This window comes from Streptomyces sp. NBC_00076, from assembly GCF_045041235.1.
GTDB lineage: Bacteria > Actinomycetota > Actinomycetes > Streptomycetales > Streptomycetaceae > Streptomyces.
Map to the genome: position 1 here is coordinate 10,690,355 of NZ_CP108242.1, position 54,509 is coordinate 10,744,863.

The window sequence follows — 54,509 nt, forward strand, 5'->3', positions numbered from 1 at the left end:
GTTCCTCGATGAGGTCGCCGATGTGCCACAGGATCCGGGCGCGCCGGGCCGGGGTGAGTCCCGCCCACTCCGGGTTCTCGAGGGCGGCGCGGGCGGCCCGTACCGCCGCGTCGGCGTCCGCGGTCCCCGCCAGGGACACCTGGGCGTGGGGCTGCCCCGTCGCCGGGTCCAGGGTCTCGAACTCCGCGCCGGAGGCCGCGGCCTGCCACTCGCCACCGATGAAAAGGGTATTGGTCACAGCTGTGCTCCCAGGATGAGGTCGGCGCAGCGCTCGCCGATCATGACGGCAGGTGCGTGGGTGTTGCCGGAGGTGACGGAGGGCATGACGGAGGCGTCCGCGACGCGCAGCCCGGCCACGCCGTGGACGCGCAGCTGCGGATCGACGACCGCCATACCGTCGATGCCCATACGGCAGGTGCCCACCTGGTGGTGATAGCTGAGGAGGGTCCGCTTGATGTACGCGGCGACCTCCGCGTCCGTACGCACGTACGGTCCGGGCGCGACCTCGCGGGCCCGCCAGTCGCCCAGCGACTTCTCCTCGCCGATCTCCCGCACCTGCTGCACGGCCCGCACCATGGACGCGAGGTCCGAGGGCTCGGAGAAGTAGCCGGGGTCCAGGGCGGGAGCCTGGGTGGGGTCGGCCGAGCGCAGCCACAGGCGGCCCCGGCTGAGCGGACGGATCGTCCCGGCGAGGACCGAGAAGCCGTGGCCCTCTTCCGGAACGTCCATGTCGGGCACCGGCAGTGGCAGGTGGGACATCAGCGGCTGCAGGTCCGGCACGGCCAGCGCCGGGTCGGACTTGGCGAAGTAGTGGGCCTCCAGTTTGTTGGCCGTACCCTGCGGCACCGGCCGTGCCGACTCCCACACCACCGGAGCGAGGGTGTGGTCGTGCAGGTTCGCACCCACCCCCGGCAGGTCCGCGGTCGCCCCGATCCCGAGGGCCCGCAGCTCGTCCGCCGGCCCGACACCGCTGAGCAGGAGCAGCTGGGCCGATCCGATGGTGCCGCCGGACAGGATCACGTCGCCTTCGCAGCGGATCTCCGTCGTACGGCCATCGCGCAGCAGTTCGACGCCCCGCGCCCGGCCACCGTCCACCAGGACTCGCGTGACCGCGGCGCCGGTCATCACCGTCAGCAGCGCACTGTCGAGCACCGGCTGCATGAAGGCGGTCCACGCGCTGACCCGCTTGCCGTCGCGGATGTTGCGGTGCAGCAGGTTCACGCCGAGCTGGTCCTGGCCGTTGCAGTCGTCGTTGTACGCGATCCCGTAGTCCTGGCAGGCCTCGATGAAGGCGGTGGTGACCGGGTTGGGGGAGTGGTTCCGGCTGACCGGCAGCGGGCCGCCGGCCCCGTGGTAGTACGACGCGCCGTCCTCGAAGTCCTCCGAGCGTTTGAAGTACGGCAGCACCTCGTCGTACGACCAGCCCGCGGCTCCCTGGTAGGCCCAGCTGTCGTAGTCGGCCCGGTTGCCGCGGACGTAGATCATGCCGTTCAGGGCGCTGGAGCCGCCGAGGACCTTGCCGCGCGGCCAGAACACCTGGGTGCCGGAGGCGTGCCGTTGGCGTTCGGTGGTGTACGCGTGGTCCTGCGGGGAGTTCCACAGCTCCCACAGCCGCCCCGGGGCATGGATGGCCGGGTTGTCGTCCCGGTCACCCACCTCGATCAGCAGGACGGTCCGGCCGGCGTCCACGAGTCTGCGGGTGAGGGCACAGCCGCCGGAGCCGGCGCCCACCACGATGTGGTCGTAAACGGTGTGTGTTGCTCGCATGACGGGAGGGTCACAGGCGGACGGGCTGTCGGCTTGTGCCGTCGTGCACGGACTGTTGCGGAGGCGGGCACGAACGGCTGTGCACGGGCGGACGGACCGGCCCTGTGGCCGGGCGCGCGTTGCCCCCGCAGGCCTGTGGGTGACCTGGCAGCCGCGGTGGGTGACCGGGCCGGACCGCGCGGGCGAACGGCTGGTCCGGGGCAGCACGCGACGGGCCTGGACCACCGAGGTGGTCCAGGCCCGTCGCGTGAGTCGCAGAAAGAAGGGCGGGGCACGGCCCGTGAGGAGTGTGCGGCTCTCTCTCACTACCGGAGGGTGCACCTCGGCGGCCCACTCCGGCTTGCGTGATGGTGCACCGGCCCTTGCCGGGGCGGGCACGATCGGCGGATCCGCCGTGTTCGCGACGTATGAGGACAGGCAGCGAGAGGAAGCAGCGAGAGGGCAGCGAAACCGTGACCGCCGCTGAGCGCTCGCTGCGCGCCCAGCGCCGTGCGTCGCTCGCTAAGCGCCCAGCGCCGTGCGCCCGGCCCCGCGTGCCTCCGACGGGCTCATGCCATAGGCGCTCTTGAAGGCGTGGCTGAAGTGGGCGGGGTCGGGAAAGCCCCAGCGACTTCCGACGGTGGCGACGGGCATATGGGCGAGCGCGGGGTCCGCGAGGTCGCGCAGGCACTCGGCGAGGCGACGCTCACGGAGCCAGCCCGAGACCGTGTATCCCCGCTCGGCCAGCAGCTTGTAGAGGAAGCGCCGCGAGATGTGGTGGGCGGCCGCGATCCGGTCGGGGCCGAGCCCCGGGTCGGAGAGCCGCTGTTCCATGTACGTGAGGATCCGCCGGGCCAGCAGCTCCCGCCCGTCGTCCTGTCGCGGCACGTGCACGGCGCACCGGTCCGAGAGCATCGCGCCGACCAGGTCGATCACGCTGTCCGCGAGCCGCGGCTGGCCGAGAGCGTCCAGTTGCCGCACCTGCCCGGCCAGTCCGCAAAGGAACGGGTGCACCACGGGCCCCAGTCCATCGCTGCACGACACGGTGGTGGCGATCATGCGGGTCAGGTCGCGCTCGGGCAGCCGGAGCAAAACCCGCGGGAACATCAGCACGAGTGTGCGGTACGGCTGGTCGAAGTCGAGAGTGTACGGGTGCCGGGTGTCGTAGATGGCCAGCTCGCCCGGCTTGAGCAGGGCCTGGCGGTCCGCCTGGGTCAGCATGCACTGCCCGGCCAGCTGGAGACTCACCTTGACGAAATCGGCCGGGTCGGAGGCGATGTGCCTACGGGTGTGGGCGACGCCGTGCGGATCCGCGGCCACCACGGACACCTGCACCGCGCCGAGCTGGGCGGTGTGCAGGGAGGCGCGGAAGTCGGGAACCTCGCGCGGCAGCGCTTCAAGCGGCACGAAACTCTGGCCGACCACTTCCCGCCAGAACTCGAAGCGTCCTGCGGAGGTGTCGTCCGACGGAGTCGTCATCGAGGGCATTGGTCTCCTCTGCGGGCCCTTCGGCAAGTCGGCCGGTAGGCGTGCCGCCGGATAGTAACTGCCGTATCCGGTTTTTACAAAGTGTGATGAATGGGATGTGCGAGAAGATTTCTTGTCTGTCGAGGGCGCGGCGAGGGGGTCCCGGAAGGGCGCGAAGCACCTCCGGGTCCCCCCACCGCCCGGAGCGTCAGCCGAGGCCGTCCGCACCCACCTGAACCGCGGCCTCGTCGAGGACGGTGTCGGTCACGGGTTGCGGGTGTCCGTCCAGGTCGAGGACGGGGGCGGCCTCCTTGTACCAGGACTCGATGACGGCGTTGCCCCAGAAGTCGCGGCGGCGGTCGTCGCGCACGTTCCAGCGGTACGTCTCGTGGTCCGGGTCACCGGTGTAGTAGTCCGAGGTGTAGATCTCCACGCGGTGGCCGTCGGGGTCCCTCAGGTAGAGGTAGAAGGCGTTGGAGACACCGTGCCGGCCGGGGCCTCGTTCGATGTGGTGCTCTTTGTGCAGCGAGCCGAAGATGTCGGCCGCGCGCAGTACCTGGTGGGACTCGTGGGTGGCCACCCCGACGTGGTGCAGGCGCGGCCCGGCACCCCCCGTGAAGGCGACGTCGTGGACGGTCTGCTTGCGGTACATCCAGGCCGCGTACAGCTCGTGCTCGTCACCCTCGATCGTTTCCGAGCAGCCGAAGCCGAGGGACTGGTAGTGGGCGTAGGCGGCCGGGATGTCGGGGGTGCAGATGTTGAAGTGGTCCAGGCGGGCGATCTCGGCGCCGTGGCGGATGTCGTAGCGCTGGATGAGGCGCTCGGCGCGGGCGATCTCGTGGAAGAACTCCACGGGGAAGCCGAGCGGATCGATGACGCGGACCGCGTCGCCGACACCGTACGTTCCCTCGCCCTTCTTCAGCCGCTTGACCGGGCAGCCGAGTCCGGCGAAGAACTTCTCCGCCTTGTCGACGTCCTCGGGGGTGCGGACGCGATAGGAGATGTGGTCGAGGGCCGCCAGGTCGCCCTTGCGCAGCACCAACGAGTGGTGGGTGAGTTCGTCCGTGCCGCGCAGGTACAGCGACCCGGCGTCCTCGTACTGCACGTAGAAGCCGAGCATGTCGACCCAGAACCAGCGGGCGGCACCGAGGTCGGTGACGGCGAGCTGGGCGTAGGCGGACCGGACGACGTCGGGGGCGTTCGAGGTGGTCATGATGCGGCTCCGAAGCGGGGGGTGTGCACCTCGGCGAGGGCGACGTGGACGATCTTCGATTCGGTGTAGAAGTCGATGGAGTGCGCGCCGCCCTCGCGGCCGACGCCGGAGGCCTTGACCCCGCCGAAAGGCGTGCGCAGATCCCGGACGTTGTGGGAGTTGATCCAGACCATGCCGGATTCGACGGCGTGCGCGATGCGGTGGCCGCGCTTGAGGTCCGAGGTCCAGACGTAGGCGGCCAGACCGAACTGCGTGGCGTTCGCGAGTTCCACGGCCTCGGTCTCGTCGTCGAAGGGAGCGACGGCCACGACCGGGCCGAAGATCTCCTCCTGGAAGATACGGGCGTCGCGTTCCACGTCGGCGAAGACGGTGGGCTGGAGGTAGTTGCCGTCGGCGAGGTGGTCGGGGCGGCTGCCACCGGCGACCAGACGGCCCTCCTTCCTGCCGATCTCCACGTAGTTCAGGACGCGCTCGTAGTGCTCTGGGTGTACCAGTGCGCCGACCTCGGTGGCCGGGTCGGAAGGCAGCCCGACGCGTACGTTCGCGGCCCGCTCCGCCAGTCGCCGGGTGAACTCCTCGTACAGCGGGCGCTCGACGAGTACGCGTGAACCTGCCGTGCAGCGCTCCCCGTTGAGGGAGAACACGCCGAAGACCACCGAGTCCAGCGCGGCCTCCAGGTCGGCGTCGGCGAAGACGACGACCGGGGACTTGCCGCCCAGCTCCATCGACACCGTCTTCAGGTGCTCGGCGGAGGACCGGATGATGTGCCGGCCCGTGTCGGAGGAGCCGGTGAAAGAGATCAGCGGCACGTCCGGGTGGTCGACGAGGGCCTGTCCGGCTTCCTCGCCGATGCCGTGGACGATGTTCACCACCCCGGCGGGCACGCCTGCCTCTTCGAAGATCTCCGGCCACAGCGATGCGGAGAGGGGGGTCCACTCGGCCGGCTTGAGGATCAGCGTGCAGCCGGACGCCAGCGCGGGTGCCAGCTTCCAGCTCTCCAGCATGAACGGGGTGTTCCAGGGAGTGATCAGCCCGGCGATCCCCACCGGTGTGCGCACCACATAGCTGAACTGGTCGTCGCCCTGCCGGAAGGCCTCCTCGCCGAGGGCCACGATGACGTCCGCGAAGTAGCGGAAGTTCTCCGCCGCCCGGCGGGCCTGGCCGCGCGCCTGCGTGATCGGCAGCCCGGAGTCGTACGACTCGAAGGCGGCGAGCCGGTCATGACGGGCCTCGACGGCGTCGGCGATCCGGTACAGGACACCCGCGCGTGACCGGTTGGACAGCCCGGCCCACGCCGGGAACGCGACCCGGGCGGCCGTCACCGCCCTCTCCACGTCGGCCGCGGAGCCACGCGCGGCCTGTGCGTAGGCCGTGTTGGAGACCGGGTCGGCGACGTCGAAGGTGCGTCCGTCTACGGCGTCCACCAGTTCGCCGCCGATCCAGTGCCGGATCACGGAGGGAAGGTGCTCAGGAGAGGAGTGAAGGTGCTCAGAGGTGGTGCTCACTGCGCGGCTCCGATCTGCTGGGTGAGGTCTCCGCCCTCGCGGAGCAGCGCGCGGATCTTCGACAGGCCCGCGTCGGTGGGGGAGGTGAGCGGCGGGCGGACGTGGGGCGACGCGATACGTCCCTGCTGGTGCAGCACCCACTTCGCGGGCGCCGGGTTCGTCTCGACGAACAGGAGGTCGACGAGCGGGTGCAGGCGGTAGTGGATGTCGCGGGCACCGTCGAAGTCGCCCGCCTCCCACAGCTCGTACATCCGAGCCACCGCGCCGGGCGCGAGGTTGGCGACGGCCGAGACGAACCCGGCACCGCCGAGCGCGAGCAGCGGCAGGCACAGCAGCTCGATGCCGGACCACACCAGCAGTGAGCGCCCGCAGGCGTGCAGCACGCGCGAGAAGTGCTCGAAGTCCTTGGTGGTCTCCTTGACGCCCACGAAGTTCTCGAAGTCGGTGAACAGCCGCTTCACCGTCTCGGGCGCGATGTCGACGGCCGTGCGCGAGGGCACGTTGTAGGCGACGATCGGCAGGTCCGGGAACTCCCGGGCGACGATCGCGTACCACTGGTACAGCGCCTCCTGCGTGGGGCGCGCGTAGTACGGCGTGATGACGAGCGCGGCGTCGGCGCCCAACTCCGCTGCGGCGGCGGTGAGTTCGAGGGTCTCGTCGAGCTTGTGGGATCCGGTCCCGGGCAGGAACGGGACGCGGTCACCGATCTCCTCGACCGCCGTACGCATCCCCGCGATCCGCTCGCTGACGCTCTGCGCGCTGGGCTCGCCGGTGGAGCCGCCCAGCGAGATGCCGTGCGAACCGGACTCCAGCTGGAAGCGGATCAGCGCGCGCAGGCTGTCGTGGTCGACGGCTCCGTCCGAGGTGAAGGGGGTGATGGCGGGAGCGATGGAGCCGCGGATGGCGGACGGGTCGCTGCGGAATTTCATGTGGGCTCTCCTTGCGTGCTGTGCTGCTTGCGCCACCGCTCGTACATCTCGTGCCAGTCGGGACCGAGGGGATACAGGCCGTCGATGTCGTGCCCGGCGCGCACCTGCTCGGTGATGAAGTGCTCCCGCTGCTCCTGCTCCCGGCAGTCGGTGATCAGGTCCTCGGCCAGCTCGGGCGGCACGACCACCACGCCGTCCGCGTCTCCCACCAGCAGGTCGCCGGGCTGCACGAGGGCTCCGCCGCAGGCGATCGGCACTCCCGTGTCCCACGGCACATGGCGGCGGCCGAGGACGGAGGGGTGGGCTCCGCCGTGGTAGACGGGCAGCCCCAGTTCGGTGACGGCGACGCTGTCGCGCAGTCCTCCGTCGGTGACCACCCCGGCCGCGCCGCGCTGCTGGGCCCGCAGGGCGAGGATGTCGCCGAGCGTGCCGGCGGAGGTGTCCCGCCGGGCGTCCATGACCAGCACATGACCGGGTCGCAGCTGCTCGATGGCCCGCTTCTGGGCGTTCATGCCGTTGCTGTACCGCTTGAACAGGTCCTCGCGCAGCGGCAGGTAGCGCAACGTGTGGGCGACGCCGACCATCTTCGTGTCCGGCCGTGTGGGACGTACCCCGTCGATGGACATGTGCGGCAGTCCGCGCCCCCGCAACTGTGCGCTGAGTGTGGCGACCGCGACCGAACGCAGTCCGTCCTCGATGCGTTTGTCGAGCAGTGGCTCGGGTGTGTACGCGGCTCCATGGGCGGCCTCGCGTTCGGCCGCGTCCGTCCTCGGCATCGCTCCGTACGTCTCCAGGGCGGGCCCGGAGGCGATGGGGTTGCGCAGCCGCCCGGTGGACTGCCCGCTGCCGGTGACCTCGACCTCCACCGTGTCGCCGGGTGAGACGACGGACGCGCCGGCCGGAGTGCCTGTAAGGATCACGTCCCCGGGCTCCAGCGTGACCAGTCTCGACAGATCGGCGACGAGCTGTCCGAAGGGAAAGAGGAGCGTGTCGGTGGTGTCGTCCTGTACGAGTTCGCCGTTGACCCAGGTACGCAACTGAAGTGAGTCCGGGTCGAGTTGGCGAGCGTCCAGCAACCGCGGCCCGATCGGGGTGAAGCCGTCCGCGCCCTTGGAGCGGAGGTTGGAGCCGCGGTCGGCATACCGCAGGTCGTAGACCCCGGCGTCGTTCGCGGCGGTCACCCACCGCACGTGGGACCAGCCGTCCTCCGGCCGCACCCGCTGGGCCCGGCTGCCGACGACCAGGGCGATCTCGCCTTCGAACCCGAGAAGTTCACACCCTTCCGGGCGGACGATGGCCTCCTTGGTGCCTGCCAGCGACGAGGGGGGCTTGAGGAAGTAGGAGGGCTGGGCCGGGATCCGGCCGCGCTCCCTGGCCCGGCTGCGGTAGTTGAGATGGACGGCGATGATCTTCGACGGGAGGTTCCCCAGGGGGTGCGTCATCACGAGCGCTCCAGGCTGCGCTGATCCAAGAAGTCCTGGACCTTCGCCTTGTACGGCTCGCGGTCGTACGACTTCACGTACGCGCCGGCCATGCGGACGGGGTCGCCGAAGAAGTAGTACTCGTACAGGGCCTGGCGGCTGGAGAAGGCGGAGATGCAGGTGTCCCAGACCAGACGGAACAGCTTCACGCGCTCGGCGCCGGTGAGGGTGGCCGACTGGAGGTAGGCCTCGATGTCGGCGGCCGCCGGGCCGGTGATGTCGAGTTCGGTCGGGGTGGCCATCAGGCCGGAAGCGCCGAGCTTGCGCAGGATCTGCGGGAAGCGCTGGTAGAGCTTGGGGTAGAGGTTGCGGGCGGCGTTGAGGGGGGCCCAGGCCGGGGTCAGCACCCCGTACTCGTTGACCTCGGCGTCGGCTTCCGCCGCGCGCAGGAAGGCGCGCAGTGTCTCCAGCGTGGTGATGATCTCGGCGATGTCCTCCTGGACGTGCTGGAACTGCTCGATGCCGATGGCCTCGGTGAGCAGTGTCACCAGTCCGAGGATGTACTCGGTCTTGGCGGTGGTGCGGGTGACGACCTGGTGGGTCATGTGCACCACGGAGGCCGTCTGGGAGTAGAAGCCGTTGCACAGCTCGGCGTCACCGAGGGCGAAGCAGCGCTCGAAGGGCACGTGCACGTCGTCGAAGACGACGACGCAGTCCGACTCCTCGAAGCGGGAGGCGAGGGGGTGGTCGTGGCGCGGGCGGTCGTAGTCGAGGGGCTCACGGGCGATGTAGCGCAGGCCGGGGGTGTCGTTGGGGATGGCGAAGGCGTACGAGTACGGCTTGTCCTCGGGGGTGCCGCGGAGCACGGTCGAGGGGAAGACGAGCATCTCGTCGGCGAAGGGGGCGATGGTGGCGAGCATGCGCGCCCCGCGGATCACCACGCCGTTGTCGTCCTCCTTCACGATGCGTGCCGCGAGCTTGCCGCCCGCCTGCTGGGTACCCGCCACCGCCCGGTTGACCTGCGGTGGGATCAGCGTGTGTGTGCACAGCAGATCCTCTTCGCGGACCTTCTCGTAGTAGCGGCGGATGTTCTCGCCGAAGGCGGGGTTGGCCTGGGCGAACCAGTCGGCGGCCGAGGCGAGCGCCATCAGGGAGCTGTTCATGTAGTCGCCGGTGCGGCCCAGCATGCCGTTGCTGTGGTCGGCCCACACCTTGAACGCCTTACGGCGCTTGACGAGATCGTCGGGTGTGCGCGGAGTGAGGAAGGACGTGCCGACCGGCTCACCGGAGGTGGGGGAGGCGTACGTGAGAACGTCCTTGTGTTCCTCGCTGTGCTGGAGGTCGTACAGCTCGGCGTAGGTCCGCACCACGTTGCGGAAAGCGGGGTGTTCCTGGATCCCTCCGGTGAGCGTCTCGCCCTGGATGTGCACGGTGGGGCGGGACTGGGAGAGGCGCTCGAGGAATTCCTTGCCGGTGCGTGCGGCCATGACGGTTCTCCTGGGGAGTGGGGCGGGGCTTGAGAGGGGGTGGGACGGGCGGAAGAGCTTCAGAAGAGGTGCTCGATGCCGTCGGTCGACTCGGTCGTGGACGAGAAACGGCTCCAGGCGTAGGTCAGGGCGTCGCCGTCGCGGTGGCCGAGGTCGGTGACGCGGCCGAGGACCAGGGTGTGGTCGCCGCCGTCGTACGCGCGCCAGGGCTCGCACTCCACCCAGGCGAGCGGGTCGGCCAGCCGGGGGACGCGCGCGCCCTTTGCCCAGCGGGGCTCCGCGGTGCTCGGGGCCCCCGCGAACAGCCGGGCCAACTGCTCCTGTTCGGCACCGAGGATGTTCACGCAGAAGGGCCCGTCGGCCAGCTGGTCGTGGCAGCGGGCCCGGCGGGCGACGCTGACCAGCACGAGCGGCGGTTCGGCGGACACGGACGTGAAGGAGTTCATGGTGGCGCCCCGCGGACCGCTGTCGGTCGCGTACGACACCACGGTGACGCCGGTGGCGAAACGGGACATGCAGGCACGCAGCGCCGCGGGACTGGGGGGAGCGAGTGCTTCGGGCATACGAGGTTCCTTGGGATCGATCGCCCGCCGAACCGTCCCCGTCGACGGAGAAGGAGGAACGGACGGGGCTACCCGGCCGCGCATCGGGACGCACGGCCGGGAGGAGACCTGTCCCCTGACAGACCCAGGGGACAAAGCAGAACAACTGCTGCTCAGGGAATATAATCAATGCTTTGATTAATTGGGACCGTACCCCCGTCGGCATCTGAGGGGAAGCCCTCGCGCGAAGGTTTTTTACGGCCCCGAAACCTGGACGGAGTGCCGACGCGTGCCTGCTTCCCGAGTGCGGTCCGTGCTGCCGCCCGACCTAGACTCCGACTGTGACCCAGGAACCGGAACCGCTGGATGCCGACCACCTGCACTTCTGGTCGTTCATCGACCACGCCGTCGACCGGGCCTCTCGAGAACTCCCCGGCATCGACCCGCTCGCCATGCGGCTGGTGCTCACCCTCCACCGCGCGGCCAACATGCTCGTCTACGACCTCGAATCCGCCGTACACCGGCCTCGCGGCTGGTCATGGCCCGGCTTCCGAGTGCTGTTCGCCATCTGGCTGTCGGGCCCGGTCGAGGCGAAGAAGGTCGCGGAGCTGTCCGGCATGAGCCGAGCCGCCGTGTCGGCGCTGGTGAACACGCTGGAACGGGACGGCCTGGTGAGTAAGGAGCGCGCCTCCTACGACGGGCGCGCGGTCCAGCTCGGCCTCACCGAGGCCGGCCTGCATGCGATCACTACTGCCTTCCAGGCACACAACGCACGTGAACAGGAGTGGGCGGGCGCCCTCAGCGAGGACGAGCAGCAGACCCTCGTCGAGTTGCTCGGCAAGCTGACCGCGCACTCCGCGCACTTCGACGTCCGGCATCGGACCTGAGGGGTCTTGCCAAGGCGACGAGCCAATGGCAGGCGTCCTCCCTGGCGGACGGCGACTGCTTCGCAGCCCAAGCCGCCTAACCGAGCCCACCGCACTCGCGGCACGGGCGCTCGAAACCGTCGGCCCGTGCGCCGAGCGAAGGGTTTCGCCGGCGCACTCGATCGCATCGCGATCGGCGGTGGCAGCGCAGTCGGCGGAATCGCTGCGGCCATCGCGCTGCTCGCCCATGACCGGGCCGAGGTCGTCCTACCTCGGCGACACCGTCGCGGGCCCGGACGTCTACCCCGTACTCGGCCGCAGCCCGCCGCGAGGAACTCACCGGTCTTCCGCCGGCCTGGATCGGCGTCGGCACCCTCGATCTCTTCCACGAGGAAGACGTCGAGTACGCGCGCCGGCTCAGTGACAGCGGCGTCCCCTGCGACCTCGACGTCGTCCCCGGCGCCTTTCACGGCTTCGACTTGGTGTTTCCCAAGGCTGAGGTCTCAGCTGATTCCAGCTTCCTCCGCCGAAGTCTCGTCCGCTCTGGCGTGAGGTTCTGCGCAAGATCCGAGGGACGCAAACGACGATGACTCGAGGGCACCATCGCGAGGCCGCCGGTACTGGGTCCTGACGATCAACAGTGGTGCCACTTCTGGCCCGATCAGATGCAACACGTCTCCGAAGCCGATGCGCGCGAGTTCGGTGCGCGAGACGATACCGAGCTTGGGGAACACGTTGGCCAGGTGATGGCCCACCGTGCGGGGACTGACCAGCAGCTGTGACCCGAGCTTCTGGTTGGTGAGCCCATGCGCGGCCAGCCGTGCGACCCTCAGCTCCTGCGGGGTGAGGATGGCTGCGGTGTCCCGGGCCGGTGCGGAGTCGCGGCGCGGGTGCTGCCCGGTCGGTTGCTGTTCGGCCCGGGTGCGGGCGAGCAGGGGCGCCGCGTCCAGTCGCCGGAAGATCTCCGCGGCTTCTGCCAGGTTCACCGGGTTGGATCATTCAAGAGGGCAATGCCCACGGGTGAGGACTGGCATTCCGACCCCTGGCGACAGTGCTGTCAGCGGCCTGCCGTCTGGGTGGTTTCTGTCAGGAGAAGCGGCTTCCAAGCCCACGGCGCGAGGCACTTAAAGGCTCCACCCAGTGGGCCTGTCTGTGCCGCGGGGCATCGTGGCTGGCTTGAAGTCGGTGAGACGCCCTTCCAGTGGTTGACCACGGTGTTCGCCTGGGGCCCTGGACCGGGCGGCTCCGATGGGGAGTCGCTTGCGCGACTCCTTTCCGGGCGGGCGGCTGTCAGGCCTCGTCACGTCGCGCGGTCTGCAGGACTTTGTGGGTCACGGGGAAGATCGCGAAACCGGTCCGGTGGGCCAGGGTTCCCCACAGGCCCCGTGGAAGGTAGAGGGAGACAGCGATGGCGGCGGCGCCGATGACGACGAGGTACCAGACGCCGCTCTGGGCGAAGTACTTGTCGAGGAGGAAGTAGACGAGGGCACCGATGACCGGGCCTTCGACGGTGCCGATGCCGCCGATGACGACCATGAAGATCATCAGGGCCGTGTACTGCACCCCGAAGATCTGTGAAGGCGAGGCCACCCCAAGGCTGTTGACGCAGATCACCGCTCCGGCAGCGGCGCAGCCGCCGGCCGCCGCGATGTAGATGATCCGCTTGCCACGCGTGACGTTCACGCCGAGTGAGCCGGCCGCGGTCTCGTCGTCTCGGATGGCCTGGAGGTCCAGGCCGAGGCGGCTGCGCAGCGCCAGATACGTGCCCAGCACCGCCGCCGCCATCACGGCGAGGGCCAACCAGTAGGTGTACGCCTGCCGTAGCACCGGTTCGGCGGTGATGGTGGTGATGTTGCGGCCGCTCGCGGCACCGAGGGAGTCGAAGCGGACGACGATGAGGCGAACGACCTCGGCGATCACCCATGTCCCTACGGCGAAGTAGCCGCCGCGCAGCCGGAAGGCGATGTAGGACACCGGCCACGCGATCAGAGCGACGACCGCCGAGACGACGAGCGTGCCGGCGTAGACGTTGATTCCGTGGTCGTTGACGACGAACAGCGTGTACGCGCCGAGGCCGATGAAAGCCTGCTGCCCCATCGAGACCATGCCGGCGTATCCGGCCAGCAGGTTCCACATCGAGGCCAGGGCGATGAGGTAGCAGAGCTTCACCAGTTGGGTGGTGACGCCGTTGTCGACGACGTAGGGCAGGCTCGCCATGACCCCTAGGACGAGGAACGTCCCGGTCAGGCCGAGGACGGCGGCGCGGTCGCCGCGCAGGACGGCGGGGGGTACGAACGGGGCCGCCGGGGAGTCGACGGCGGTGGTCTGGGCGGTCATGCGAGCACACTCCTGCCGAACAGGCCCTGCGGCCGGAAAACCAGAATCGCCAGGAACACCAGGTGCCCGGCGAGCAACGGCAGGTCGGGTGAGATCTGTGCGCCGACGGACTGCGCGATGCCCAGCACCATGCCGCCGGCGAGGGTGCCCCACAGCGAGCCGAGGCCGCCGATGATGACGACTTCGAAGGCGAACAGGACGTTGAGCTGGCCCTCGTACGGGGTCACTCCGCCCTGCCGCATGGTGTAGAGGGTGCCTGCCAGGGCGACGGTGGCGAAGGCGATGACGCTGGTGAGGGCATAGACCCTGCGGTTGTCGACGCCCATCAGTCGGACCACGGCGCGGTCGTCGGCGGTGGCCCGGACGATGCGGCCGGACTGGGTGCGGTAGAGGAAGAGGTGCAGCGTGGCCAGGACGGCGACCGCCGCCGCAACGGTGATCAGCGGGAACCAGCCGATGGCCAGGTCGCTGCCGACGCGGATGCTCGCGGTGCCGAGCGAGCCGATGCCGAGCGGCTTGGAGTCGTTGCTGAAGAGCTGGACAAGTACGTTGGGGATGATCACGGAGATGCCGAAGGTGACCATCAGGGGCGCGAACTCGCTGAGCCCCATGGCCCGGTCGAGCAGTGTCCGCTGGACGAGGTAGCCGAGGCCGCCGACGGCCGCCATCGCGACCAGCACGGTGAGCGCGACGGGGATGTGCAGGCTGACGGCGGCCACCGAGGCCACGTAGCCGCCGAGGATCATCAGGTCGCCGTGGGCGAGGTTGGCGACCCGCATCACCCCGAAGATCAGGGACAGGCCCGCTGCGGCCATGGCGAAGACGCCGCCGAGCAGCATGCCCTGTGCGATGGCGTTGAGCCACGTCATGGGGACGTCACCTCCAGGGTGCCGAAGTAGGCGGCCGTGACCTGCTCACGGGTCAGGTCGGCGGCCGGGGCGGTCAGGACGACGCAGCCCTCCAGGACGCAGGCGATGCGGTCGGCGACCGCGAAGGTGCGGGTCAGGTCCTGCTCCACGAGGACGACGGTGGTGCCCTCGGTGCGGATGCCGGGAAGCGCCGTGTAGAGCTGCTCGACGACCAGCGGCGCGAGGCCGAGCGACACCTCGTCGAGCAGCAGCAGGCGGGGGTTGCCCATCAGGGCGCGGCCGATGGCGACGGCCTGCTGCTCGCCTCCGGAAAGGCGGGCGGCCTTGCGGGTGCGGCGGTCGGCGACGAGCGGCATCATCTCGTACACCTTCTTCAGGTCCCACGGGCCTTTGCGGCCGGTGGCGGCGCCGACCCGGAGGTTCTCCTCGACGGTGAGGGACGGGAAGAGCCGACGCCCCTCAGGGACGAGGCCGATGCCCTTGCGGGAGCGGTGGATGTCGGGGAGGGCAGTGACATCCTCCCCGTCGAAGCGGACGGTTCCGCTGAAGGGCTTGAGGGCCCCGGCGATGGTCCGCAGCAGGGTGGACTTGCCGGCGCCGTTGGCGCCGACAAGGGCGAGGAGTTCACCTTCGGCGACGTCGAGGGTGATGCCGAAAAGAGCCTGGAAGTCCCCGTATCCGGCATCGATCGCATCGAGGTGCAGCAGTGGGCTGCTCATGCTGGCGTACCTCCCAGATAGACCTCGGCGACCTCGGGGCTGGCGAGGACCTCGTGCGGGTCGCCGTCGACGCGGATGCGGCCGTACGCGAGGCAGACCAGCCGGTCCACGACCTGGACCAGGGCCTTGACGACGTGCTCGATCCACAGGATGGTCACGCCGGTCTCCTTCAGCGACAGGACGGTGCCGACCAGTTCGTCGGCCTCGCTCTCGGTGAGACCGCCTGCGATCTCGTCGAGCAGGAGCAGCTCGGGGGCGGTGGCCAGGGCGCGGGCCAGCTCCAGGCGCTTGCGGCCGAGCAGCGGTAGGCCGCCGGCCGGCTTGTTGGCGACCGGGAGCATGCCGGTGGTCGCCAGCGCGGTGAGGGCCTGTTCGCGGGCGTGGGCCCCGCGCACCCCGGCCCCGCGTTGGGCGCCGACCAGGACGTTCTCGAAGACCGTCAGATCCCCGAAGGGGCGGGGGATCTGGAAGGACCGGCCGACCCCGAGCCGGCACCGCTGGGCGGCGGAGGCGCGGGTGACGTCGCGGCCCCCCAGCCGTACGGTGCCCCGGGTGACGGGCTCGACGCCCGAGATGGCGCTCAGCAGCGTCGACTTGCCGGCCCCGTTCGGGCCGACGATGCCGAGGGCCTGGCCGCGCGGGACCGCCAGCTCAACGTCCTCCAGGACGTTGAGGGCCCCGAAGCTGACGGCCAGGTGCTCGACCTCCAGCAGCGGCTGGAGCACCGGTGCCGTCACAGCTCCCGGGCCTTCATGTCGATCTTGGCCTCGGGGATCAGCGTGTTGCCGACGATCTTCAGGTCGTACGCGCCGCCACTGCCCTTGACCCACTGGGTGCTGACCACCGGGATGGCGGCGACGTTCTTGACCGGGTTGGCCGCGCCGCCCGCGGTCCAGTCGACGCGGCCGATGACCGTGTCAAGGCTGGTCTTCCCGATCCGGTTGGCGACAGCCTTCTTGTCCTTGGGGTTCGCATGCCGCAGCACGTTGTCCGCGATCTCGAACAGGGCGTGGTTGAAGCCGAGCGCCTGGTTCCACCTGCGGCCCTTGGCCTGCGCGGACTTCCCGTAGTCGTCAGCGAGCTGCTGCGACGTCTGCCCGGTCAGGCTGGAGCTGAACGGGAACTGCGGCAGCCACCAGCTCTCGGTGCACAGTCCGTCGCCCAGGCCGTTCGGCAGCGAGGCGACCGACGACTCGAAGAGGATGGCCTTGGCGATCGTGACCACCTTCGGCTTGAAGCCCTGCTGGGCGGCCTGCGTCCAGAAGGTCGCGAAGTCCGGCGGCGTCGGCACACCCGCCAGGATCTGCACGTCCTCCTTCTTGAACCTCGCGATGATCGACGAGAAGTCCTTCGTCCCGTCCTCGTAGGCGCCCGGGTCGACGAAGGTGAAGTCCTTGGCCCCGGCCTGCGCGCGGAAGCCGGTCTTCTTGTCGCGGAACGCGCCACCGTCGGCGTCGTTCGGCCACAGGACACCGACCTTCTTGTTGGTGTCGAACATCCGCCATATGTCGCTCTCGCCGGCGACGACGTGCTCGATGCCGTCGAAGAAGTGGTATGTGTACGTGAACGTCTTCTGCGGGGTGCCGCCGCGTCCGAAGAAGTACGACTGCCAGGGCTCGATGGTCGAGATGCAGGGCACGCCCTCGCTCTCGCACTTGTTGGCGACCGGGTGCACGGTCTCCGGCGTCGACGTGACCAGCATCAGGTCCACGCCCTGCTGGGAGATCAGCTCGTTCGCGATCGTCGCCGCCTGCTGCGGGTCGGAGCCGGTGTCGCGGTCGAGGATCTGCACCTTGTAGGTCTTGCCGTCGTACTTGATGCCCTTGGCGAAGGCTGCTCTGGCCTGCTTGAGGATGTACTCGTCGGACTCGGCGAAGGCCGCGTACGCACCGGTGCGCGGGCTCACGTAACCGATCTTGATGACGTCGCCGGACGAGGATCCGGAGCCCTTCAGGCCCCCGCCACAGGCGGCGATCAGCGGCGCGGCGCCCGCGGTGGCGGCGCCCATCCCGAGGGCCCGCAGGACGGTTCGTCTGTTCGGCTGGTTCTTCGGCTGCTGCGCGGAGTGGTCCATGCGGTGACTCCTGGCTCCTAGTGACGGAGCGGTGAACGTAGAGCGACGCGGAGCCGGTGCACAGTGCATGGATTCGATATGAGAAACGGCGGCGACGCCGTTGTGAAACGGTGATGAAACAGGACCTGTTGGTCCGCGGTCTCTCCTTGCGAAACGGCTCGTTCACCCGCTGGGACCCCGCGTCTACGGTCCCGGCATGAACAGTGTCCGGCACATAGAGGAGCTGCTCGACCGCGTCGAGCGAACGGCCGGGATGGGCGCCTTCGTCACGTTGGCCGCCGCCCGGGCGCTCGCCGAGGCCCACGAGGCGGACCGCAGCCCGCCGCGTGGCCCGCCGCACGGCCTTCCGCCGGCCGTCAAGGACAACATCCACGTGGCCGGGCTGCAGAACACGGCGGGTTCCAGAGTGCTCGCGGACTTCTGGTGCGGCTCGGCGCTCTCAACTGCGCCCAAGGCGTTCAGCCGCTCAGCAAGTACGCCCTGTACGCCCAGGGCGAGGAACTCCACATCGCCTCCTGGCCCTGCTGCGGCCTCTACCGCGACTTCGCCCACCAGCTCAGCGCCGAGGCCAACACCGCCGCTGGTCTACGCCGACATCGAACTCGACGAGATCGTCATCGCGAGGAACGCGTCCGACCCTGCCGGTCACTACGCGCGCCCCGACGCGACCTGTCTGGTCCACCATCGCGAGCCACGCCGAGCGGTCGTGCCGGGGGGTGACCGAGGCAACCTTCTTCTAGCTGGAGGGTTCGGAAGGCGCGTAAGGTGCCGTTATGGGCGAAGCGCGAGGAAGCGGCAGCGAGCCGGACGTCCTCAAGCCCTCCGTTCAGACCCTGGACCGGGGGCTGCGGCTGCTTGAGCTGATCGCGCTGTCGCACGAGCCGCTGTCGCTGGCCGAGCTGAGTCAGCGGATGGGGCTGCACCGGTCGATCATCTACCGCCTGCTGCGCACCCTCCAGGACCACCGCCTGATCGCGCACACCCCGCAGGGATACGTGCTCGGCACGCGCGCCCAGTCACTGGGCCGCCGCACGCTCCCCGTACTCCAGCGGATCGCCAAACCCGAGATCGCCAAGCTCGCCGCCCGCGTCGGGCTGACCGCCTTCTTCGTCGTCCGCGACGGTGACGAGGCGGTCACTCTCGTCTCCGTCGAGGTGGAGAGCGCCCGCTCCCGCACCGTCTACACCCCAGGTGACCGGCACCCCCTCACCCTCGGCTCTCCCGGCATCGCCATGCTCGCCGCCGAACCCCCGCGCGACGACGAACGCCCCGAGATCACCCGGGCCCGCGCCGCCGGCTACGCCACCAGCCGCAGCGAGGTCGTTCTCGGCCTCGGCTCCCTCGCCGCTCCTGTCGTCTCACCCTCCGGCAACGCCGTCGCGTCCGTCTCCATCGTGTACACCGTCGAACGCCCGGGTCCCGCCGAGATCGAGGCCGTCCTCGACACCGCTCGGGTGATCACCGGGCGTCTGAACACGGCTCTGTCCACGGGGGCGGTCCTGCCGGGTGTCGGCTGACCCCTTCCTCTGCTTCCTCTGCCGCCGCCCTCGCGAGCGCTTCGCCCGCTTCGGGACGGCTGCGCCGGACACTGTCCCCCAGCCTTCGGCCGGGAGGTGCCCCTCCGCGTCGCCGGGGCACACGCCCGTGCCGGGTTCAGGGGGCAGCCCCGCGAACGCACCACGCCGCAATCCGAGGCGGAGCCCGTTGTCGAGGGGAAGGCAAGGTATTAGCGGGGATCTCGCATAGCGAACTCGCCTGTGGTCCCGCCCCGGGGGCCGCGCCTAGCGTCCCGTTCCGCAAGTCCGAAAGGGGGACCGCGTGGCAACAGCCGGAACGGCCCGGACGATCAAGGACGCGACCATTGAGGTCCTGCGCCAGTACGGACTCACGACCCTGTTCAGCAATCCGGGTTCGACAGAGGTCGGCTTCCTCGCCGACCTGCCGGCCGATATCGAGTTCGTCCTCGCACTGCACGAGGGTTCGGTGGTCGGTATGGCCACCGGGTACGCGCTGAAGAGCGGCCGCCCGGCGCTGGTGCTGCTGCACACGACCGCCGGGTACGGCAACGCCGTGAGCGCGCTGGCGACCGCGCGGGCGAACCGGGCGCCGCTGGTGGTGATCGTCGGCCAGCAGGACCGGCGGCACCTCGCCCAAGAGCCGTTCCTGGCCGGGTGGTTGGACGGGCTGGCCGGGGAGTACCCGGTGTGGCAGCACACCCCGGCGCGGGCGCAGGACGTGCCGGGTGCGATCGCCCGGGCGTGGCACGAGGCGCGGAACGGGCGGGGCCCGGCGGTGGTGGTCGTACCGATGGACGACTGGCATGCCGAGGCGGACCCGGACGCGGTACTGGCCGCACCGGCGGCACTGCACGGGACCCGCAGCGCCGACGGCCCGGCGGTCGACGCACTCGCCCAGATGCTGCGCGGGGCCACCGCACCGTGCCTGGTGGCGGGCGCCGGGAACGACTCGCCGGAGGGGTGGGGGAGCCTGACGGCGCTGGCGGAACGGCTGGACTGCCCGGTGTGGCAGGAGTCGTTCGGGGCCCGGGCAGGCTTCCCGCAGGATCACCGGCTCTTCGCCGGGCACCTGCCCTCGGCCCGGTCGCGGCTGCGGGCGGCGCTGGCCGGGCACGACGCCGTACTGGCCGTGGGGGCACCGGTGTTCCGGCAGTATCCGTACGAGCAGGGCACCTTCGTAGCACCCGGTACCCGGCTCGCCGTGATCACCGACGACCCGGAGGAGGCCCACCGCAGCCCGGTGGAGCTGGCGGTGCTGGCCGACCCGGCTGACACCGTGCGGCGTCTGGCGGTCGCGCTTCCCGCCGCCAGGGGAACGCCCCGGCCGCCCATGAGGAGCCTGGCACCGCCTGCCCCGCCCGCCGACGGGGAGCCGCTGCGCGCGGCGCACGTGCTGGCCGCCCTGGCCGACCGGCTCGCCCCGGACGCGGTGGTCGTGGAGGAGACTCCGTCCAGCCGGCCGGATCTACACGCGCTGCTGCCCGCCCGCGCCCCGTTCGGCTTTCTCAGCGCCGCCATGGGGGGCCTCGGCTTCGCGATGCCGGCCGCGATCGGCGTACGGATGGCGGATCCCGGGCGGCCGGTGGTGGCCGTCATCGGCGACGGGTCGTCGCTGTACTCGGTCCAGGCGCTGTGGAGTGCCGCGTACTACGGCACCGGCGTGCTGTTCGTCATCCTGGCCAACGGCCGATACGCGATCATGGACCGCCTCTCGGAACGCGCGGGCTCGGCCGCCCCCGCCTGGCCGGCGTTCGGCGAGTTGAGCGTGTCGGGACTGGCGCGCGGGCTGGGCTGCCCGGCCGAGCGGGTCGACAGCCACGCCGCCCTGCTGTCCGTACTCGACAAGGTGCTGCCGGACCTCGCCGGGCGGTCAAAGCCGCTGGTGCTCGAAGTGGCCGTCGAGGCCGATCCCGAATTCCGTTCGTAGGAGACAGACACATGATGAAGGTCGTCATCATCGGGGGCGCCGGCGGCATCGGCTCGTCCGCCGCGTTCAACCTGTTGTCCGCGCAGGGCACGTACGAGATCGTCCTGGTCGACACCAGGCCCTACATGATCACCAGCCATGTGATGGACCAGGAGAACGCGCTCGCGCTCGGCGCGACGCCCGACACCGTTCGCGGCGGCACGCCCGAGGACACGCTCGACGCGGACGTCGTCGTGCTCAGCGCCGCCGTACCGCTGCGGCTGAACTCCTCGCGGTCGGTCTTTCTCGCCGACAACGCGGCGATCGTCGGTCAGTGCTTGCGGCCCTTGAAGGATTCCGGCTTCGGCGGTGTCGTACTGATGCTGACCAATCCCGTGGACGCGCTCATGACCTGGGTGCACCGGCAGGGCTGGCTGTCTCGGCACCGGCTGATCGGCTACACGCTCAACGACAGCCTGCGCCTGCGCACCGGTATCGCGTATGCCTTGGGCGTCCACCCCAGGAACGTCGACGCCTGGATGATCGGCGAGCACGGCGAGGGCCAGGTTCCGCTCTACAGCCGGATCACCGTCGGCGGCGAGCCCGTCGTCCTCACCACCGAACAGCGGGCAGCAGCCGAGGAGTACGCCGACAACTGGTACGCCCGGCATGTGGCGCTCGACTCGGGCCGTACCTCCACCTGGACCACTGGCCTGGGCACCGCGCGGCTGATCGAAGCCATCGCGACCGACAGCGGGACCGTCCTGCCCGCGTCGGTCGTCCTGGACGGTGAGTACGGAGTGCACGGGGCGAGTCTCGGTGTGCCCGTGGAGCTGGGCCGCGACGGGGTGCGCCGGGTCGTCGAGTGGGACCTCACGCCCGGCGAACTGCACGGCATGCAGCAGGCGGCCGTGCGCGTGGAGGCCGCCGTGGCCGACTTGGACGCCGTGTCCGCCGTCCGCTGAACGACCCCCTTTCGGACTCGAAGAGACTCGAAACGACTCGAACCAACTCGCACCGACTCAGCGAGGAGTCGCAGTGACCGACCGGATAAAACAGGCAATCCATGATGTCTCCCAAGGGAAAGACCTGTCCTCGGCTCTCGGGGTTCACTGTCGGCCACCCCGACGAAATGGAGCCGAAACATGTCCCAGGAAGCCAGGTCCGAATTCTGGAAGGGCCTCAAGCCGATCACGAATTCGGTCAAGCCTGACGCGCAGCCGGAGGTCTATCTGTCCCAGGTGGCCACCGACGATGACCGGGCGTTCTTCATCGTCAAGGGGCCGTTGATCTGGCTGGACGAGAACGGCGAAACCGTCGGCTACTTCGACGTCCATGACTACATCGAGCTGTGCCGCAACCACTACGAGAAGGTCGGCATCGGCGCCGACTACGTCAACTCGCTCTTCCGGTGACCCGGGCCCCTCCCCTCAACTGAGGTTCCCATGCCACGTATCCGTACCCGTGTCCGGCCCGGCGCGAAGGTGCCCTCGGCCATCGACAGTGATCCAGGCCGCTACGAGAACCGGCTGTTGCTGATCCTCGTTGCCGTCCGTGTGCCGGACAAGCTCGGCAGACGCAAACCCATTCTGATTGCCGCGGTAGTCCTCTTCTCCTGTTTCTCCGCGGCGGGCCGGCTGATGACCGGATTCCTCGGTCTGCTCATCGCCCGGGCTCTGATGGGTGTGGCGGAGGGAGCCGGACTGCCGATGGCACAGTCGCTGATGGTGGAGGCGTGCCGGGAGAACCGTCGCGGTCTCCACATGAGGCTGCTCCAGGGCTCCTCGGTCGGCCAAGCGGTCGAAGGAGAGCGCAGTCCGATGCGGGGCACCGAGTCTGGGCGGCACTTGTCGATCACCGAGCAGTGAAATGTCGATGAGAACTGTCACCGCGCGGTGGCGGAGTCGACGTCTCTCCTCTGCTATTTGGTGATGCTGCGGTTGCTGGTCAGGATGTCTTCGGGGTTTGCTGCCCTCGCCGGTCCGCGTCCTGTCGGCGAAGGCCCTCGAGGATGACGTTCATCAGAGGCCGTGCTGCTGGTTCCCATTCATCTCGGTCCAGTCGGCCGAGGTAGGCGATGAGCAGGACGACCCCGCGGGCGTCCACGTCCGTGCGGATGGAACCGGCTGCTTTCCCGGCGTCCAGCAGGTGGCTGAGAGCGCCTTCGATGGGGTTCTGGCTGTGGGCGACAAGGTCTTGCCACGCTGCCGGCTCGAGCACTGCCAGGACGCCGTACTTGATCTCGGCGTAGTCGATCACTCGGTCGAGCCAGTGACGCAATGCTTCCACGGGCTCGTGTTCCGCCAGTAGAGCGGAGGCGGCGGTCACGAGTTCTTCGACGTCGTGCCGGTAGACCTCGGCGAGGAGCGCTTCGCGGTTGGGGAAGTTCCGGTAGAGCGTTCCCTGTCCTACACCGGCGCGCTTGGCGATCTCGTTGAGGTGGACGTGGTGGGACTCGGCGAGGGCTGCGCGAGCAGCCTCAACGATGCGGGTCCGGTTCTGCACCGCATCCGGACGGCGTGCTGGCGCATTCATGAGCCTCTCCTGATGTTCCGATTCTGACAAATGGACACGTGTCCGGTAGGGTGCCGTGCAGCGGACACGTGTCCACTTTACTTGGAGGCAGTAGTGCTCTCTCTTCACGGCAAGATCGTCGCTATCACCGGAGCGAGTGGCGGTATCGGCGAAGCCACGGCCCGGCTACTCGCCCAGCGCGGCGCTGCGGTCGTCCTCGCAGCGCGCCGCAGCGAGCGCATCGACGCCATAGCGCAGGAGGTCCGGGAGCAGGGCGGCCGTGCCGCCACGTGCGTCGTCGACGTCACCGAGGCCGAGGACCTGCAGCGCCTGGTCGCCACCACCGTCGACCAGTACGGCGGTATCGACGTACTGGTGAACAACGCCGGCATCGCCCCGATCAGCCCGCTGGCCGACCTCGACACCGAGAGTTGGTCGGCCATGATCGATGTCAACCTTCGCGGCATGCTCAACGGTGTCGCCGCCGCGCTGCCCGCCTTCCGCGAGCAAGGCTCGGGCCACCTGGTGAGCATCGTCTCCGTGGCCGGCCTGTCCGGCGTGTCCCCCTCGATGGCTGTCTACGCCGCGACCAAGAACGCGGTGCGCACCGTCCACGAGGGGCTGCGCGGGGAGTCCACCGACGGGGTGGTGCGCACGACAGCCATCTCGCCGGGATACATCCGCACCGATCTCGCCGACTCCATGGCAGACCCGAACATCCGCGAGCAGACGCGTAAGAACATGGACGCGGTGGGCATCCCTCCGGCGGCGGTCGCCCGCGCGGTGGCCTTCGCCATCGAGCAGCCCAGCGACGTCGAGATCGGCGAGATCAACGTTCGCCCCACCGTCCAGGCGTGACACTTGCCGTCACCGGTCAAGTGAGACGGCCGCCAGCCGCTTGCACAACGCCACTGTCTGGCCGGGCGTCCCGACGAGCAGAACACAGCTCCGGACCTGGCTCCCGGCCTCAACGGGAGCGACGCCTCCCGGTGAAGTGAGTCCCAGAGCGGTCAGCCTGCCTTGCTGTCCTGGGCAGCTGCCCGGGCTTGGGCTATGGCGAGGCGGTAGGAGTCGGTGCCTGTCTGGATCAGATTGCCGCCGAAGGTGAGCCGGTCGACGATGGCCGCGCAGAGCCGGGGGTCGGTGAAGGTCTTGGTCCAGCCGCTGAAACTCTCGTTCGAGGCGATGGCCACACTGTTCCTTTCCTCCCGTTCCGTCAGAACCTGGAACAGCAGCTCAGCGCCCCTGCGGTCCAGCTCCATATAGCCCAGCTCATCAATGCACAAAAGATCGACTCGGCCGTAGCGGGCGATGGTCTTGGTCAGCACCTTCTCGTCCGCGGCCTCGACCAGTTCGTTGACGAGTTTGGTCGCGAGCGTACAGCGGACCCGGTAGCCGGCCATCGCGGCTTCGGTGCCCAGCGCGATCAGCAGGTGCGACTTGCCTGTGCCCGAGTCGCCGATCAGACAGAGCGGCAGGCGGCAGGTGGGCCAGCCGCCGTTCGGTCAGGAACGTCACCCTGGCCCGGTCCGGCTCCGGGTCTGCTGCAGCGGGCGGGGCGTCGTCGGCCTCGGCGGCCTTGCGGGCTTCCAGAGCGACCGCGTCCGCGGTCAGAGCGCCGACCCGCAGGGCGGCGGCGAGCCCGGTCACCAGGTACTCATGGTGAAGGTGCCGGCCCAGCAGCAGAACCTCGATCAGCGCCCTGGTCCCGTCCCGGTCGCCGTGGGCCTTGCAGGCCGCCGCCCACCACGCGTCATGGACCGGGGTGAACTTGCCCGCGGAGCGGGCCTGTTCCAGGGCAGTCGCGCCGGGGAAAGCGCCGGGCTTGCGGACCAGTGCCTCCAGGTAGTGGTCTGCCTCCAGGTAGTGGTCCAGGTCCACGCGGGACTGCGCGAGGGAGCCGAAGACGCCGGCCTGGCGGTGGTCTTCGTGGTGGAGCTAGCGCAGGACCTTCGCGAGCTCCTGGGCGTCGATGTCGCTGGTCAGTTCGTCCTCGATCTGCTGGAGGGCGAGCTTGGCGATACCGGCGGAGGCGCGGACGCGGTTGAGGCGGGTGCGGGGCCTTGCGGTCACCGGCTGGTCGCCTTGGTGGTGGCGATGAGGGCGGCGACGGTTTCCCAGGCGTGGTGCCACGCGCTGTCGAGGTGGAAGGCGCCTTCTCTGAACTACCGAGGGTGTCCCGTGTCCAGGTGACGGGACGATCAGTCCGGAGAGGAAGGGCCGGTGTGGGGCCGGAGAACGGCTGCGAACGGTGCGGGTGTTAGTTTGCTGCCCGTGTTAAAACGCCAGGATGAGACCAGGGCGGCCTATGACGGGGTCGTCGAGCTGTATGCGTCGATGTTCGCTAATCGGTTGGAGACGCAGCCGTTCGCGCGGAACATGATCGGCACCTTCGCCGAGCTCGTGCGTGCCACGGGGAACCTGCGGGTAGCCGACGTCGGATGCGGTCCCGGTCATCTGACGGCCATGCTGCACGACTTGGGGCTGGACGCCTTCGGGCTCGACCTCTCCCCGGCCATGGTCGACCACGCCCGGCGGGCCGAGCCGGCGCTGCGGTTCGACGAAGCGCGAATGGAGGCCCTGCCGGTCGAGGACGGCGCGCTCGGCGGAGTGCTGGCCCACTACTCGATGATCCATACCCCACCTGGAGAATTGCCTGCGCTGCTCGCTGAGCAGGTGCGTGTCCTGGCACCAGGGGGCCTGCTCCTGGTGTCCTTCTTCGGGACCGAGGGACCGGAGCCGGTCCGCTTCGACCATAAGGTGACGCCCGCCTATAGCTGGCCGGCGGACTGGTTCGCCGAACTGCTGGCGGGGGCCGGGCTCGTCACGTTCGCCCGACTGCTCCACGACCCAGCGTCCGAGCGGGGTTTCCTCGACACCCATGTGCTGGCCCGCCGCCCGTAGGACGTGGGTGGTGGCCTGGGTCGGGGTGGTGTAGATCATCCGCGTGGAGGAGGCTCGGCCAACTTGAAGGTCCTCGTGCCATCGCGCCGCGAACCGGGACTTGATGGCGCAGCTGAACCGCTGACGGGGCGGTTCCGGAATACGCCAGAGACCTGCCTTCTGCCAGCAGCGGAACACCGGCCCGACCGGGCCCGGCGATCACTACAGTCCAGGCTCATGACGACGGTTACAACGCGCACGGTCGAATACGCGGCCGACGGCCTGACGATGATCGGGCACCTCGCGCTCCCGGCCGGTGTCGACCGCCGGCCCGCGGTCCTGGTCGGGCCTGAGGGGATGGGGCTCAGCGACGTCGAGCGTCGCCGGGCCGATGTACTCGCCGAGCTGGGATACGTGGCGCTGGCCTTCGACCTCCACGGCGGGCGCTATTTGGGCGACCCTGAGGAGATGCTGGCCCGTTGCATGCCGCTGCTCGCCGACCCCGACCGGATGCGAGGCATCGGCCACGCGGCGCTCGACGTGCTCCGCGTCGAGCCGCGGACCGACCCCGACCGGATCGCCGCCGTCGGCTACGGCACCGGGGGCGCAATCGCGCTGGAACTCGGGCGCGACGGCGTCGACCTGCGCGCGATCGGGACAGTCAACGCAACTACCACGGGCCGACCGGGCGAGACGGCGCGCATCCGCTGCCCAGTGTGGGCCGGAGTCGGGTCGGAAGACCCGATCATGCCGCCCGCGCAACGGGACGCATTCACCACCGAGATGCAGGCCGCGGGCGTCGACTGGCGCCTCGTGGTCTACGGCGGCGCCTTGCACGCCTTCCACCACCCACCGGTCGACCACCCCGTGGTCCCCGGCGTCGGCTACCACCCACGGCACGCGCAGCGAGCGTGGCGTGACGTCGTCGACCTGCTCGCCGAGTGCCTGCCCATCACGGAGTGATCTGGTCGACAACCGCGATTCCGGACCGCAAACCAAGCCGGTCGACCGTCACCACACGCGTCGCCACGATCACCGCAAGTGCGAGCGGGGACTGCGTGATCAGCAGGAACGGCAGCCCATACGTGGTGCCATGCACGATCGCGGGCCACCACCGCTTGACCTTCTCCGGCGCCATCCAGTCCGACTGGATGAGGTTTGTCGCTGCTTTCTTGGCGTGTCTCACATTCATCAACTCCCGTTGATCGGTCGTGGGGTTAGCTGTTGATGAGGGTCGCGTCGCGGACCTACCGTCCCGGCGCGTGTTGGTTCACTTCTTCTCTGCCGAGGGCTGGCAGTCCTGGGGGCTCTGTGGCGAGCCGTTGATCCCTGAGCGGATGCCAGTGCTGTTCGACGACGACTTCGTGTTCGAGGACGGGCACGGTCCGCGCGCAACGCGGGCGGTGAACACCTGGCTTCGTACGCTGCCGTCGGCGATCTCTGCCGCCGACGGCGCCGCCTTTCCCTCGGCCTGGCGGTCGGTCTGTCCGATGACGTGGTCCGCGAGGTTGTGGCCGACAGCAAGCACGGCCCACACCGAGCCGAACGTCGCCAGGGTGGCGACCTGATCGATGCAGGTCATCAGCGACCACCAACAAGGGCGAATCGCGAGGCGAGACCGCGACACCGGACGACCGCGACACCGGCGCCCTGCAGCGGGAGACCGCCGGCCCCGGTCGCGAGCCGCAGGACCGAGACACTCGACATGGTGGACACAGTCTTTGCCGCGTTACTGACCTTCAAAGCGTGGTGTCGTAGGGGCTGACGTCTCATGATCCCTGCGGTATGCCGACCGCATGAGGTATGCGCAAGGGGGCGGACTGACCGACGAACGGCGGGCCTTCCGCGAGAAGTTGAGGATGGACGCGACCGAGCGGTTCAGGCAGGGCGACGAGAACCCGGTCATCGCTCACGACCTGCGGGTCAGCGTCCGGTCGGTTCAGCGGTGGCGCAGAGCCTGGTCGCAGAACGGGCCCCGGGCCCTGGCCTCCAAGGGCCCGGCATCGCTGCCGCTGCTCAGTGACGAACTGTTCGCCGTGCTCGAGCGGGAGCTGGCCAAGGGGCCGGTGGCACACGGCTGGCCGGACCAGACCTGGACCCTGTCGCGGATCAAGACGCTGATCGGGCGCCGCTTCCACAAGAGCTACACCGTGCAGGGGGTGGCCGCCCTGCTCAAGCGGCACGGCTGGAGCTGCCAGGTCCCCGCACGGCGGGCGATCGAGCGGGACGAGACCGCGGTGGCCGGCTGGGTGAAGGAGACCTGGCCGAGCGTGGAAGGACCGTGGCGGCGCTCGACGCCTGGCTCGTCTTCGAGGACGAGGCCGGATTCTCGATGACGCCGCCGACCACCCGCACCTGGTCCCGCCGCGGCCACACTCCGGTGATCCGCGTGCGGGGCCGCTCCCGCCGCCGCTTATCGGTGGCCGCCCTGGCCTGCTACAAGGCCGGCGAACCCTCGCGGCTGATCTACCGGCCCTGCCCGGACGCCCGGCCCGACGGGCGCAAGAGCTTCTCCTGGAAGGACTACCGCGACCTGATACAGACCGCCTACCAGCAGCTCGGCGGCCCGATCGTGCTGGTCTGGGATAATCTCAACACCCACCTGACGGCCGGAATGCGCCGCTATATCGCCGACCGCGACTGGCTCACCGTCTTCCAACTGCCGCCCTACGCACCCGACCTCAACCCGGTCGAAGGCATCTGGTCCGTCCTGCGACGCACCACCACAGCCAACCGCGCCTTCGCCGACCCCGACGACCTGATCACCGCCGTCCGGCGCGGCCTACGCCAGCTCCAGTACCGCCCCGCCGTCCTCGACGGCTGCCTCACCGGCACCGGCCTCCGGCGCCAGCCACTATGACGACATCACCAGGTGAAGATGGCTCCCGAGCCCTGTCGGTCGACGTGCCGGCCGACCGCGGACATCTGCGCGTCCGGGCGGGCCGACGTCACCCAGGTCGCCAGCCCCGCCAGCGCCCACGCCGCGCACATCAGCGCCAGTGCCACGGTCTTGCCGGAGCCGGTCACACCGACCAGGAAGCCGTGGAACGTGCCGCTCGCTGAGCGCATGTGGACCTTGGCGTCGGTGCCGTCGTGCGCGGTGCCCAGGGTGTAGCGGCCGTAGGCGTCCAGGGCGAGCAGCTCGCGGGTGGCCTTGCGGGCCACCTTCCACGGTGCCGCCTCATGCAGCGTCACCAGGACCTCGTTGCCGCGGGTTTCGGCGACCAGGCGCAGCTCCTCGGCCTTGACGCCGAACGCGGAGCAGAGCTGGTCGAAGTTGACGCGGGCGACCTCGCCGGGCTCGACTTCGGCGAGGATCATGCCGCGTGCGGGAGCTGGCCCTGTGCGGGCAGCCGTTCCACGCGGACGATGCGGCTGCCGGGGATGGCGCCGCCGGACCGGGCGATGCGTGCCGCCCACACGTCCTCGATGCTGCGGCCGTTGCCGCGGGTGGGGGCGACGGTCTTGCCGCCGGAGAACCTGCGGGTGATCTTGGATCCGGTCCGGCTGCTGTGGGCACGCCTGGAGCGTCCCGCCGACCGCCGCCTGATGGAGGCCGCCGCCGGGCTTTTCGATGCTGGACCGGGCCGCCGCCCGGATTCGCGCCGAGGTGAACGGCTCGCTCTTCGCCCGCTTGCACGTGCTGTGCGACGACCGCAAGCTGCTCGACTCCGGCCGGGATTGCCCCCGCTGCGGGGACCGGCAGGCCAGCAGCCGTGCCCAGCGCCACGCGGTCGCGGCCGCCGTCGACGCCGCGATGCCCGGAGCCTCCGAGGCGGAGCGCCGTACGGCCGCCGAACAGCAGCTGCACGAGAGCGTGACGGCCAGGGCATGGACGAAGGCCCGCGAGTGGTTCGGTCACGCCGGTGCGCGCCTCATGACGGCGTCCGCCAAGGACGGAGTCAGGCGCGCGGTGCTGACAGGTGTGCACTCCAGGGCCGACCCGGAGGTGTAGCGGCGGTTGATCTCAGGCGCGTGCCATCGTGTCCCGGACACCGTTGCCGGCGGTCTCAGCCGTCCACGCTCCCCACCGCGGCGCCTCGCCCTCCGGCTTGTCGCCGAGGATGGTGACCCGGCGGCCCACCCGGCGGCCGACGTAGTCGTTGACCGCGTAGTGCTGGGTGGCGCGGTTGTCCCACATGGCGATCGCGCCCGGCTGCCAGCGGAAGCGGCACACCCGTTGCGGGCTCTCCGACAGGTCAAAAAGGTGGCGGAGTAGCAACTCGCTCTCGACCGGCGTGAGTTGGGGGATTCGACGGGTGAAGAGCCGGTTGACGTACAGGGAGCGGCGGCCCGTCTCGGGGTGGGTGCGGACCACCGGGTGCTCGGCCTCCGCCCGGTACGAGGTGCCGGGATGCTCGAAGACATGCACGGCTGTGAGCCCGTCGAGCAGGTCCCTGAGCGGTGCGGACACCGCCTCGTAGGCCAGGTACTGATTGCTCCACATGGTGTCGCCGCCGGCAGGCGGGCACTGGACGATCTGCAGGACGGACGCGACGGGCGGCGAGGCCGAGAACGTGACGTCGGTGTGCCACACATCCGCTTTGGCCCCCTGCTCCGAGTCCAGCACCACGAGCTCGTCGTGCCCGGGAAGCTTCGGCAGGAACGGATGCACCTCCAGCTTCCCGAACCACCGGCCGAACTCCTTGTGCGCCTCCGGTTCCAGCTCCGCCACGTCCGGGAAGAACAGCACCAGATGATCGAGGAGCAGCTCCCGTACGGTGGCGAGGTCGGCCTCGGTGAGCCTGCCGAACGGCACCCCGAACACCTCGGCTCCCAGCGCCCCCGACACCGGACGGACCTGGAACCGACTTCCGGAATTCGTCATCACTGCATCACCCTTCTCTTCTCTTCGCTTTTTCTGCACCTGGAATTTCAGGCAGGATGAACTAACATCGCGGCCCCTTAAAAAATTGGTCGCGACGTCGGTGGAATTATTGACTGGAATTGTTTTCCGAGGGCAGGATGATTTTGTGTTCGCATCGTTTTTGGCGGCGCTCTCCTGTAATAATCGGAAGGGAACTCACAGTCATGGATCCCCGCGCTGAAATCTCCCGACTCGTCGACCTGGCGACCCCGTTCGCCATCCGCACTGCCGTAAGCCTGAGGCTGCCCCAACTGGTCGAGGCAGGGACGAGAGACCTGGCGGGGCTGGCCCGCGCCGCGGACGCCCATGAGAACTCGCTGGCCCGGCTGCTCAACCACCTGGTCGCCATCGGGCTGTTCGAGCAGCCCGAACCGGACCGGTACGAACCCACCATGCTGTCCCGGGAGTTGCTCGCCGAGGACAACCAGTGGCAGCTGGCCTGGCTCGACATCGACGGCCCCGGCGCCAAGATGGACCTCGCCTACACCGGCATGCTGCACTCGATCCGCACCGGCGAGTCCGCCTATCACACGGCGCACGGAGTGCCGTTCTGGGAGGACTACCAGCGCGACGAGCGGCTGCGGCTGTTCTTCGGCGCCATCATGGCCGGGCACGCCTGGCAGACCGGCCCCACCGTCGCCGTCGAGTACGACTGGGAGCCCGTGCGCAGGGTCATCGACGTCGGCGGCGGCATCGGCGCGTTGCTGAGCGAGGTCCTGCACAAGCACCCGCACCTGCGGGGTGCGGTGCTCGACCTGCCCGAGGTGGCTCCTGAAGCGAACCAGGTGCTCGCCGAGGCCGGGCTGGCAGAGCGTGCGGAGTTCGTCGGCGGCAGCTTCCTCGACCCGCTGCCCACCGGTTACGACGTCCTGATGGTCTCCCGGGTCCTCACCGACTGGAGCGACCGGGACGCGACCCGGATCCTGGCCCGCTGCGCCGAGGCCGCCGGCGCCGACGGGAAGGTGCTGATCGTGGAAGTGCTGGCCGGTGCGGAACACGCCAAGAACAACTCCTCGTTCGACCTCCAGTCCCTGACCCTGCTCGGCGGCCGGGAGCGCACCGCCGGGGACTTCCACGCCCTGGCCGCGGCCGTCGGCCTCGCCGTCCTGTCGACCCGCCACCTGCCCGGCGGCCTGTTGCTCGTCGAATGCGCACAGCCTGCCCCCGGGCGGGGCGCCGCCTGACACGGGCTACGCCCAGGCCGGCTGCTGCCGGGCCCTCGGGTCCGGCAGCAGCCCGATCTGGTGGAGCCGGTCCAACGGGGTGAGCGGATGCGCGCCCAGCCCCGCCATGTTGTGCATGACGGTGTAGCGGATCCGGGCATTGGCGCCGGTGTGCCGCAGCGCACGCTGCCCCAGCAGCCGTCCCGCCCACGACAGGTCGGTCACCATCCGTGCCGCGTTGTGACTGGTCCGGCCGACCAACGTCAGATCGGCGTGGCGCCGCCGTCCGTAGCCGAGAAGCGCGTGGTCCACCGCCGCGGCCGTCAACTCACCGCACCGGCCGACCAGTTCTGCCAGGCAGTGGGCGTCGGCGACCGCGCTGTTCATGCCCTGCGCGGCCATCGGGTGGACGACGTGCCCGCTGTCGCCGACCAACGCCAGCCCCGGAACGGTGAGTTGTGGTGCGAGCGCACGTGCCACCGGCAGCGTCTGGCGCCGGGGCACGGCGGCGCGCATTGCCTCCTGAAGCGGGGCGAGCGCCGGGGTGTCCCGGACCAGACCGGCCACCCAGCTCGCCAGCCGGCTCTCGTCCGCCCCGCGCAACTCGTCGGGCGCCACCTGCGCGTACAGACGGACGCGGCCGCCGGGCAGCGCGTACCGCAGCCGCAGGCCGCGCGGGGTGACGTAGGCGGAGAAGTCGGGGTCGACATCGGGGGCGTCGGTCAGTTCCATGGCGACCAGGCGGTGCGGGTACTCCAGCCGCTCCACATCGAGCCCGGCCGCCCGGCGCAGCCGTGAGGAGATCCCGTCCGCCGCGACCACCAGTGCCGCCTTCACCTCCTCACCGTCGCGCAGCCGTACACCGGTGACCCGGCCGTCGGCGGCGCCGAGCAGGTCGTCGACCACCGTGCCCCGGCGCAGCTCGGCCGACGGCGGCAGGGCGTCGGTGAAGGCACGCAGGATGGCCGGATAGTCGTGCGCCAGCAGCCAGTTGCCGCCGCCGGCGGGCAGCAGCCCGTAGTCCAGCGTCATCCGCGCGGTGCCGTCCGGATCCCGGGCGACCAGCCGGTCGAGCCGCAGCGCGCCCGCCGTCTCAAGGTGCCCGGCCACACCCCACGCACGCAACACGGGCAGCGAACCCGGCTGGAAGACCTCGCCCTTGGCCACCGGACGGATCTCGGGCTGCTTGTCCACGAGCAGCACACGCAGGCCGAGCCCGCCCAGCGCACAGGCGGTCGCCAGGCCCCCGACCCCCGCGCCGCACACCACGACGTCGGTGCCGCTCATCGGGCTCTACCTTCTTCCTGGGTCCACTGCGGCCATTCGTAGGGTCGTGGCATCCAGGGGAGCCGGGTGTGGCTTTCATCGGGCTGCCGTCCGTGGCTTTGGTGGCTTGGCCGCCTGGCTCCCGACGAAGACTCGGCCGCCGATGGGGAAGTGCGAGCAAGTCGCTGTGTAGGGCAATGCCGGCGAGGTCGTCCGTGGTGTGACGTGCAGGTACGAACGACTGGAGCACGATGAGCCGGATATCGGCGGGGATCGACTGCGGCAAGACCCACCACCACTGCGTGGTGGTGGACACGGAAGGCGCCACCCTTGCTGCTTGACATCAGCATGGGGAAGCCACCGCCCGGCGGTAGCCCGACAGGGCGCGCAGTGCGAGGCCCTGGGCGAGGGGCGGCATCGGGTAGCGCGACACGTACCGCACGTACTCGTTGACCGGAGCCGCCGGCCAGCCGTCGTCGGGCGACCGGGCGGCCAGCAGCCAACGTACGCCGGGCAGGAGCGCCGCCGGGTCCGCCCCTGCGGCGAGCAGTCCCTGCAGAGCCCACGCGGTCTCCTCGACCGTGCCCGGATCCGTGGGACGGCCGGTGCCCCAGGAGCCGTCGTCGCGCTGTGTCCGCTCCAGCCACTGCCGGGCGCGTACGGCGGCGGGGGAGTTCCCGGCGCCCGCCCGGACCAGGGTCTGCAGCACGGCGGAGGTCCCCGCGGTGTGCATGCGGTACCACACCGACTGGTAACTGCCGTCCGGCTGCTGGGCTTTGGACAGCCAGCCGAGTGCCCTGCGGATCCGGCGGTCGTCGGCGGGCATTCCGGAGTCGAGGAGTCCGTCGAGGGCCTGCGCGGTCATGTGCGGGCACGGGCCGCTGTTGGCGACCTTGGTGTTGCGCACGCACAGCCCCCACGAGCCGCGGCTGTCCTGCTGGCGGGTGAGCCAGCCGGCCCCGTCGCGGATCGCGTCGGCCTGGTCGTCGCCGGGCAGCCGGGACAGCACGGAGACGATCTCACCGGTCTCCAGGGTGGCCGGCCAGCCGTGCGTTCCCGACCAGCCCCAGAAGCCGGGCGGGCAGCCGAACGCGGTGAACGGCTCTTGCTGCTGGAGCCGCAGGAAGAGCACCTTGACGGGCCGCAGCCGCTCGTCGTCGGCGTAGCCCGCGGCGAGCAGACCGCGGGCCGCGTACATGGTCCACGTCAGGTCCAGGGGACCGGAGCTCCAGGAACCGTCCGGGTTGATCTGCTCCCGGAACCAGCGCACCGCTGCCTCGACCATGTCCCGGCCGAGCCCGGCGCGGGCCAGCCCCGCGACGATCAGCCCGGTCACCCAGGCGTCCTCGCACCAGCCGCCGGTGCTGCCCTCGTGCTCGTAGACCTGCCGGATCACGGAGAGGGCGTTCGGCTCGGCCCAGCGCGCCAGTCTGCGCTGGAAGCCGGTCAGCGGCTTGTGCCGGGTCTGGGCGAGGGCGAGGGCGGAGACCATCGGGGCTCGCAGGTCGAACAGCCGCCGGTACAGGCCGGGCAGCAGCGCCAGTTCCAGCGGGAAGCGGCGCATGTCGCGCGGGTCGATCCAGCCGACGTACCCGTAGAACTGGCGGCACCAGGCGACGACTTCGAGGTGCGGGATGGCGTCCAGGCCGCCGTAGTGGTGCATCCAGTCCTGGCCCGCCTTGACCTGGCCGGCCGCCGTGTCGGCGGCGACGAGCTGGAGTACGGCGGTGGCGACCGCCGTCGGGCCGGCCTCGGACTCCTGGCCCGGCACCATGCTCCAGCCGCCGTCTGCGGCCTGCGCGGCGACGAGCCAGTCGACGCCCCGCCGTACGAGGTCCGCGGAGCCCTCGGGGTCGGCGAAGTGCAACGCGCTGACGGCGCCGACGGTGCTGAGCGTGGTGGCCAGCGACCCGATCCCGTAGGTGAACACGCCGTCCGGTCGCTGCGCGGCGAACAGGGCTTCGGCGGCTGCGTCGATCGCCTCCGAGACCTCGTCCACGAGCAGGGGGGTACTCATGTCACAGGCTCCTTTCGTACGAGGGCGGGCGGGAACTCGTGGCCCGCGCGCATGAGCTTCTGGGTGACGAGCGAGAACAGCAGGACGGGTACGACGGCGAGGGCCGCGGTGGCCGGACCGAGCGCACCGGCGATGACGCCCGCGGCCAGCACCAGCCGCTCGGCGACCAGCACCTCGTGGCCGCGCAGCGCGGTCCGTTGCCCGAGCTGCGTGCCCGACCGGAGCAGGGGGACGAAGGCGGCGGCGCCGATTACCGCGGCCAGGACGAGGAACGCGAGGTACCCCGCCGGATCCCTGGGCGTGCCCACGGCGGCCGACGCGAGGAGGGTGAGCCCACAGCCGTAGAGGGCGAGAGCCAGCCGGACCGCGTGCCGTACCCCGCGCCGCACCGGCACCGACCGGTATCCGCCGGCCCGGTCGCCGTCCACGTCCCGCACCGTGCCGACGAGGTTGGACGAGGTGTCGTGCAGCAGGAACCCGGCGGCGACCGGCAGTAGCGACCACGGCGGAAACGGCCGCGTGACCATGGCGCCGATGACGACGGCCAGGGCGGTCAGGACGCCCCGGGCCACGTTCCCCGACAGGCCGCGCTTCTTGAACACGCGGCTGTAGCCCACGATCCCGGCCATCGCGAGCAGGAACAGCGGCAGGATCCGCCAGTTGGCGCCCACGGCCAGTACGGCGCTCACCACCGCGCACCCGATCCCGCTCCACAGGGCGGCACCGGGCGACAGCCGCCCCGACGGGATCGGCCGCTGCGGTTTGCCGATCGCGTCGAGGTCCCGGTCCATCCAGTCGCCCAGATAGTGCCCCGACAGCCAGCCCAACGCGGGCGCCACGACGGCTGTCAGGAGCTCCCCGGGCCCCGCGCCCCCGGCCCAGGCGGCACCGGCGAGGCCGAGCAGTGCGGGGTAGCAGGTGGTGTACGGGCGCCAGGTCTGCACGTGGGCGACGATGCTCGTACGGGTGCGCTGCCGCAGGCCGGGCACGGCTAGCGGTCCCGGCGTACGGTGAGGTCCGCGACCGCCGCGAGCACGTCGGCGGCCTCGGTCGGCGGCAGTGCGTCCAGCCGGGCCCTGGCCTCCTCGGCCTCACCGCGGGCCTGGTCCTGGGCGAGCTCCAGGCTGCCGGTCGCGGTGATCACCTCGCGCAGCGCGGCGAAGGTGGCCTCCGGGCTCAGGCCGCCGCGCAGGACCCGTTCCAGGCGGCGCCGGTCGGCCGCGGTGCCGGTGCGGTAGGCGAGCAGTACCGGGAAGGTCGGCCGCAGGTTGCCGGCGTCGCTCGCGCCGGGTTTGCCGGTGACCGTTTCGTCCGCGAGATAGGGCAGGAGGTCGTCGTACATCTGGAAGGCGAGACCCACGTGCCCCCCGAACGCCGTGACCGCCTCGGTCTCCTCCGGCGTGCCCCCGCTGAGCAGCGCACCGGCCCGGCAGGCGCCGCGCAGCAGGGCCCCGGTCTTCAGCGAGGCCATCTCCTGGTAGGCGTCCAGACCGCAGCCCCGCGGCCCGGCGGCGGTCAGCAGCGCCTCCTGCAGCTGGCCCCGGCACAGCTCCTCGCCGGCCTGGGCCAGCACCCCGACCGCGGCGAGGACGGCGGCGTCCGGCACGCCCAGCGCGGCGCATTCGGACACGGCCGAGAAGACCTGGAAGAGCAGGGCGTCACCGATGGCTATCGCGTCCGGGACGCCGTAGCGGGCGTGCACGGAGTCCTGGCCGCGGCGCAGGTCGTCGCCGTCGATGACGTCGTCATGGACGAGGGACGCGACATGCAGGTACTCCACGGCAAGGGCGGCCGGCACCACCTGGTCGCGCGAGCCGCCGGTCGCCTCCGCAGCGGCGACGAGGAGCACCGGCCGCAGCAGTTTCCCCGGGGCGAGCAGCGCGTAGCGGGCGATCTCCTGCATCCGGTCGCCGTCGGCCGGCCTGCGGCTGTCGAGCTCACGGCGCAGCGCGTCAACTGTCGGGGACAGGGTTTGGGCGGGTGTGCGGGGAGCCGCTGCCTTGGCGGTCATATGACGGGCTCCTTCGCGGCGGTGTCGGATGTCTTCTTGGCGGCGAACTCCTGGGCGAGCGTGAGGACCGCGTCGTTGGCCTCAGGGGTGCCGGTGCCCACCCGCACGCCGGAGCCCGCGATCTCCCGGACCGCGACGCCGTGGGCCGCCAGGTGGCTCACGAACGCCTGGTTGCGATCGCCGAGTGGCACCCAGAGGAAGTTGCCGCCGCTGGGCGGCACGTCCCAGCCGTGGTCGAGCAGCCCGGTACGGACCCGGTCGCGCTCCCGGACAACGTCGGCGCACTGCTCCCGCATCCGCTCCTCTGCCGCCAGGGCGGCGTGCGCCGCGGCCTGTGCGGGCGTGCTCACCCGGAAGAACGGGCTCGTGCTGCGCAGTGGGGCGGTGACGGACGCGGCGGCGACCAGATAGCCGACGCGCAGCCCGAGCAGGCCGTGCGACTTGGAGAAGGTGCGCACCACGGCGACGCGTTCGTCGTCCTCTGCCAGCGCCAGGGCGTCGGCGAGTGCGCCGGGCTCGGCGAACTCGCGGTAGGCCTCGTCGATCAGGACGAGGACGTCGGACGGCAACGCGGCCAGGAACTCGGCCAGTTGACCGTGGTCGAGCACCTCACCGGTCGGGTTGTTCGGATTGCACAGCAGGACGACACGAGTGCGTGGCGTCACGGCGTCGGCCATGGCCGCCAGATCGTGCGCGGTGCCGCGCAGCGGCACCGCGACCGGTTCGGCGTGGGCGTTGCGCACGAGGAGGGGATACATCTCGAACGAGGGCCAGGCGTGCACCACTTCGGTGCCCGGCCCGGCGTGGGCACTCAGAAACTGCTGGAGCAGCGCGCCCGATCCCGCGCCGGCCACCACACGGTCGGCCGGTACGCCGAGCCGGCCGGCCAGCTCCTGAGTGAGGCCGGTGGCGAGGGGGTCGAGGGTGAGGTTGGCGCGTTCGCCGACCTCACGAACCGCCTCGGCCACTCCGGGCAGCAGCGGTGAATGGTTTTCGTTCAGGGCAAGCTGGTGAATTACCGCGACCACGACGAGACCTCCCTGAATACGCGGAAAGAAGAGGGCCGAAACGGCAAAGCTTCGGGACATGTCGACAACGATGTTGTGAAGGAAATGGGGATCAGCCGGGGGTAAGAGTGGGTGGGTGGGGGTGCAGGGTTTACCTGCCGCGTATGCCGAAGCCGACCGTCCATAAATCGCATCACGGAACGGCGCGCCACGCAAGCATGAGATTTCATGGTCCGGGAGACGGCCTCTCGCCGAAAGGAGGCGATGGTTCGGCCATCGTGGGGCGGTCAGCGAAGTCTGAATTGCCCGGTGTGCGGTCCGATAGAGGGGTGCCCCGAGAACACTCGTGCATGCAGGTTGTCACGATTTCAGGGGGCTTGAATCTACTGAAAGACCGTAATGGTCCGATATCTCACGCGCCAAAATTTCTGGTCTGCGGTGATGTCGGCGGCTACTGCCGCGTGCTGGTCGGTTGGGCGCCTCGGGTGGGGCATCGCAGCATTCTCTTTGCTATCTTTTTCCGGTTCCTTTCTCTTCCCATTTCCGTGCCGACGTCCCGAAGTATGCATGGAATGTGTGTGCTGTGCGCCTTTCATTGCGGGGTGCCTCTCCTTTTTACTCTTCCGGTCGTAAGGGGTTTTTAGTCTCGATCTCGGCCCGCAGCATGCCGACGTCGGACAGGCAGTCCCGGCCGAGTGTGACGGCCGGGGCCATATCCAGCAGGATCTCGCCCGGATCGTGCACGGCCCGGGGCTTGCGCCACGGCGCAGGTGCCGCCGATATCGCCGCGTCCAGGCCCGACTTGCGGACCGTTTCGGCCGGTAGCACCGGCCCGGCCCGGGACACCGCCCCGTGGCCGCCGCCCCAGACACGGACACGTGGGTAGGGCCCGGTGGTCTTCTCCACCTGGAGAGTGCCTCTTTCCTTGCAGCTGACAGAGCCCTCGACAAGTCCCGTCGTTGCAGGCCAGGAGCGATCTCCAGTTATTTGATCAAAACCCGGACAGGTCTACCCGCGAAGGCCCGAGGCCAAAGAGCTGCCGAGCTGCAACGGACATCGTCAACTCAGTCCCAGATGACCGGGAGTGCCACCAGTCCGTAGGTCACGGAGTCGGTGCGCAGGGGTACTTGCTCTGGTGGTACGGCGAGACGCAGGTTCGGGAAGCGTTGGATGAGTGCCTGGTAGGCGATCTTCAGCTCGACTCGGGCGAGTTGCTGGCCCACGCACTGGTGGATGCCGAAGCCGAACGCCATGTGCCCGGCCGTGCGGCGGGTGATGTTGAGGGCGTCAGGTTGGTCGAAGCGGCGCGGGTCGCGGTTGGCGGCCATGAGGGCGGGCACGACCACGTCGCCCCTCTTGATCAGCTGGCCGCCCACCTCGACGTCCTCGGTCGCCGAGCGTTCGGCGCCGTACTGGGCGATGGTGAGGTAGCGCAGGAGTTCCTCGACCGCACCGGTGATCAGGGCGGGATCGGCGCGCAGGGCGGCGAGTTGGTCCGGGTTCTGGAGCAGGGCGAAGGTGCCGAGGGCGAGCATGTGGGCCGTTGTTTCGTGCCCGGCCGCGAGCAGCGCCAGGCCCATCCGGGAAACCTCCTCCTCCGTCAGTTCCTCGTCGGCGGCGAGGTTGCTGAGGATGTCGTCGGTGGGGCGGGCGCGTTTGCGGACGACGAGGTCGTTGACGTACGAGTAGATGTCGTCGAGGGCCGCCATGTACTGCTCGGGGGTGGCGGACAGGGCCAGCATGTTCGTGGTCTTCTCCTGGAACACCTCGCGTTCCGCGTAGTCGACGCCCATCAACTCGCAGATGACGAGGGACGGGATGGGCAGCGCGAAGACCTGCACCAGGTCGACCGGGCCTGTCAGTTGCTCCATGCCATTCAGGACGTCGTCGACGATGTCCGTGATGCTGTCGGTGAGCTGGGTCATGCGGCTGGTGGTGAACTTGCCGCCGAGCTTGCGGCGTAGCCGGGTGTGCTCCGGTGGGTCAACTCCGTTGATCTCACCGGGGTTTGCCTGCCTAGCGGCGGTTACCTGGCCGTCGAGGGCGGAGTTGCGGAGTTCGCCGCGGGAGCTGAACCGCTGGTAGTCGCCGAGGACGTCGTGCACGTCCTCGTGCCGGGTGAGGAGCCAACCGTTGCTGCCGTCCGCCAGGGTGACCGGACAGACGGGGTCCTTTTCCCGAAGGTCGCGCAGGGCCGCCGGGGGATCGAAGGGGCAGCCCTGCGAGCGTTCCTTCGGTATGGGTACGGCCATGCGGGCGGGCCCAGTCTCTGGCATGGACGGATTCCCCTCTTGTGAGAAGTGGTGAATTCTCGTACGGGTGTGCTGCGGGGTGTGCAGTGCGGGGTGGGCATACGCTGTCCGCTAGGCCAAGACCCAAACGGTATTCCGCCAAGGTTGGCCAACCTCCCCCGATTGTTCACAGGCGTTCGTCTCCGAGGCCGAGGGAGATTGCCTGGGCGCAGCCGCGGATCGCGGCGACCAACCGGCCGCGTACGGTGCCGTCTTCGAGGACGTGGTCGGTCGCGCCGGTGATCCCCACGGTGCCGACGGCGACTTGGCGGCCGTCGTGGATGCCCTGGCGCCCGTCGTGGATGCGCGCGGAGAGGTGGGCGAGGTAGTGGCGTTCGGGGTTGTGGGGGAGAAACAGCCGCTGCTGCGGGTGAGTTCGAGGCTTCCGTCGGGGCCAGGCGGGGCCCGGGAGCCGAACACGTCCGGCTCGGCCCGCAGCATGCCGACGTCGGACAAGCGGTGTCCGTCCGAGTGAGCGCACACCCGGCGGTAATCGTCGACGATCTGCTCACGCGTCTCGTCGGCGGTCGCCCACAGGTCGGTGTTCGGGTCGTCGTGGGCGGCTTCGTCCTCATCAAGATGCTGGCCACCGGCCCCGGCCGGGGCAGCTCGATCAACGTCCAGGCCCGGGGCCGCGCCAAGGTCCAGGTCCAGGTCCACACCGGCCGTGGACAAAACCGTGGCCGCCGCCGCTGAACCTGCGTCCCCGCCGGCCGTCCGGGACGCCGACGTCTACGCCACCGAGTCCGGCACGCTCCCCGTCTACCGATGGAGGCGGCACCGAAAGGGCTCGCCACCCGGCGGCAGTTGGGGGAGCGACGCTTACGGCCCGGCGGCCAGGACCCGGTCGCCGTCATCGAATGCCGGGGCGGCAAGCGCAAGGCATGGCTGTACGAGATCGACAAGGCCAAGCCGATACGGCCGATGACCTTCGCCAAGGAGACCGCCCTCGACAAGGCGATGGCCAAGAGGCAGACCTGCCCGTCGTGTTCGCGGCGGTACTACCACTGCCTCCCCTTAAGCACCCTCGGCTCGTGCCTGGAGTGCTACGACGGCACCCCGGCCGCGCCCGGCAGCTACACGCGTCCGCCCGGCGAGCACCTTGCCGCAGCGGCTTGACCCCCGCACCGCGTCTGCCGGTTGCCTGATCCACCCGCCCGTCGGCGGGTGGTGAAGGGGAGTCGGTCAGCGCGGTCCGCCCGCGCACAGCACCACCCCGTCCCTAGCGCCGTCGAACACCGTGAAGGAGAACACCGGTGAGCGAGCCCGACAAGCACGAGCCCGACCCCGCCATCCCGCCGCTGGACTCGCCGGTATGGGACGTTCCCCCCGGCGAGCCGCTGGGCGACGGCCTGTGCCAGGCGGGCGTTACAGGTAGTAACATTGTGGGACTACTTTTAATTTGAAACTACACTGAGGTCATCGAAGAGGAGAAGTCGTGTCCGACCACGGGAGCCGCGTCAACTTCCAGCACGGGCAGGAGTTCCTGGCCGCGATCTCCGAGCGCTGGAACTACCAGATCCTGAGGGAGGTGTTCTTCGGTGTTGGCCGCTTCGGTGAACTCAAGCGAGCTCTGGGAATCTCGGCGAACATCCTCACCGCGCGGCTCAACAGTCTGACCGAGCTGGGCCTGCTCACCAAGCGCGCCTACCGCTCCGACAAGCCGTGGTACGAGTACGCGCTCACCGACAGCGCCCGCGAGCTCGTCGTCCCCGCCATCGCCGCCGTCACGCGTTGGGCTGAAACCCATGCGACCGATACCGATGTCACGCACCACCCGCTGATGCACACGACATGCGGCAACCCGACCAATCCGTACCTCGCGTGCAGCAGCTGTCATCAGCCGGTCGAGGCCTCGACCCTGCGCCCGACGGCCGCCGAGGAGGGCGGTGCCGGTCGGCGGGGAGGGTCGGCTCCCGCGGCGCCGGGCGACTGAGCGCCTCGATCCGGGATCACGTAATAGCGTTTTGAAACTAGTAGCGTTACGCTACTAGTTACTGAACGTCTCCCTGGTCACGGAGAGGACCGATCATGACCACGAATTGGCTCGAAGGGGTTACCGAGAAGCTGATCCCCACCTCGCTGGGCCTGATCAACGTGCGCGTCGGCGGCCGTTGTGACGGCCCCGCCATGGTGTGCTGGCCGAGCCTGATGATGGACGGCACCATGTGGCAGTACCAGTACGAGTACTTCGCCCCGACCCACCGCGTCGTGCTCATCGACAGTCCCGGACACGGCAGGTCCGACGCGCTGCGCAAGATCATCGACCTCAAGGACTGCTCCGCCGCGCTCGTCGAGATCCTCGACGCGCTCGACATCGACAAGTGCGTCCTGGTGGGCAACAGTTGGGGCGGCATGCTCGCCGGCGTCTTCCCGGCCTACTACCCGCAGCGGACCGCGGCGGCGGTCGGTATCAACTGCACCGCCTCCCTGCCCACGACGGTCGAGAGCGTCTGGGCCAGCGCGCTGTCCACCTTCCTCTCGCTGCACGCCAAGATGCCGCCGCTGGCCGCCAAGGCGGCCAAGGCGGCCTTCGTCGGCCCCACCGCCGAGGCCACCAACCCGGAAATTCGTGGAGTTCACCAAGTTCGTTCTGCGGGACGACCCGAAGTCGGTGGCGTGGGCGCTGCGCAGCATCCTCATAGGACGCAAGGACGAGCACCGCCGCCTGAACACCATCAGGAACGCGCCCGTCCTGATCATCGCCGGTGAGGAGGACAGCCAGTTCCCGGTGCACGTGGTGCGGAAGATGGCGGACGCCATCAAGGGCAGCACCTTCCGTGTGCTCCAGCACACCGCGCACCTCGCCGCTCGCGAGAACCCCGAAGGTGTCAATGCGGAGATCGACGCCTTCCTCGCCTCCCTGCCCGCAGCAGCCTGATCAGGAGACCAACACCATGGCAGACACCGCACACGCGACGGCCGTACCCGACTGGGTCCTGAAGTTCATGGACGCCATCGACACCCTGGAGTTCGGTGAGGGCTTCGCGCCGCTGACCGAGGACACCGACATGTTCTTCGGCACCGAGCACATCCACGGCGTCGAGGCCATCAAGGCGTTCTTCGTCAAGATCGACGAGCCACTGAACATCACCCACGAGGTCTTGGAGTACTGGACCGCGGGCGACGGCGTCCGCCTGCTGCGCGGCGAGGCCACCATGGCCAAGAAGAGCGCGCCGGACCAGGTGGTGCACGCCCCGTTCATGCACATCTTCTCTCTCGACCAGGAAGAGCCGGTCCGCGTCCGTACACTCCGCATCACTGCGGGCCCGCTTCAGACTGACGCCGTGATGTGACCACGTCCCCGGGCCCGCCGCCAGTTCCCGGGCCCCGGAACCGAGGACGGACAGGGCGAGCACTGTCCGTCCTCGCTGCTGCGGGGGGGACCGGTCAGCGGTCCCCCTCTGACCGGCGCCACCGCGGTGCCTGCGGAGGTGTCGGTGCCGGCAGCCGTGCTGATCACCGGGGTCGGCATCATCGCGGACCGGCTGGCCAGTCAGCGCCACTACTGGCTGCCCAGGGCCCAGGCGCCCGCCTTCGGCGCCGGCGAGCACTTTGCGAAGACCGTCCGGGACGCCCCCGCCGTGTTCGAGGAGGCTGGGCTGGCCCGCATCACTCTGACGGAGGTGCCGTTCACCCAGGCCCACGGCGGCCTGGAGGGGCCGAACCACCTGCAGGCCTCGGTGCTCGGGCAACTCGCCGCCGTGGTGGGGGAGAAGGGGCCCGGAATCCTGGTGGTCACCGACGCCACCGGCGGCGGGAAGAGCCTCACCGCGCTGGAAGCATCGCGGATCTTCAAGGCCTCCGGTGACACGGCCGGCATCCTGTGGCTGCTGCCGACCATGGCCACCACCGACGCCGCCTACGACGCCCTAGATGTGCTGACCGGAGAGGTTGGTGACGCGGCTGGCTGGGGTGTGGCCGCTGATTCCGGTGTGGGGTCGGTGGTGAGTCGGCAGCGAGGGAGCGGCCCGAGGAGCGCGTGACGGTGCCGGACGGCTGGCTGCGCGGCTGGGGCATGGCCCTGCTGGCCCAGTTCACCGTCGCCACCCACGACCAGGCGCCCTCATGGCCGCCCTGCCGGTCCGCTTCAGCGCCCTGCGCATGCTGGCCCTCTGCGGGCGGACCGTCATCGTCGACGAAGTCCACGCCCTGCCCCCGTTCATGCGCCAGACGCTGTCCCGGCTGCTGCACTGGCTGGGCGCCGTTGGCTGCCCCGCGGTGCTGCTGTCCGCGACCCTGCCCGGGGAGGACGGCCCGGCACCTTCTCCGTCGAGGTCCCGTTCTGAGCCAGTGAGCGGGGTCCTGGCGTGACCGCGCAGATCAACCGGCCGGTGATGACCGTGGGCCTGACCGGCGTTGCCCCCCTCACGATTGAGGGCCATGAGCAGGGCGACGCCGAATACCCCAAAGTCGTTCTCGGTGATCCCGTGCTGCACGGCCTCTGACGGGCGGGCCGCTCCGCGGTCGGGGTTCTTGTGGGGCGCATGTGATGCCCCATAAGGTGAACTGCTCTGTGTGGCACGCGAGTTCGAGGTCGTCGACAAGGGGGAGTCGTGGAGATCAAAAAGGTAGTGATCCGCGAAGAGGAGCGCACGAACCGCAAGCCCGCCGTCATGGAGAAGCGCCCGCCGACCCGCTGACCGGGCGGGAAAGTGAGCGTGAGCGGGATATCGAGGGGACGGTGCCGGGGGAGAGTGGTGTGCGCGTACAGCTGGTGACCATGCCGTGGCACCCGATCGATCTGCCCTCTCTCCAAGTGGGCCTGCTGCACCAGCTGTTGCGGCAGGCCCGCCCGGACGACGATGTGCGTGAGTTCCACGGCTCGCTGCGCTGGGCGGAGTTCCTCCTCGAGCGGTCCGGCGGGCGGCTGCGCCCCGGTGACTACGAGGCGATCGGCAGCGATTCGATCTTCGACGGCCTCGGTGACTGGGTCTTCTCGGGTGTGCTGTACGAGGACGAGTACTGGGGCGTCGCCCGGCTGAAGGAGTACGCCGCACGTCGCGGCCTCTGCATCGACACCGCCTCCGGCATGCGGGTCCACGCGAGCGAGTTCATCGCCGAGTGCGCGACGGAGGTGCTCGCCGAGGAACCGGACGTCGTCGGATTCACCAGCACGTTCATGCAGAACGTCCCCTCGCTCGCGCTGGCCAGGGAGCTCAAGCGCCGCCGTCCAGGGCTCACCGTCGTCTTCGGCGGCAGCAACTGCGACGGGCCGATGGGGCACGCCCTGCACCGCAACCATCCCTTCGTCGACCACGTGGTGCGCGGCGAGGGCGAATACGCCTTCCCGGCGCTCCTGCGCCATCTGGACGCCGACACGCCACCCGCTGACGTACCGGGCCTGTGCTGGTGGGAAGGGCAGGCGGACGGCCGGGTCTCGCGGGCGAACACCGAGTCCCGGCGCACCGTGGCGCCCTCCGACATCCCCGCGCCCGACTACGACCAGTGGCAGGCAGCCCTCGACGCATCCCCCGTCCTCGAATACGTCTACCCGAAGCTGGTGGTCGAGGGGGCACGCGGCTGCTGGTGGGGCGAGAAGCACCACTGCACCTTCTGCGGGCTCAACGGCTCCTCCATGGCGTTCCGCGCCAAGTCGGGCGAGCAACTGTGGAGCGAGATCGACCACCTCGTACGACGGCACCGCATCCTCGACGTCGTCACCGTCGACAACATCATCGACATGGCGTACTTCAAGGACTTCCTGCCCCTCGCCATCGAGAGCGGCTGGGACCTGCGGATGCACTACGAGGTCAAGTCCAACCTCAACCGTGAACAGATCGCCCTCCTCGGGCGGGCCGGAGCCGTGCTCATCCAGCCCGGCATCGAAAGCCTGAGCAACCGGGTCCTCGACCTCATGGACAAGGGCGTCAGCGGCGCCCGCAACGTCCGCACACTCCGTGAGTGCGAGAACCACGCGCTGACCGTCACCTGGAACTACCTGTACGGCTTCCCAGGCGAGACCGTCGAGGACTACGCCCCGGTCGTGGACCAACTGCCCGCGCTCGTCCACCTGCAGCCCCCGGGCGGCGCCCACCGCATCCAACTGGAGCGGTTCAGCCCGAACTTCACGGACCCGGGGTTCGGCTTCGGCAAGCGGCGCCCAGCCGAGATGTACCGCCATGTCTACGAGCTGCCCGAGTCCGAACTCACCGACCTCGTCTACCTGTTCGCGACGGACGACGCGGGTATCGGCGGAGAGACCGAGAGCCGGCTCAAGCGGGCCGTCGCGGCATGGCGCGACGGACATCACGGATCGAGCCTGGTGATGGAGGAAGCGGAGCCGGAGGACGGCGTGGACGTACTGCTCGTATACGACCGGCGCCACGGCTGGCCCCGCCGCACCCACCGGCTGACCGGCTGGCAGGCGCAAGCGCTGCGCCGCCTCGAGGACGGGCGGACGGAGCCCGCGCTGCACCGGCTGCTGACCGGCGACGGACACGACATCCCGGCCGAGGAGCTGAGCGGGTGGATCCAGCAGGCTCAGGCGACGGGGCTGGTGTTCCGCGACGGGCGGACTTACGTGTCCCTGCCCACGTGGGACGTACCGGACCGCATCGACCCCGACCCGGCTCCGCAATCCACGGGCCGTCAGGAGGCGGCCGGATGACCGGGCTTCCCGCGACCGTCCCCCACCGCGTGATCGGCCGACAGGTTCACGTGGACGTGCCGCTGCGCCTGGGCGGGGCGGGGCGCGAGACGGCGGTGGCGGTCCAGTTCCTGCGCGAGTGCCAGAGCCAACGGCTTCGTACGCACTGGGAGATCGCCTGCGAAGACCGGCCGCGAGGCGACGACGCGCCTGACACGCATGACGCCCCGTCGGTACGGATGCTGCACCACCTCCCACCACCCGCCGAACGGCTAGACGAACTAGTTGAGTTGAGCGCCTGGCGCACTTCGTACGCCGCCTTCCCCGCCGGCATGCTCTACCACCGCCGCGGCCCGGACTTCATCACCGTCATGGACCGCAGAGAGCGGCCCGCCTCGGCGAGGTTCACCCTCGACCACCCGGATCTGCTCGCCGCGTTCGCCACGGTCCAGGAGCCCACGGCGCTCGGTGAACTCGACGCCGTGCAGCGGGAGGCCGTCGACCTGCTCGCGGCCGAGCGGCTCGCTCTCGTCGCCGACGGCTGGGCGGTGGCCCTGCCGCCGCGGCTGCACCGCTGGCCTGTTCCCTGCACGGGGATCTGAGGGTTGGGCGCGTCACGGGCCGACGGAACGGTCCCCCTGCGTCGCCACCGTCCCTTCGTGCTGCTGTGTGGCGAGCAGGTCGCCAGCTCCGTCGGGCGGCAGATCACCGCTCTCGCACTGACCCTGCTGGCCGTGACCGACCTCGGCGCGGGGCCGTTCGGGGCGGCCGCGCTGCTGGCGCTGACCTATCTGCCCGGCGCCGTGCTGAGCCCGCTGGCCGGAGCGATCGTCGACCGGATCAGGCTGCGCCGCCTCCTGGTGTGGGTGACCACCCTCCAGACCCTGGTCGTCGGCTCGATCCCGTTGGCCGGCGCGGTGGGGCATGTCACCCTGGCGCACCTGTACGTGGTCGCAGGCGTCTCGGGCACCCTGACCTTCACGCTCTCGGTCGCGCTCCAGGCAGCGCTGCCGCGCGTCGTCGGACCGGAGCGGCTCCTCGCCGCCAACTCGGCGCTGACCGCGGCCCGTACGAGCGGGCAGGTCGGCGGGCCCGCGCTCGGCGGTGTCATGGTCGGGCTCCTCGGAGCCGACGCGGCGCTCCTCGCGGGCAGTGCGGCCTACGCGATCGAGGCGCTCCTTCTGTTCGCGCTGCCCGCCGCGCTGAACGCGCTGACAGGCTCGCGGGCGCCCGCCCGCGCGAAGTCCATGGCCGGCTCGCTGCGTACGGGACTCGCGGTGGTGCGCGCCGAGCGCCGGCTGCGCCGCATGGTCCTGGCGGGCGCCGGGCTCAACCTCGGCAGCGGTGCGGCGGCCGCCCTCTACGTCTTCTACGTGAACCGCGATCTCGCCCTGCCCGCATGGCAGTTGGGCACGACGTACGCGGCCTACAGCGCGGCCACCCTGGCGGGCGCCCTGCTCGCCGGACGCTTCGCCAGGACCTCGGGGCTGTGGCGGGCCACGCAGATCTTCGGACTCGCGGCGGGCGCTGCCGTGTTCCTGATCCCGGCCGCGTCGCTGGGCCTCGCCTTCACCGTGCTGCTCGCGTACCAGGTCTGCTACGGCCTCTCCGGCACCGTATGGATGATCTCCATGACGACCACGCAGCAACTGGTCACCCCTGACGGCATGCAGGGCCGCGTCGCGGGACTCGTGCAGGCGGTGCTGCTCACGACGGTACCGGTCGGAGCCCTTGCGGGCGGCGCGCTGGCCGCCTGGCTCGGCAACGTACCCATGCTCATGGGCGCGGCGGCCGTGACCCTGCTCTCCGCGGCGACCCTTTGGGCACCCACGGGGGCGGGCGTCACGGTGCCGGAGCGGGCCCTGGACGCGGAGGCGGAGAGCCGCCGCTAGTCACTCACGACGGACTCCCGCCCAACTGCCAGTTGTGGACCTAGATATGGGCATACGAGTCGAGATGAGGATGCCGCGAGCCGTCTCCGGGTCCGGCGCCCGGAGCAGGGCCGCCGTCCCGAGCCAGGTGCCGCCGCCGTCGGACAACAGCGGCCCGTTCGCGATCAGTTCGTCCCGGTCACGCGGCACGCCCAGGTCGGCGCCCGGCCCCGTACCGAGGCCCATCACCAGGTACTGGTTGCCACCCTCCGGCCGCCGGGGAGCTCCCACATGGTGCGCCCCAGCATGTTGCGCCACTGGCGCGGCATCACGTCCTGGTACACGCCGGCCTGGTACCCGGGCTCGTCGAAGGCGAACGCGCGGGCGGCGGCGAGATCCGGCAGGGACCGACGTGATCACCTCAGGTGCCGAGGGTCCGCCAGGACTTCGACTGGGGGTCCCGTGATGGTCCAGGTAGGTCTGGAAAGCGGTCAGCGGCCGTGCTGAAGGGACTTCCTCGGCTGGTGCCAGGTCGCTGAGGCGTTCGATGTTCACGGCGATAGCCGTGAGTGCGTGTGGCAAGTGAGTTCTGGGCAGTCCTCGGTAGCGGCAGTGGCGCATGCCGTGTCCGTGGGCGAACTCGTTGATGGTGCCCTCCGCTCCGGAGCGGACCGCGTAGCGGGCCTTCCACTCGGGTGTCTGTTGCTCGCTGCGGGCACGGACTTGCAGGTCGGCTCGCCTCCATGTGGCGGGGCTCCGTGATGTGAGGGGGCATGGTCCGTTGGCTGACTGGAAGGAAACGGCTGACCCCGGGCGCTCGCCGAAGGCCCGGCCGACGCCGGGACGGCGAAAAACTTGGTGTGCGGGTCCGACGGAACCGGGTAACGTCTTGGTCATGTTCTTCCAGACGCCGATTTACGAGTGAGAGCGTGATGGGCCCCTGCTGACGTCCTTCGACGTCGCCGCGCCTGTCCTCCACCGATGAATCCGTAGATCACTTCACATCATTCCGGGAGAACCCGTGAGCAAGAACATCAACAACCCCGTGGGCATGGGCGGCGGCCAGCGCAAGAAGCTGTCCCGCGCCGAACGGCAGAACAACGGTCCGCACCGCAACCTCGACCGCCAGGGTGCCGCCGACCAGAAGGCGGAGCTGGTGCGCAAGATGCGCGAGAAGGTAGGCGCAGCCGAGGGCGCCGGGCAGACGAGCGACGACACCGCACAGAGCTGACGCACCGCCCGCCCCAGGGTGGCACCGCACGGGGCAGGGCTCGGACCGCGACGCGCGGTCCGGGCCCTGCTGCCGTACCTGGCGCGGCCCTGCACAGCTCTCGGCCGAGCACCCGCCTCTTAGCCGACCTCCCGGGGCGGCCGCATTCTGGGACGCCTGGTCGCGGCCGAGATCACAACCGATCAGGAGTAGTACCTCCTTGGGGCCTCTCGGGCTGATCGGCAGGAAGTTCCACGTCTCCTACAACGTCTCCGGCGCCACGCGGCTGATGCGCCGGCTCGGCTTCAGCCCGCAGGTCCCCGCACGCAGGGTCGCCGAGTGCGACGAGGTGTCGCCGTAGACGGGGCCCGACTCCTCGGAGTCGGGCCCCTGACTCCTTCCTGGCAGGGACGTCACAGCAGGCGCTTGCGGCCCCAGAAGATGATGAAGGTGACGACGGCGGCGGCGACGGCGAGCATGATGCCCGCTCCGAGCCACTGCATCGTGTGCATCTGGGAGATGGGGAGGTAGTCGATGGACCAGCCGATGACGTGCTTGGACTCCAGGCAGGCGGTGTGCGCCCGGTCGTTGTCGATCTTGTCGAGGCAGGCGGTCCAGTCCAGACGGGCTCCGGAGCTGGTGAGGAAGTAGGTGCCCTCTCCCTGCTGCACCGCCCCGGCGGGCAGCTTCGGCCGTGCGGCGCCGGGTCCGACTCCCTTGTCCGTGCTGACCGCCAGGAGGTTGCCCAGGTCCAGTCGGAACCGGTCCCAGACGACCCCGATCGCCACGACGATGCCGAGCGTGACCACCATCGACACCAGCGTGCGGCGCAGGAGCATGCCGACCGCTACGCCCACGACGAACGTCAGCAGGGCGTAGGCCACCGGCATCACCCAGGTGACGTCGAAGAACGCGCCACTGGTCCACTCCAGTGTGTCGGACCGCCCCTTGACCGGGCTCCACCACCAGTTGAAGACGGCGGCGAGTACCGCGGTGGACAGTGCGATCAGCGTGGCGGGCATGGCGAGCTTCGTGGTGAGCCAGCGCAACCGGCTGACGGACTGCGAGGTCACCAGCTTGGCGGTGCCGGATTCCAGGTCGCCCGCGATGAGCGGGGCACCGAGCAGGACACCCGTGAGGAGGGGGACGTAGCCCAGGTATCCGCCGAAGCTGGTAAGGCGGGCCGTGTACTTCTCGAAATCGGGCGGCAGCCCACCGGACTTCTGCGGGTGCGCGTCCAGGTAGTCCACCACCTGCCCGCGCAGAAAGACCATCACGACCACGCACAGGAGGGTGAGGGCGATGAGGGTCCAGAACGCGGCGCGGTGCTGGCGCCAGACGAGCCAGGTCGTACCGCCGAGCCTCGGGCCGGCCTGCCGGGAGCCCGGTGCGTTCTGCGGGCGCCCGGCGGGCGCCGTGTGGGCCAGGTCGTCAGCGAGCGTGGTCATACGGTCACAGCCTTCTGCCGGTCGCGGGTGATGATGTCGTGGATGTCGCCGACGCGGGCGCTGGGGGCGATCAGCGAGGGCGCGTCGGGTGCACGCAGATAGGCGAGCAGCAGCTCTTCCAGGGTGGGAGGCGTGACCGGCCCGCCGGACGTGATCGGAGCGCCCAGCCGCACCAGGACGCCCGGCCGGCCCTCGCCGCGGTGGGGCTCGATGACGGTGTGGGGTGCGACGGCGGGCAACGAGCCGCCCCCGGGGATGTCGAGCAGGGCGTGTGCGGCGCGTAGTTCGTTCACCTCGCCCGCCAGACGGAGACCTCCGTTCGCGACGACGAGGAGGTAGTCGCAGATGTACTCCAGCTCGGCGAGCATGTGCGAGGACACCAGGACCGTGGTGCCGTGCTCGGCGGCCTCCGCCCTCAGCGTGGCCATGAGTTCGCGGCGCACCAGCGGGTCCAGATCGGACATCGGCTCGTCGAGGATGAGCAGGTCGGGGCGCTTCCCGAAAGCCAGGGCGAAGGCGACGCGGGTGCGCTGCCCGCCGGACAGCGTGCCGATCCTCGCTTTCAGCGGCACCCGGCCCGCGTGGACGATGCCCTCGGCGACCTCCTGGTCCCACTGGGGGTTGAGCTCACGGCCCAGGCGCAGGGTCTCGGCCACGGTGAAGCGCCGGAACAGCGGCTTCTCCTGGGTGAGGAACGCGGTGCGCAGGACCGACTCCGCCGACCCCGGTGCCGTGCCGAACACCCGCAGGCTGCCGATCGTCGGCCGGATCATGTTGGTGGCCAGTCCCATCAGGGTGCTCTTGCCAGCGCCGTTGGGGCCGACGAGGCCGCAGACCCGCCCGGCCGGCAGCCGGAAGGAAACGTCCCGCAATGCCCAGCCGCGCCGATACTGCTTGCCGAGCCCATGGGCCTCGATCGCCGATTCGCCGACGGGGGGTGCGAAACCCGTTCCGTTTCCGCGATGCGTCCCTGGATGGTCCATGTGTGGCTCCTGTGCGTGTGGGAGGAGGGCAGGCCCTGTGCGTGTGGGGGAGAGGGCCGGCTGGGTACGGTCGACCACTGCCGGGAAGCCGCCGACGCGGGCTCCAAATCCTCCGGGGCTCCCCACTAAGGTGTTGTCGGCCGTGATCATGACGTGGTCCTTGCGTGATGAATGGCGAACGCCGCCCGGTGACCACGACTCTCCTCCGCGGCGTAGCGCGGCGGATCGGGCGAAAGACAGATCATGCGAGGCCGGCTCCGACTTTCGGCCGGTCCGCCGGAAGGACGGTGAGAGAGATGGTGCAGGCGGCGGACGAAGCGCCCACACCCCTGGCCACAAGGGAGACGGGACGTTCGCAGTTACTGCCCGTCACGGAGTGGATGTTGCCCGTCACGGGGTGGATGTTGCTCGGCGGAGCCCTGGTCGGCCTTGTCGTGCTCGACTGGGCAGGCGGCCTCTACTGGATCCCCTACCACGGCCCCGCCAAGCTGATCGGCGCCCTGGTGATCGTCGCTCTCGCCGTCGTCTCACCCCGGCTCGACCGACGGGCGCTGCCGGTGGCCGCCTGCGTGTGCGCGGTCGGATCGCTGTGTCTCTCGGTCTGGATACACATGGAAATGGTGGGCGCCTCGCAGCCGTTGGGATTCGCCGAGCCGGCGGCGCTCGTGTGGCTCCTGCTGCTTGTCGCCCGACGGGGGAAGCCCTCGTGGGTGGCGCTCGCCGTCCCTCTGCTGGGCATGGCGATCGTGCTGCGGCCGGTGTCGGTCTCGGTGCGGCAGTCCACCACCATCATGGCGCTGCTCTTCGCTCTGGCAGCGGTCACGGCGCTGGGCATTGGCCTCGGCATGCGCCTGCTCCTGGTGGACCGGCGGCGGCAGGCGGCGGCCCTCCGCCTTGAGCAGCGGACAGAGTTCGCCAGGGACCTGCACGACTTCGTCGCCCACCACGTGACCGGCATCGTCGTGCAGGCGCAGGGGGCCCAGGCGATGGCCGGCCGGCGGCCCGAACTCGTACCGCCCGCGCTGCAGAGGATCGAACAGGCGGGTTCGGAGGCACTGACCTCGATGCGGCACATGGTGGGGATGCTGCGTGACGCCGACGGCGAAGTGACACTGACGCCGCTGGCGGGCATCGCTGAAGTGCGTACGCTCGTCGAGGAGTTCTCGGCCGTCGGCGGCGCCCATGCCCGGCTCGAACTGGAGGGGAACCTCGACGACCTGCCGGTCGAGGTGTCCACCACCGCGCACCGGGTGGTGATGGAGGCCCTCACCAACGTACGCAAACACGCCCACGGGTGCACCGAGGTGTGGGTGCGTGTGGACCGCTCGGGAGACCGGCTCACCGTACGGGTCAGCGACGACGGACGGCCGCGTCACCTCTCCCAGAGCGGCTTCGGGCTGAAGGGCCTGGCCGAGCGGGTGGGCCTGATCGGCGGAGACGTCGAGGCGGGCCCGGTGACGGCCGGCGGCTGGGCCGTCGAGGCGACGCTCCCCGTGTCCCCGGCCGCCTCCCCGGCGAAGGCGGCGGCGTCATGACGATCCGTGTGCTGATCGCCGACGACCAGGCCATGGTCCGTGCCGGGTTCGCGATGATCCTCGCCGCGGAGGACGACATCGAGGTCGTCGGCGAGGCCGCGGACGGGGTACACGCGGTGGAACTCGCCGAGCGCAACCGGCCCGACGTGGTGCTGATGGACATCCGCATGCCCCGCATGGACGGGCTGGAGGCACTGCGCAGACTGACCCGCCCCGGCACCGTTGATCCGCCGAAGGTCGTCGTGGTGACGACGTT

At 70.0% G+C, this 54,509-nt stretch carries 60 protein-coding genes and 5 pseudogenes (2 of these 65 running past the window's edge); 31 read left to right on the forward strand and 34 right to left on the reverse strand.

From position 1 onward, the window contains the following. The 9 genes from OHA64_RS47840 to OHA64_RS47880 all read right to left on the reverse strand — a co-directional run. Positions 1–238: the 5' portion of an aldehyde dehydrogenase family protein gene (locus OHA64_RS47840; RefSeq protein WP_405623639.1), read on the reverse strand. 1,199 nt of this gene lie to the left of the window's left edge; 238 of the gene's 1,437 nt are visible here — the first part of the coding sequence; its start codon is at positions 236–238; the stop codon falls past the left edge of the window. After that, the gene (locus OHA64_RS47845) at positions 235–1,767 is read right to left on the reverse strand and encodes a GMC family oxidoreductase (protein ID WP_405623641.1); all 1,533 of its coding nucleotides are present in this window, start codon (positions 1,765–1,767) and stop codon (positions 235–237) included. Before OHA64_RS47845 ends, OHA64_RS47840 begins: the two co-directional genes overlap by 4 nt. Before the next feature lie 501 nt (positions 1,768–2,268). Next, on the reverse strand, positions 2,269–3,225 hold the full coding sequence (locus OHA64_RS47850) for a helix-turn-helix domain-containing protein (protein WP_405623642.1): 957 nt from the start codon (positions 3,223–3,225) through the stop codon (positions 2,269–2,271). Between the two features lie 196 nt (positions 3,226–3,421). Continuing rightward, complete coding sequence (gene hpaD, locus OHA64_RS47855) at positions 3,422–4,426, reverse strand: 3,4-dihydroxyphenylacetate 2,3-dioxygenase (protein ID WP_405623643.1); 1,005 nt, start codon at positions 4,424–4,426, stop codon at positions 3,422–3,424. Then, positions 4,423–5,880: a 5-carboxymethyl-2-hydroxymuconate semialdehyde dehydrogenase gene (gene hpaE / locus OHA64_RS47860; RefSeq protein ID WP_405623644.1), complete on the reverse strand. Its 1,458-nt coding sequence runs from the start codon at positions 5,878–5,880 to the stop codon at positions 4,423–4,425. The genes hpaD and hpaE overlap by 4 nt, the downstream gene beginning before the upstream one ends. A gap of 47 nt (positions 5,881–5,927) precedes the next feature. Next, positions 5,928–6,860, reverse strand: a complete 933-nt coding sequence (gene dapA, locus OHA64_RS47865) for a 4-hydroxy-tetrahydrodipicolinate synthase (RefSeq protein ID WP_405623646.1) — start codon at positions 6,858–6,860, stop codon at positions 5,928–5,930. Then, complete coding sequence (locus tag OHA64_RS47870) at positions 6,857–8,302, reverse strand: fumarylacetoacetate hydrolase family protein (protein WP_405623647.1); 1,446 nt, start codon at positions 8,300–8,302, stop codon at positions 6,857–6,859. Before OHA64_RS47870 ends, dapA begins: the two co-directional genes overlap by 4 nt. Continuing rightward, positions 8,302–9,768, reverse strand: coding sequence for a 4-hydroxyphenylacetate 3-monooxygenase, oxygenase component (gene hpaB, locus OHA64_RS47875; RefSeq protein WP_405623649.1), 1,467 nt, complete (start codon positions 9,766–9,768; stop codon positions 8,302–8,304). The genes OHA64_RS47870 and hpaB overlap by 1 nt, the downstream gene beginning before the upstream one ends. Positions 9,769–9,827: 59 nt before the next feature. After that, a complete protein-coding gene (locus OHA64_RS47880; RefSeq protein ID WP_405623650.1) occupies positions 9,828–10,331 on the reverse strand; it encodes a flavin reductase family protein in 504 nt (167 codons plus the stop codon). A 320-nt stretch (positions 10,332–10,651) separates the two neighbouring features. Between OHA64_RS47880 and OHA64_RS47885 the strand changes: the two genes are divergently transcribed. Then, a complete protein-coding gene (locus OHA64_RS47885) occupies positions 10,652–11,197 on the forward strand; it encodes a MarR family winged helix-turn-helix transcriptional regulator (protein ID WP_405623651.1) in 546 nt (181 codons plus the stop codon). A 326-nt stretch (positions 11,198–11,523) separates the two neighbouring features. Continuing rightward, positions 11,524–11,766, forward strand: a pseudogene (locus tag OHA64_RS47890) (alpha/beta hydrolase); the annotation flags it as partial. Here the strand turns inward: OHA64_RS47890 and OHA64_RS47895 are convergent. From OHA64_RS47895 to OHA64_RS47920, 6 genes are all read right to left on the reverse strand, one after another. Further along, positions 11,680–12,162 (reverse strand): helix-turn-helix transcriptional regulator, encoded by a 483-nt coding sequence (locus tag OHA64_RS47895; protein ID WP_405623653.1) that lies wholly within the window; start codon positions 12,160–12,162, stop codon positions 11,680–11,682. The pseudogene OHA64_RS47890 and the gene OHA64_RS47895 overlap by 87 nt on opposite strands. 304 nt (positions 12,163–12,466) lie before the next feature. Further along, on the reverse strand, positions 12,467–13,513 hold the full coding sequence (locus OHA64_RS47900) for a branched-chain amino acid ABC transporter permease (protein ID WP_405623654.1): 1,047 nt from the start codon (positions 13,511–13,513) through the stop codon (positions 12,467–12,469). Continuing rightward, the gene (locus OHA64_RS47905) at positions 13,510–14,382 is read right to left on the reverse strand and encodes a branched-chain amino acid ABC transporter permease (protein ID WP_405623656.1); all 873 of its coding nucleotides are present in this window, start codon (positions 14,380–14,382) and stop codon (positions 13,510–13,512) included. Before OHA64_RS47905 ends, OHA64_RS47900 begins: the two co-directional genes overlap by 4 nt. Next, positions 14,379–15,101, reverse strand: a complete 723-nt coding sequence (locus tag OHA64_RS47910; RefSeq protein WP_405623657.1) for an ABC transporter ATP-binding protein — start codon at positions 15,099–15,101, stop codon at positions 14,379–14,381. Before OHA64_RS47910 ends, OHA64_RS47905 begins: the two co-directional genes overlap by 4 nt. Continuing rightward, entirely contained in the window at positions 15,098–15,838 is a 741-nt protein-coding gene (locus OHA64_RS47915) for an ABC transporter ATP-binding protein (RefSeq protein ID WP_405623659.1), read from the reverse strand. The genes OHA64_RS47910 and OHA64_RS47915 overlap by 4 nt, the downstream gene beginning before the upstream one ends. After that, complete coding sequence (locus OHA64_RS47920) at positions 15,835–17,175, reverse strand: ABC transporter substrate-binding protein (RefSeq protein ID WP_405623660.1); 1,341 nt, start codon at positions 17,173–17,175, stop codon at positions 15,835–15,837. The genes OHA64_RS47915 and OHA64_RS47920 overlap by 4 nt, the downstream gene beginning before the upstream one ends. A gap of 196 nt (positions 17,176–17,371) precedes the next feature. Here OHA64_RS47920 and OHA64_RS47925 point away from each other — a divergent pair, with 196 nt between their 5' ends. The 6 genes from OHA64_RS47925 to OHA64_RS47950 all read left to right on the forward strand — a co-directional run bounded on the left by OHA64_RS47925 (position 17,372) and on the right by OHA64_RS47950 (position 22,466). Then, entirely contained in the window at positions 17,372–18,034 is a 663-nt protein-coding gene (locus OHA64_RS47925; protein ID WP_405623661.1) for an amidase family protein, read from the forward strand. Then, a complete protein-coding gene (locus tag OHA64_RS47930; RefSeq protein WP_405623662.1) occupies positions 17,949–18,692 on the forward strand; it encodes an IclR family transcriptional regulator in 744 nt (247 codons plus the stop codon). Before OHA64_RS47925 ends, OHA64_RS47930 begins: the two co-directional genes overlap by 86 nt. A 301-nt stretch (positions 18,693–18,993) precedes the next feature. Beyond that, positions 18,994–20,619 (forward strand): thiamine pyrophosphate-dependent enzyme, encoded by a 1,626-nt coding sequence (locus tag OHA64_RS47935; protein ID WP_405623663.1) that lies wholly within the window; start codon positions 18,994–18,996, stop codon positions 20,617–20,619. 11 nt (positions 20,620–20,630) lie between these two features. Beyond that, the gene (locus OHA64_RS47940; RefSeq protein WP_405623664.1) at positions 20,631–21,563 is read left to right on the forward strand and encodes a malate dehydrogenase; all 933 of its coding nucleotides are present in this window, start codon (positions 20,631–20,633) and stop codon (positions 21,561–21,563) included. A 180-nt stretch (positions 21,564–21,743) separates the two neighbouring features. Next, positions 21,744–22,013, forward strand: a complete 270-nt coding sequence (locus OHA64_RS47945; RefSeq protein WP_405623665.1) for a hypothetical protein — start codon at positions 21,744–21,746, stop codon at positions 22,011–22,013. A gap of 30 nt (positions 22,014–22,043) precedes the next feature. After that, positions 22,044–22,466: an MFS transporter gene (locus tag OHA64_RS47950; RefSeq protein WP_405623667.1), complete on the forward strand. Its 423-nt coding sequence runs from the start codon at positions 22,044–22,046 to the stop codon at positions 22,464–22,466. A gap of 79 nt (positions 22,467–22,545) precedes the next feature. Here the strand turns inward: OHA64_RS47950 and OHA64_RS47955 are convergent, their stop codons facing one another. Beyond that, a complete protein-coding gene (locus OHA64_RS47955) occupies positions 22,546–23,133 on the reverse strand; it encodes a TetR/AcrR family transcriptional regulator (RefSeq protein ID WP_405623669.1) in 588 nt (195 codons plus the stop codon). 93 nt (positions 23,134–23,226) lie between these two features. On the opposite strand from OHA64_RS47955, the gene OHA64_RS47960 reads away from it, so the two are divergent. After that, the gene (locus tag OHA64_RS47960) at positions 23,227–23,970 is read left to right on the forward strand and encodes an SDR family oxidoreductase (RefSeq protein WP_405623671.1); all 744 of its coding nucleotides are present in this window, start codon (positions 23,227–23,229) and stop codon (positions 23,968–23,970) included. A 152-nt stretch (positions 23,971–24,122) separates the two neighbouring features. On the opposite strand, the pseudogene OHA64_RS47965 reads toward OHA64_RS47960, so the two are convergent. Both OHA64_RS47965 and OHA64_RS47970 read right to left on the reverse strand, forming a co-directional pair. Beyond that, positions 24,123–24,590, reverse strand: a pseudogene (locus OHA64_RS47965) (ATP-binding protein); the annotation flags it as partial. A gap of 460 nt (positions 24,591–25,050) precedes the next feature. Beyond that, positions 25,051–25,185, reverse strand: coding sequence for a hypothetical protein (locus tag OHA64_RS47970; protein ID WP_405623673.1), 135 nt, complete (start codon positions 25,183–25,185; stop codon positions 25,051–25,053). 201 nt (positions 25,186–25,386) lie between these two features. Here OHA64_RS47970 and OHA64_RS47975 point away from each other — a divergent pair, with 201 nt between their 5' ends. Further along, the gene (locus OHA64_RS47975; RefSeq protein ID WP_405623674.1) at positions 25,387–26,016 is read left to right on the forward strand and encodes a class I SAM-dependent methyltransferase; all 630 of its coding nucleotides are present in this window, start codon (positions 25,387–25,389) and stop codon (positions 26,014–26,016) included. A gap of 216 nt (positions 26,017–26,232) precedes the next feature. Next, on the forward strand, positions 26,233–26,958 hold the full coding sequence (locus tag OHA64_RS47980) for a dienelactone hydrolase family protein (protein ID WP_405623675.1): 726 nt from the start codon (positions 26,233–26,235) through the stop codon (positions 26,956–26,958). On the opposite strand, the gene OHA64_RS47985 is transcribed toward OHA64_RS47980, so the two are convergent. Then, positions 26,948–27,181: a hypothetical protein gene (locus OHA64_RS47985; RefSeq protein WP_405623677.1), complete on the reverse strand. Its 234-nt coding sequence runs from the start codon at positions 27,179–27,181 to the stop codon at positions 26,948–26,950. The genes OHA64_RS47980 and OHA64_RS47985 overlap by 11 nt on opposite strands. A gap of 84 nt (positions 27,182–27,265) precedes the next feature. After that, positions 27,266–27,577: a hypothetical protein gene (locus tag OHA64_RS47990; protein ID WP_405623678.1), complete on the reverse strand. Its 312-nt coding sequence runs from the start codon at positions 27,575–27,577 to the stop codon at positions 27,266–27,268. A 214-nt stretch (positions 27,578–27,791) separates the two neighbouring features. On the opposite strand from OHA64_RS47990, the gene OHA64_RS47995 reads away from it, so the two are divergent. Both OHA64_RS47995 and OHA64_RS48000 read left to right on the forward strand, forming a co-directional pair. Further along, the gene (locus OHA64_RS47995; protein WP_405623680.1) at positions 27,792–28,331 is read left to right on the forward strand and encodes a winged helix-turn-helix domain-containing protein; all 540 of its coding nucleotides are present in this window, start codon (positions 27,792–27,794) and stop codon (positions 28,329–28,331) included. Beyond that, positions 28,328–28,855, forward strand: coding sequence for a transposase (locus OHA64_RS48000; protein WP_405624419.1), 528 nt, complete (start codon positions 28,328–28,330; stop codon positions 28,853–28,855). Before OHA64_RS47995 ends, OHA64_RS48000 begins: the two co-directional genes overlap by 4 nt. Before the next feature lie 5 nt (positions 28,856–28,860). On the opposite strand, the gene OHA64_RS48005 is transcribed toward OHA64_RS48000, so the two are convergent. Then, complete coding sequence (locus OHA64_RS48005) at positions 28,861–29,316, reverse strand: hypothetical protein (RefSeq protein ID WP_405623681.1); 456 nt, start codon at positions 29,314–29,316, stop codon at positions 28,861–28,863. A 253-nt stretch (positions 29,317–29,569) separates the two neighbouring features. Between OHA64_RS48005 and OHA64_RS48010 the strand changes: the two genes are divergently transcribed. Further along, on the forward strand, positions 29,570–29,950 hold the full coding sequence (locus OHA64_RS48010; RefSeq protein WP_405623682.1) for a hypothetical protein: 381 nt from the start codon (positions 29,570–29,572) through the stop codon (positions 29,948–29,950). A gap of 12 nt (positions 29,951–29,962) precedes the next feature. Here OHA64_RS48010 and OHA64_RS48015 read toward each other — a convergent pair whose 3' ends face one another. After that, the gene (locus OHA64_RS48015) at positions 29,963–30,823 is read right to left on the reverse strand and encodes a TauD/TfdA dioxygenase family protein (protein WP_405623683.1); all 861 of its coding nucleotides are present in this window, start codon (positions 30,821–30,823) and stop codon (positions 29,963–29,965) included. Between the two features lie 203 nt (positions 30,824–31,026). Here OHA64_RS48015 and OHA64_RS48020 point away from each other — a divergent pair, with 203 nt between their 5' ends. Beyond that, positions 31,027–32,046: a methyltransferase gene (locus OHA64_RS48020; protein WP_405623684.1), complete on the forward strand. Its 1,020-nt coding sequence runs from the start codon at positions 31,027–31,029 to the stop codon at positions 32,044–32,046. 6 nt (positions 32,047–32,052) lie between these two features. On the opposite strand, the gene OHA64_RS48025 is transcribed toward OHA64_RS48020, so the two are convergent. The 8 genes and pseudogenes from OHA64_RS48025 to OHA64_RS48060 form a co-directional block, all read right to left on the reverse strand. Continuing rightward, on the reverse strand, positions 32,053–33,312 hold the full coding sequence (locus OHA64_RS48025; RefSeq protein ID WP_405623685.1) for an FAD-dependent oxidoreductase: 1,260 nt from the start codon (positions 33,310–33,312) through the stop codon (positions 32,053–32,055). Between the two features lie 322 nt (positions 33,313–33,634). Continuing rightward, positions 33,635–35,308 carry a prenyltransferase/squalene oxidase repeat-containing protein gene (locus OHA64_RS48030; protein ID WP_405623686.1) on the reverse strand — a complete coding sequence of 558 codons (1,674 nt, stop codon included), beginning with the start codon at positions 35,306–35,308 and terminating at the stop codon, positions 33,635–33,637. Continuing rightward, complete coding sequence (locus tag OHA64_RS48035) at positions 35,305–36,297, reverse strand: UbiA family prenyltransferase (RefSeq protein ID WP_405623687.1); 993 nt, start codon at positions 36,295–36,297, stop codon at positions 35,305–35,307. The genes OHA64_RS48030 and OHA64_RS48035 overlap by 4 nt, the downstream gene beginning before the upstream one ends. Positions 36,298–36,299: 2 nt before the next feature. After that, positions 36,300–37,319 (reverse strand): polyprenyl synthetase family protein, encoded by a 1,020-nt coding sequence (locus OHA64_RS48040; protein WP_405623688.1) that lies wholly within the window; start codon positions 37,317–37,319, stop codon positions 36,300–36,302. Further along, entirely contained in the window at positions 37,316–38,347 is a 1,032-nt protein-coding gene (locus OHA64_RS48045) for an aminotransferase class I/II-fold pyridoxal phosphate-dependent enzyme (protein ID WP_405623689.1), read from the reverse strand. The genes OHA64_RS48040 and OHA64_RS48045 overlap by 4 nt, the downstream gene beginning before the upstream one ends. A 609-nt stretch (positions 38,348–38,956) precedes the next feature. Further along, positions 38,957–39,232 (reverse strand): annotated as a pseudogene (locus OHA64_RS48050) (transposase); the annotation flags it as partial. A 158-nt stretch (positions 39,233–39,390) separates the two neighbouring features. Continuing rightward, a complete protein-coding gene (locus OHA64_RS48055) occupies positions 39,391–40,602 on the reverse strand; it encodes a cytochrome P450 (RefSeq protein WP_405623690.1) in 1,212 nt (403 codons plus the stop codon). A 142-nt stretch (positions 40,603–40,744) separates the two neighbouring features. Continuing rightward, a complete protein-coding gene (locus OHA64_RS48060) occupies positions 40,745–40,867 on the reverse strand; it encodes a hypothetical protein (protein WP_405623691.1) in 123 nt (40 codons plus the stop codon). Positions 40,868–41,088: 221 nt separating this feature from the next. On the opposite strand from OHA64_RS48060, the gene OHA64_RS48065 reads away from it, so the two are divergent. The 12 genes from OHA64_RS48065 to OHA64_RS48120 all read left to right on the forward strand — a co-directional run bounded on the left by OHA64_RS48065 (position 41,089) and on the right by OHA64_RS48120 (position 49,098). After that, complete coding sequence (locus OHA64_RS48065) at positions 41,089–41,313, forward strand: hypothetical protein (protein WP_405623692.1); 225 nt, start codon at positions 41,089–41,091, stop codon at positions 41,311–41,313. A gap of 72 nt (positions 41,314–41,385) precedes the next feature. Beyond that, a complete protein-coding gene (locus OHA64_RS48070; protein ID WP_405623693.1) occupies positions 41,386–41,736 on the forward strand; it encodes an RRQRL motif-containing zinc-binding protein in 351 nt (116 codons plus the stop codon). 319 nt (positions 41,737–42,055) lie between these two features. Beyond that, complete coding sequence (locus OHA64_RS48075) at positions 42,056–42,553, forward strand: winged helix-turn-helix transcriptional regulator (protein ID WP_405623695.1); 498 nt, start codon at positions 42,056–42,058, stop codon at positions 42,551–42,553. Between the two features lie 95 nt (positions 42,554–42,648). Beyond that, positions 42,649–43,329, forward strand: a complete 681-nt coding sequence (locus tag OHA64_RS48080) for an alpha/beta fold hydrolase (RefSeq protein ID WP_405623697.1) — start codon at positions 42,649–42,651, stop codon at positions 43,327–43,329. Continuing rightward, complete coding sequence (locus tag OHA64_RS48085) at positions 43,232–43,498, forward strand: alpha/beta fold hydrolase (RefSeq protein ID WP_405623698.1); 267 nt, start codon at positions 43,232–43,234, stop codon at positions 43,496–43,498. Before OHA64_RS48080 ends, OHA64_RS48085 begins: the two co-directional genes overlap by 98 nt. A 16-nt stretch (positions 43,499–43,514) precedes the next feature. Continuing rightward, complete coding sequence (locus OHA64_RS48090) at positions 43,515–43,913, forward strand: nuclear transport factor 2 family protein (protein WP_405623699.1); 399 nt, start codon at positions 43,515–43,517, stop codon at positions 43,911–43,913. Positions 43,914–44,057: 144 nt separating this feature from the next. Then, positions 44,058–44,603 carry a hypothetical protein gene (locus tag OHA64_RS48095; RefSeq protein WP_405623700.1) on the forward strand — a complete coding sequence of 182 codons (546 nt, stop codon included), beginning with the start codon at positions 44,058–44,060 and terminating at the stop codon, positions 44,601–44,603. 82 nt (positions 44,604–44,685) lie between these two features. After that, positions 44,686–44,931 (forward strand): hypothetical protein, encoded by a 246-nt coding sequence (locus OHA64_RS48100; protein WP_405623701.1) that lies wholly within the window; start codon positions 44,686–44,688, stop codon positions 44,929–44,931. Beyond that, on the forward strand, positions 44,928–45,065 hold the full coding sequence (locus tag OHA64_RS48105) for a hypothetical protein (RefSeq protein ID WP_405623702.1): 138 nt from the start codon (positions 44,928–44,930) through the stop codon (positions 45,063–45,065). The genes OHA64_RS48100 and OHA64_RS48105 overlap by 4 nt, the downstream gene beginning before the upstream one ends. A 254-nt stretch (positions 45,066–45,319) precedes the next feature. Continuing rightward, on the forward strand, positions 45,320–47,227 hold the full coding sequence (locus tag OHA64_RS48110; protein WP_405623703.1) for a RiPP maturation radical SAM C-methyltransferase: 1,908 nt from the start codon (positions 45,320–45,322) through the stop codon (positions 47,225–47,227). Beyond that, the gene (locus tag OHA64_RS48115) at positions 47,224–47,808 is read left to right on the forward strand and encodes a DUF5825 family protein (protein WP_405623704.1); all 585 of its coding nucleotides are present in this window, start codon (positions 47,224–47,226) and stop codon (positions 47,806–47,808) included. The genes OHA64_RS48110 and OHA64_RS48115 overlap by 4 nt, the downstream gene beginning before the upstream one ends. A 3-nt stretch (positions 47,809–47,811) precedes the next feature. Continuing rightward, complete coding sequence (locus OHA64_RS48120) at positions 47,812–49,098, forward strand: MFS transporter (protein WP_405623705.1); 1,287 nt, start codon at positions 47,812–47,814, stop codon at positions 49,096–49,098. A gap of 4 nt (positions 49,099–49,102) precedes the next feature. Here the strand turns inward: OHA64_RS48120 and OHA64_RS48125 are convergent. Both OHA64_RS48125 and OHA64_RS48130 read right to left on the reverse strand, forming a co-directional pair. Then, a pseudogene (locus OHA64_RS48125) lies at positions 49,103–49,481 on the reverse strand (hypothetical protein); the annotation flags it as partial. A 193-nt stretch (positions 49,482–49,674) separates the two neighbouring features. Further along, positions 49,675–49,974: pseudogene (locus OHA64_RS48130) on the reverse strand (transposase); the annotation flags it as partial. A 124-nt stretch (positions 49,975–50,098) separates the two neighbouring features. On the opposite strand from OHA64_RS48130, the gene OHA64_RS48135 reads away from it, so the two are divergent. Further along, a complete protein-coding gene (locus tag OHA64_RS48135; RefSeq protein WP_075032920.1) occupies positions 50,099–50,308 on the forward strand; it encodes a DUF6243 family protein in 210 nt (69 codons plus the stop codon). Positions 50,309–50,507: 199 nt separating this feature from the next. Next, positions 50,508–50,648 (forward strand): winged helix-turn-helix domain-containing protein, encoded by a 141-nt coding sequence (locus OHA64_RS48140; protein WP_405623706.1) that lies wholly within the window; start codon positions 50,508–50,510, stop codon positions 50,646–50,648. A 52-nt stretch (positions 50,649–50,700) separates the two neighbouring features. Here OHA64_RS48140 and OHA64_RS48145 read toward each other — a convergent pair whose 3' ends face one another. Together OHA64_RS48145 and OHA64_RS48150 are read right to left on the reverse strand one after the other, a co-directional pair. Then, the gene (locus OHA64_RS48145; protein WP_405623708.1) at positions 50,701–51,735 is read right to left on the reverse strand and encodes an ABC transporter permease; all 1,035 of its coding nucleotides are present in this window, start codon (positions 51,733–51,735) and stop codon (positions 50,701–50,703) included. After that, the gene (locus OHA64_RS48150) at positions 51,732–52,718 is read right to left on the reverse strand and encodes an ABC transporter ATP-binding protein (RefSeq protein WP_405623709.1); all 987 of its coding nucleotides are present in this window, start codon (positions 52,716–52,718) and stop codon (positions 51,732–51,734) included. Before OHA64_RS48150 ends, OHA64_RS48145 begins: the two co-directional genes overlap by 4 nt. 296 nt (positions 52,719–53,014) lie before the next feature. Here OHA64_RS48150 and OHA64_RS48155 point away from each other — a divergent pair, with 296 nt between their 5' ends. Together OHA64_RS48155 and OHA64_RS48160 are read left to right on the forward strand one after the other, a co-directional pair. Continuing rightward, complete coding sequence (locus tag OHA64_RS48155; protein WP_405623710.1) at positions 53,015–54,253, forward strand: sensor histidine kinase; 1,239 nt, start codon at positions 53,015–53,017, stop codon at positions 54,251–54,253. Then, positions 54,250–54,509, forward strand: partial view of a response regulator gene (locus OHA64_RS48160; protein ID WP_405623711.1) — the 5' portion only. 397 nt of this gene lie beyond the right edge of the window; only the first 260 of its 657 coding nucleotides appear in the window; its start codon is at positions 54,250–54,252; its stop codon lies off the right edge, out of view. The genes OHA64_RS48155 and OHA64_RS48160 overlap by 4 nt, the downstream gene beginning before the upstream one ends.

Bases quoted from the DNA above. Each gene is read 5' to 3' on its own strand.
- OHA64_RS47845 (WP_405623641.1), bottom strand. From the start codon at position 1,767: ATGCGAGCAACACACACCGTTTACGACCACATCGTGGTGGGCGCCGGC.
- OHA64_RS47850 (WP_405623642.1), bottom strand. From the start codon at position 3,225: ATGACGACTCCGTCGGACGACACCTCCGCAGGACGCTTCGAGTTCTGG.
- hpaD (WP_405623643.1), bottom strand. From the start codon at position 4,426: ATGACCACCTCGAACGCCCCCGACGTCGTCCGGTCCGCCTACGCCCAG.
- dapA (WP_405623646.1), bottom strand. From the start codon at position 6,860: ATGAAATTCCGCAGCGACCCGTCCGCCATCCGCGGCTCCATCGCTCCC.
- OHA64_RS47870 (WP_405623647.1), bottom strand. From the start codon at position 8,302: ATGACGCACCCCCTGGGGAACCTCCCGTCGAAGATCATCGCCGTCCAT.
- hpaB (WP_405623649.1), bottom strand. From the start codon at position 9,768: ATGGCCGCACGCACCGGCAAGGAATTCCTCGAGCGCCTCTCCCAGTCC.
- OHA64_RS47880 (WP_405623650.1), bottom strand. From the start codon at position 10,331: ATGCCCGAAGCACTCGCTCCCCCCAGTCCCGCGGCGCTGCGTGCCTGC.
- OHA64_RS47900 (WP_405623654.1), bottom strand. From the start codon at position 13,513: ATGACCGCCCAGACCACCGCCGTCGACTCCCCGGCGGCCCCGTTCGTA.
- OHA64_RS47905 (WP_405623656.1), bottom strand. From the start codon at position 14,382: ATGACGTGGCTCAACGCCATCGCACAGGGCATGCTGCTCGGCGGCGTC.
- OHA64_RS47910 (WP_405623657.1), bottom strand. From the start codon at position 15,101: ATGAGCAGCCCACTGCTGCACCTCGATGCGATCGATGCCGGATACGGG.
- OHA64_RS47920 (WP_405623660.1), bottom strand. From the start codon at position 17,175: ATGGACCACTCCGCGCAGCAGCCGAAGAACCAGCCGAACAGACGAACC.
- OHA64_RS47925 (WP_405623661.1), top strand. From the start codon at position 17,372: ATGAACAGTGTCCGGCACATAGAGGAGCTGCTCGACCGCGTCGAGCGA.
- OHA64_RS47930 (WP_405623662.1), top strand. From the start codon at position 17,949: ATGGGCGAAGCGCGAGGAAGCGGCAGCGAGCCGGACGTCCTCAAGCCC.
- OHA64_RS47940 (WP_405623664.1), top strand. From the start codon at position 20,631: ATGATGAAGGTCGTCATCATCGGGGGCGCCGGCGGCATCGGCTCGTCC.
- OHA64_RS47945 (WP_405623665.1), top strand. From the start codon at position 21,744: ATGTCCCAGGAAGCCAGGTCCGAATTCTGGAAGGGCCTCAAGCCGATC.
- OHA64_RS47950 (WP_405623667.1), top strand. From the start codon at position 22,044: ATGCCACGTATCCGTACCCGTGTCCGGCCCGGCGCGAAGGTGCCCTCG.
- OHA64_RS47955 (WP_405623669.1), bottom strand. From the start codon at position 23,133: ATGAATGCGCCAGCACGCCGTCCGGATGCGGTGCAGAACCGGACCCGC.
- OHA64_RS47980 (WP_405623675.1), top strand. From the start codon at position 26,233: ATGACGACGGTTACAACGCGCACGGTCGAATACGCGGCCGACGGCCTG.
- OHA64_RS47990 (WP_405623678.1), bottom strand. From the start codon at position 27,577: ATGACCTGCATCGATCAGGTCGCCACCCTGGCGACGTTCGGCTCGGTG.
- OHA64_RS47995 (WP_405623680.1), top strand. From the start codon at position 27,792: ATGAGGTATGCGCAAGGGGGCGGACTGACCGACGAACGGCGGGCCTTC.
- OHA64_RS48000 (WP_405624419.1), top strand. From the start codon at position 28,328: ATGACGCCGCCGACCACCCGCACCTGGTCCCGCCGCGGCCACACTCCG.
- OHA64_RS48005 (WP_405623681.1), bottom strand. From the start codon at position 29,316: ATGATCCTCGCCGAAGTCGAGCCCGGCGAGGTCGCCCGCGTCAACTTC.
- OHA64_RS48010 (WP_405623682.1), top strand. From the start codon at position 29,570: ATGCTGGACCGGGCCGCCGCCCGGATTCGCGCCGAGGTGAACGGCTCG.
- OHA64_RS48015 (WP_405623683.1), bottom strand. From the start codon at position 30,823: ATGACGAATTCCGGAAGTCGGTTCCAGGTCCGTCCGGTGTCGGGGGCG.
- OHA64_RS48020 (WP_405623684.1), top strand. From the start codon at position 31,027: ATGGATCCCCGCGCTGAAATCTCCCGACTCGTCGACCTGGCGACCCCG.
- OHA64_RS48025 (WP_405623685.1), bottom strand. From the start codon at position 33,312: ATGAGCGGCACCGACGTCGTGGTGTGCGGCGCGGGGGTCGGGGGCCTG.
- OHA64_RS48030 (WP_405623686.1), bottom strand. From the start codon at position 35,308: ATGAGTACCCCCCTGCTCGTGGACGAGGTCTCGGAGGCGATCGACGCA.
- OHA64_RS48040 (WP_405623688.1), bottom strand. From the start codon at position 37,319: ATGACCGCCAAGGCAGCGGCTCCCCGCACACCCGCCCAAACCCTGTCC.
- OHA64_RS48055 (WP_405623690.1), bottom strand. From the start codon at position 40,602: ATGCCAGAGACTGGGCCCGCCCGCATGGCCGTACCCATACCGAAGGAA.
- OHA64_RS48070 (WP_405623693.1), top strand. From the start codon at position 41,386: ATGGAGGCGGCACCGAAAGGGCTCGCCACCCGGCGGCAGTTGGGGGAG.
- OHA64_RS48080 (WP_405623697.1), top strand. From the start codon at position 42,649: ATGACCACGAATTGGCTCGAAGGGGTTACCGAGAAGCTGATCCCCACC.
- OHA64_RS48090 (WP_405623699.1), top strand. From the start codon at position 43,515: ATGGCAGACACCGCACACGCGACGGCCGTACCCGACTGGGTCCTGAAG.
- OHA64_RS48100 (WP_405623701.1), top strand. From the start codon at position 44,686: ATGGCCGCCCTGCCGGTCCGCTTCAGCGCCCTGCGCATGCTGGCCCTC.
- OHA64_RS48115 (WP_405623704.1), top strand. From the start codon at position 47,224: ATGACCGGGCTTCCCGCGACCGTCCCCCACCGCGTGATCGGCCGACAG.
- OHA64_RS48145 (WP_405623708.1), bottom strand. From the start codon at position 51,735: ATGACCACGCTCGCTGACGACCTGGCCCACACGGCGCCCGCCGGGCGC.
- OHA64_RS48150 (WP_405623709.1), bottom strand. From the start codon at position 52,718: ATGGACCATCCAGGGACGCATCGCGGAAACGGAACGGGTTTCGCACCC.
- OHA64_RS48155 (WP_405623710.1), top strand. From the start codon at position 53,015: ATGGTGCAGGCGGCGGACGAAGCGCCCACACCCCTGGCCACAAGGGAG.